At 63.3% G+C, this 46,525-nt stretch carries 47 protein-coding genes, 4 tRNA genes and 1 pseudogene; 33 read left to right on the forward strand and 19 right to left on the reverse strand.

The genetic code is table 11. The features are described 5' to 3' along the window. The 7 genes and pseudogenes from DFO68_RS15610 to DFO68_RS01695 form a co-directional block, all read left to right on the forward strand. Window positions 1-352: pseudogene (locus DFO68_RS15610) on the forward strand (Rpn family recombination-promoting nuclease/putative transposase); the annotation flags it as partial. Between the two features lie 265 nt (window positions 353-617). Then, window positions 618-2,048, forward strand: a complete 1,431-nt coding sequence (gene fliD / locus DFO68_RS01670; protein ID WP_133481403.1) for a flagellar filament capping protein FliD — start codon at window positions 618-620, stop codon at window positions 2,046-2,048. A 273-nt stretch (window positions 2,049-2,321) separates the two neighbouring features. Beyond that, on the forward strand, window positions 2,322-4,019 hold the full coding sequence (locus DFO68_RS01675; RefSeq protein WP_133481405.1) for a flagellin: 1,698 nt from the start codon (window positions 2,322-2,324) through the stop codon (window positions 4,017-4,019). A 90-nt stretch (window positions 4,020-4,109) separates the two neighbouring features. Then, the gene (locus tag DFO68_RS01680) at window positions 4,110-4,304 is read left to right on the forward strand and encodes a hypothetical protein (protein ID WP_133481406.1); all 195 of its coding nucleotides are present in this window, start codon (window positions 4,110-4,112) and stop codon (window positions 4,302-4,304) included. 225 nt (window positions 4,305-4,529) lie between these two features. Continuing rightward, complete coding sequence (locus DFO68_RS01685) at window positions 4,530-4,790, forward strand: type II toxin-antitoxin system Phd/YefM family antitoxin (RefSeq protein WP_133481407.1); 261 nt, start codon at window positions 4,530-4,532, stop codon at window positions 4,788-4,790. Beyond that, on the forward strand, window positions 4,783-5,046 hold the full coding sequence (locus DFO68_RS01690) for a Txe/YoeB family addiction module toxin (RefSeq protein ID WP_133481408.1): 264 nt from the start codon (window positions 4,783-4,785) through the stop codon (window positions 5,044-5,046). The genes DFO68_RS01685 and DFO68_RS01690 overlap by 8 nt, the downstream gene beginning before the upstream one ends. A gap of 351 nt (window positions 5,047-5,397) precedes the next feature. After that, complete coding sequence (locus DFO68_RS01695; RefSeq protein ID WP_133481409.1) at window positions 5,398-6,390, forward strand: OmpA family protein; 993 nt, start codon at window positions 5,398-5,400, stop codon at window positions 6,388-6,390. An 8-nt stretch (window positions 6,391-6,398) separates the two neighbouring features. On the opposite strand, the gene DFO68_RS01700 is transcribed toward DFO68_RS01695, so the two are convergent. Further along, window positions 6,399-6,938 (reverse strand): FlgO family outer membrane protein, encoded by a 540-nt coding sequence (locus DFO68_RS01700; protein WP_133481410.1) that lies wholly within the window; start codon window positions 6,936-6,938, stop codon window positions 6,399-6,401. Between the two features lie 327 nt (window positions 6,939-7,265). Here DFO68_RS01700 and DFO68_RS01705 point away from each other — a divergent pair, with 327 nt between their 5' ends. Together DFO68_RS01705 and DFO68_RS15745 are read left to right on the forward strand one after the other, a co-directional pair. Then, window positions 7,266-7,547: a DUF2835 domain-containing protein gene (locus DFO68_RS01705; protein WP_373190674.1), complete on the forward strand. Its 282-nt coding sequence runs from the start codon at window positions 7,266-7,268 to the stop codon at window positions 7,545-7,547. Window positions 7,548-7,652: 105 nt separating this feature from the next. Next, window positions 7,653-11,657, forward strand: a complete 4,005-nt coding sequence (locus DFO68_RS15745) for an EAL domain-containing protein (protein ID WP_243726380.1) — start codon at window positions 7,653-7,655, stop codon at window positions 11,655-11,657. A gap of 322 nt (window positions 11,658-11,979) precedes the next feature. Here the strand turns inward: DFO68_RS15745 and DFO68_RS01720 are convergent, their stop codons facing one another. The 5 genes from DFO68_RS01720 to DFO68_RS01735 form a co-directional block, all read right to left on the reverse strand. Beyond that, on the reverse strand, window positions 11,980-13,233 hold the full coding sequence (locus DFO68_RS01720; protein WP_243726381.1) for a TRAP transporter large permease: 1,254 nt from the start codon (window positions 13,231-13,233) through the stop codon (window positions 11,980-11,982). Between the two features lie 76 nt (window positions 13,234-13,309). Next, window positions 13,310-14,326 carry a TRAP transporter substrate-binding protein DctP gene (gene dctP, locus DFO68_RS01725; RefSeq protein WP_133481415.1) on the reverse strand — a complete coding sequence of 339 codons (1,017 nt, stop codon included), beginning with the start codon at window positions 14,324-14,326 and terminating at the stop codon, window positions 13,310-13,312. 125 nt (window positions 14,327-14,451) lie between these two features. Beyond that, the gene (locus DFO68_RS15905; protein WP_279512786.1) at window positions 14,452-14,580 is read right to left on the reverse strand and encodes a hypothetical protein; all 129 of its coding nucleotides are present in this window, start codon (window positions 14,578-14,580) and stop codon (window positions 14,452-14,454) included. 44 nt (window positions 14,581-14,624) lie between these two features. After that, on the reverse strand, window positions 14,625-14,915 hold the full coding sequence (locus tag DFO68_RS01730) for a type II toxin-antitoxin system RelE/ParE family toxin (protein WP_133481416.1): 291 nt from the start codon (window positions 14,913-14,915) through the stop codon (window positions 14,625-14,627). After that, on the reverse strand, window positions 14,903-15,181 hold the full coding sequence (locus tag DFO68_RS01735; RefSeq protein ID WP_133481418.1) for a CopG family ribbon-helix-helix protein: 279 nt from the start codon (window positions 15,179-15,181) through the stop codon (window positions 14,903-14,905). The genes DFO68_RS01730 and DFO68_RS01735 overlap by 13 nt, the downstream gene beginning before the upstream one ends. Window positions 15,182-15,410: 229 nt before the next feature. On the opposite strand from DFO68_RS01735, the gene purU reads away from it, so the two are divergent. Together purU and DFO68_RS01745 are read left to right on the forward strand one after the other, a co-directional pair. Further along, window positions 15,411-16,268 (forward strand): formyltetrahydrofolate deformylase, encoded by an 858-nt coding sequence (purU, locus tag DFO68_RS01740; protein WP_133481419.1) that lies wholly within the window; start codon window positions 15,411-15,413, stop codon window positions 16,266-16,268. A gap of 26 nt (window positions 16,269-16,294) precedes the next feature. Next, window positions 16,295-16,966, forward strand: a complete 672-nt coding sequence (locus tag DFO68_RS01745) for an energy-coupling factor ABC transporter permease (protein ID WP_133481421.1) — start codon at window positions 16,295-16,297, stop codon at window positions 16,964-16,966. Window positions 16,967-16,981: 15 nt separating this feature from the next. Here the strand turns inward: DFO68_RS01745 and dinB are convergent, their stop codons facing one another. Then, window positions 16,982-18,028, reverse strand: coding sequence for a DNA polymerase IV (dinB, locus tag DFO68_RS01750; protein WP_133481519.1), 1,047 nt, complete (start codon window positions 18,026-18,028; stop codon window positions 16,982-16,984). A gap of 102 nt (window positions 18,029-18,130) precedes the next feature. Beyond that, window positions 18,131-18,787 (reverse strand): transcriptional repressor LexA, encoded by a 657-nt coding sequence (gene lexA, locus DFO68_RS01755; RefSeq protein ID WP_133481423.1) that lies wholly within the window; start codon window positions 18,785-18,787, stop codon window positions 18,131-18,133. Between the two features lie 231 nt (window positions 18,788-19,018). On the opposite strand from lexA, the gene DFO68_RS01760 reads away from it, so the two are divergent. Together DFO68_RS01760 and DFO68_RS01765 are read left to right on the forward strand one after the other, a co-directional pair. Further along, window positions 19,019-19,687, forward strand: coding sequence for a TetR/AcrR family transcriptional regulator (locus tag DFO68_RS01760; RefSeq protein ID WP_133481425.1), 669 nt, complete (start codon window positions 19,019-19,021; stop codon window positions 19,685-19,687). Further along, window positions 19,687-20,205 (forward strand): L,D-transpeptidase, encoded by a 519-nt coding sequence (locus DFO68_RS01765; protein ID WP_133481427.1) that lies wholly within the window; start codon window positions 19,687-19,689, stop codon window positions 20,203-20,205. The genes DFO68_RS01760 and DFO68_RS01765 overlap by 1 nt, the downstream gene beginning before the upstream one ends. A gap of 89 nt (window positions 20,206-20,294) precedes the next feature. Here the strand turns inward: DFO68_RS01765 and DFO68_RS01770 are convergent, their stop codons facing one another. Together DFO68_RS01770 and pilB are read right to left on the reverse strand one after the other, a co-directional pair. After that, a complete protein-coding gene (locus tag DFO68_RS01770; protein WP_133481429.1) occupies window positions 20,295-21,524 on the reverse strand; it encodes a type II secretion system F family protein in 1,230 nt (409 codons plus the stop codon). 36 nt (window positions 21,525-21,560) lie between these two features. Further along, a complete protein-coding gene (gene pilB, locus DFO68_RS01775) occupies window positions 21,561-23,351 on the reverse strand; it encodes a type IV-A pilus assembly ATPase PilB (protein ID WP_133481431.1) in 1,791 nt (596 codons plus the stop codon). Window positions 23,352-23,789: 438 nt separating this feature from the next. On the opposite strand from pilB, the gene DFO68_RS01780 reads away from it, so the two are divergent. From DFO68_RS01780 to DFO68_RS01795, 4 genes are all read left to right on the forward strand, one after another. Continuing rightward, the gene (locus tag DFO68_RS01780) at window positions 23,790-24,227 is read left to right on the forward strand and encodes a prepilin-type N-terminal cleavage/methylation domain-containing protein (protein WP_133481521.1); all 438 of its coding nucleotides are present in this window, start codon (window positions 23,790-23,792) and stop codon (window positions 24,225-24,227) included. Between the two features lie 259 nt (window positions 24,228-24,486). Continuing rightward, window positions 24,487-24,672, forward strand: a complete 186-nt coding sequence (relB, locus tag DFO68_RS01785; RefSeq protein ID WP_133481433.1) for a type II toxin-antitoxin system RelB family antitoxin — start codon at window positions 24,487-24,489, stop codon at window positions 24,670-24,672. A gap of 110 nt (window positions 24,673-24,782) precedes the next feature. Beyond that, window positions 24,783-24,959 carry a DUF4160 domain-containing protein gene (locus DFO68_RS16020; protein WP_432206832.1) on the forward strand — a complete coding sequence of 59 codons (177 nt, stop codon included), beginning with the start codon at window positions 24,783-24,785 and terminating at the stop codon, window positions 24,957-24,959. Then, entirely contained in the window at window positions 24,940-25,218 is a 279-nt protein-coding gene (locus DFO68_RS01795) for a DUF2442 domain-containing protein (RefSeq protein ID WP_133481438.1), read from the forward strand. The genes DFO68_RS16020 and DFO68_RS01795 overlap by 20 nt, the downstream gene beginning before the upstream one ends. A 30-nt stretch (window positions 25,219-25,248) precedes the next feature. Here DFO68_RS01795 and DFO68_RS01800 read toward each other — a convergent pair whose 3' ends face one another. The 4 genes from DFO68_RS01800 to DFO68_RS15615 all read right to left on the reverse strand — a co-directional run bounded on the left by DFO68_RS01800 (window position 25,249) and on the right by DFO68_RS15615 (window position 26,667). Next, a complete protein-coding gene (locus tag DFO68_RS01800) occupies window positions 25,249-25,539 on the reverse strand; it encodes a HigA family addiction module antitoxin (protein WP_243726382.1) in 291 nt (96 codons plus the stop codon). Window positions 25,540-25,607: 68 nt separating this feature from the next. Then, window positions 25,608-25,886 carry a type II toxin-antitoxin system RelE/ParE family toxin gene (locus DFO68_RS01805; RefSeq protein ID WP_133481440.1) on the reverse strand — a complete coding sequence of 93 codons (279 nt, stop codon included), beginning with the start codon at window positions 25,884-25,886 and terminating at the stop codon, window positions 25,608-25,610. Between the two features lie 332 nt (window positions 25,887-26,218). Next, complete coding sequence (locus DFO68_RS01810) at window positions 26,219-26,512, reverse strand: CopD family protein (protein WP_208107329.1); 294 nt, start codon at window positions 26,510-26,512, stop codon at window positions 26,219-26,221. Further along, entirely contained in the window at window positions 26,488-26,667 is a 180-nt protein-coding gene (locus DFO68_RS15615) for a hypothetical protein (RefSeq protein ID WP_208107330.1), read from the reverse strand. The genes DFO68_RS01810 and DFO68_RS15615 overlap by 25 nt, the downstream gene beginning before the upstream one ends. A gap of 244 nt (window positions 26,668-26,911) precedes the next feature. On the opposite strand from DFO68_RS15615, the gene DFO68_RS01815 reads away from it, so the two are divergent. From DFO68_RS01815 to DFO68_RS01825, 3 genes are all read left to right on the forward strand, one after another. After that, window positions 26,912-27,322 (forward strand): phasin family protein, encoded by a 411-nt coding sequence (locus DFO68_RS01815; RefSeq protein WP_133481442.1) that lies wholly within the window; start codon window positions 26,912-26,914, stop codon window positions 27,320-27,322. 224 nt (window positions 27,323-27,546) lie between these two features. Continuing rightward, window positions 27,547-27,966 carry a large conductance mechanosensitive channel protein MscL gene (gene mscL / locus DFO68_RS01820; protein ID WP_133481444.1) on the forward strand — a complete coding sequence of 140 codons (420 nt, stop codon included), beginning with the start codon at window positions 27,547-27,549 and terminating at the stop codon, window positions 27,964-27,966. 115 nt (window positions 27,967-28,081) lie between these two features. After that, on the forward strand, window positions 28,082-29,488 hold the full coding sequence (locus tag DFO68_RS01825) for an O-antigen ligase family protein (protein ID WP_243726383.1): 1,407 nt from the start codon (window positions 28,082-28,084) through the stop codon (window positions 29,486-29,488). A 40-nt stretch (window positions 29,489-29,528) separates the two neighbouring features. On the opposite strand, the gene DFO68_RS01830 is transcribed toward DFO68_RS01825, so the two are convergent. From DFO68_RS01830 to DFO68_RS01840, 3 genes are all read right to left on the reverse strand, one after another. After that, complete coding sequence (locus DFO68_RS01830; protein WP_133481446.1) at window positions 29,529-30,614, reverse strand: glycosyltransferase; 1,086 nt, start codon at window positions 30,612-30,614, stop codon at window positions 29,529-29,531. A gap of 137 nt (window positions 30,615-30,751) precedes the next feature. Next, complete coding sequence (locus tag DFO68_RS01835) at window positions 30,752-31,468, reverse strand: lipopolysaccharide kinase InaA family protein (RefSeq protein WP_133481448.1); 717 nt, start codon at window positions 31,466-31,468, stop codon at window positions 30,752-30,754. A gap of 27 nt (window positions 31,469-31,495) precedes the next feature. After that, entirely contained in the window at window positions 31,496-32,581 is a 1,086-nt protein-coding gene (locus DFO68_RS01840) for a glycosyltransferase (RefSeq protein ID WP_133481450.1), read from the reverse strand. 281 nt (window positions 32,582-32,862) lie between these two features. On the opposite strand from DFO68_RS01840, the gene DFO68_RS01845 reads away from it, so the two are divergent. From DFO68_RS01845 to DFO68_RS01855, 3 genes are all read left to right on the forward strand, one after another. Then, the gene (locus DFO68_RS01845) at window positions 32,863-33,321 is read left to right on the forward strand and encodes a TerB family tellurite resistance protein (protein WP_133481452.1); all 459 of its coding nucleotides are present in this window, start codon (window positions 32,863-32,865) and stop codon (window positions 33,319-33,321) included. A gap of 120 nt (window positions 33,322-33,441) precedes the next feature. Beyond that, entirely contained in the window at window positions 33,442-34,800 is a 1,359-nt protein-coding gene (locus DFO68_RS01850; protein WP_133481453.1) for a UDP-glucose dehydrogenase family protein, read from the forward strand. Window positions 34,801-34,843: 43 nt separating this feature from the next. After that, window positions 34,844-36,085 (forward strand): NAD(P)/FAD-dependent oxidoreductase, encoded by a 1,242-nt coding sequence (locus DFO68_RS01855; RefSeq protein WP_133481455.1) that lies wholly within the window; start codon window positions 34,844-34,846, stop codon window positions 36,083-36,085. A 152-nt stretch (window positions 36,086-36,237) separates the two neighbouring features. On the opposite strand, the gene DFO68_RS01860 is transcribed toward DFO68_RS01855, so the two are convergent. Continuing rightward, entirely contained in the window at window positions 36,238-36,663 is a 426-nt protein-coding gene (locus DFO68_RS01860) for a hypothetical protein (RefSeq protein ID WP_133481457.1), read from the reverse strand. A 198-nt stretch (window positions 36,664-36,861) separates the two neighbouring features. Here DFO68_RS01860 and pyrC point away from each other — a divergent pair, with 198 nt between their 5' ends. Next, a complete protein-coding gene (gene pyrC / locus DFO68_RS01865; protein ID WP_133481459.1) occupies window positions 36,862-37,905 on the forward strand; it encodes a dihydroorotase in 1,044 nt (347 codons plus the stop codon). Between the two features lie 69 nt (window positions 37,906-37,974). Here pyrC and folD read toward each other — a convergent pair whose 3' ends face one another. Beyond that, window positions 37,975-38,844: a bifunctional methylenetetrahydrofolate dehydrogenase/methenyltetrahydrofolate cyclohydrolase FolD gene (folD, locus tag DFO68_RS01870; protein WP_133481461.1), complete on the reverse strand. Its 870-nt coding sequence runs from the start codon at window positions 38,842-38,844 to the stop codon at window positions 37,975-37,977. Between the two features lie 193 nt (window positions 38,845-39,037). Here folD and DFO68_RS01875 point away from each other — a divergent pair. The 9 genes from DFO68_RS01875 to DFO68_RS01915 all read left to right on the forward strand — a co-directional run bounded on the left by DFO68_RS01875 (window position 39,038) and on the right by DFO68_RS01915 (window position 46,335). Beyond that, window positions 39,038-39,114 (forward strand) — tRNA-Pro (locus DFO68_RS01875). Window positions 39,115-39,182: 68 nt separating this feature from the next. Next, window positions 39,183-39,259, forward strand: a tRNA-Arg gene (locus tag DFO68_RS01880). 72 nt (window positions 39,260-39,331) lie between these two features. Then, window positions 39,332-39,406: transfer RNA gene (locus tag DFO68_RS01885), tRNA-His, on the forward strand. 24 nt (window positions 39,407-39,430) lie between these two features. Beyond that, window positions 39,431-39,505 (forward strand) — tRNA-His (locus tag DFO68_RS01890). A 283-nt stretch (window positions 39,506-39,788) separates the two neighbouring features. After that, entirely contained in the window at window positions 39,789-41,162 is a 1,374-nt protein-coding gene (gene tig / locus DFO68_RS01895) for a trigger factor (RefSeq protein WP_133481463.1), read from the forward strand. 88 nt (window positions 41,163-41,250) lie between these two features. Next, window positions 41,251-41,871, forward strand: coding sequence for an ATP-dependent Clp endopeptidase proteolytic subunit ClpP (clpP, locus tag DFO68_RS01900; protein WP_133481466.1), 621 nt, complete (start codon window positions 41,251-41,253; stop codon window positions 41,869-41,871). Between the two features lie 125 nt (window positions 41,872-41,996). Continuing rightward, the gene (gene clpX, locus DFO68_RS01905; RefSeq protein ID WP_133481468.1) at window positions 41,997-43,277 is read left to right on the forward strand and encodes an ATP-dependent Clp protease ATP-binding subunit ClpX; all 1,281 of its coding nucleotides are present in this window, start codon (window positions 41,997-41,999) and stop codon (window positions 43,275-43,277) included. 198 nt (window positions 43,278-43,475) lie between these two features. Continuing rightward, a complete protein-coding gene (gene lon / locus DFO68_RS01910) occupies window positions 43,476-45,884 on the forward strand; it encodes an endopeptidase La (protein WP_133481470.1) in 2,409 nt (802 codons plus the stop codon). 178 nt (window positions 45,885-46,062) lie between these two features. After that, window positions 46,063-46,335, forward strand: coding sequence for an HU family DNA-binding protein (locus DFO68_RS01915; RefSeq protein ID WP_133481472.1), 273 nt, complete (start codon window positions 46,063-46,065; stop codon window positions 46,333-46,335). Window positions 46,336-46,525: the final 190 nt, after the last annotated feature.

The raw sequence follows: 46,525 nt of genomic DNA on the forward strand, positions 1-46,525 counted from the left end.
CACCCGCTGGCTCAAGCGCCATTTGCATCGGCTGGGGGCCGAGGTCAACTTGAATCGGCTCGAAAGCCTGGTGGAGGATAAAGATATGTTGGCAGAAAATCTCGAGAATCTGGTCAAGAAAGAACGCCTGGAGGGCCGTCAGGAGGGCCGTCAGGAAGGCCGTCAGGAAGGCCGTCAGGAGGGCCGTCTGGAAGAGGCGCGAGACATGCTGCGTACCCAGCTCACCTTCAAGTTCGGTGAGGTGCCAGAGTGGGTAGAGGCGAGACTCGCCCAGGCCGACCATGAACAGTTGAAAGGCTGGATGCGTGACGTCCTGTTTGCCAACAGCCTGGAAGAGATGATGAATCGCTGACTCCTCCTGGCGGATCACGCCCCGATCCGCCATGCCCTGCTTGGCAAACAACTCCCTGGCCCCTCTTCTTCCGATGCCCGCCTGACGGCGCCGGCGTGGATCGCCTCGATGGTGGCGTTGAGCGACAGCAGGTTGGTCTGCTCGGCGCACACTCCTGGACCACCTCGCGCGCCTCGACTTGAGCAGGCCCCACTCGGCCTAAAGTTCCCCGGAACCCCGCCGATATGATTTACGATATCGCTTCAGTCGCTCAAAGGGGCTTCGCATGGCAAGCATCTCATCTCTCGGCATCGGTTCCGGCCTCGACCTGAACGGGCTTTTGGACCAGCTGCGCAGTGCCGAACGGCAGCAACTGCAGCCGATCACCCAGCAGAAGACGCAGCAGGAAGCCAAGATCTCCGCCTACGGCAGGCTGCAGAGCGGCGTCAACAAGCTGCAGAGCGCCGCCCAGGCGCTGAACGACTCGGCGCTGTTCCAGAAGCTCTCGGCCAGCGTGCAGGGCAAGGGGCTCAGCGCCGCCGCCAGCGAGACGGCCAGCCCCGGCCGCTACGACGTCACGGTCAATCGCATCGCCACCGGCGGCACCCTGGCGACTCAGGCCACCGGCGCTGGCTATTTGCCGAATGAGGCGCTGTTCACCGAGGCCACCACCCTCACCCTGGATTTCGGCGCCGCCTACGACCCCAACGGCAGCTTCGACCCCGCTGCCAGCCCCACCGGCACCAGCGTGACGATCGATATCGCCGCCGGCAGCAGCCTGGAAGCGGTGCGCGATACCATCAACGCCAATGGGGCAGCCGGCGTCGATGCCTCCATCATCAATGATGGCAGTGGCTATCGTTTGGCGTTGAGCTCCCGGGAGACCGGTGCCGCGGCCTCGCTGGTGGGGCTTACCTTCGCCAACAAGGACACGGCCTCTACGAACCCGGTGCCGCTCGCCGAGGACGCCGCCACCCTGCGCCCCGGCAACGATGCCGAGCTGGATATCAACGGCATCACCATCACCAGCGCCACCAATACCGTGAAGGAAGCCATCCAGGGGGTGAGCCTGACGCTGAGTCCCGAGGCCGAGGGCAGCACCCTGGGGGTGACCGTCAGCCGCGACGACGGCTCCGTGAAGGAGGCGGTCAACAAGTGGGTTTCCGCCTATAACGAGCTGCAGTCCACCATCGGCCGGATGACCAAGCCGGGCACCGATGGCTCTTCTTCGGGCGAGCTGATCGGCGATCGCACCGTGCGCACCCTGGAGTCGCGCATGGTGCGCGACCTCACCAGCGCCGTGCCGGGCGGTGCGTTCTCGCTGCTCTCCGATCTGGGGATCTCCCTCGACAAGGAGGGGCGTCTGGCGCTCGACGAGCCGGTGCTGGATGCCGCCCTCGCCGATTCTCCCGAGGAGGTGGCGGCGTTCTTTGCAGGCAGTAGCGCGGAAACCGGCATGGCCGGCACCTTCAACGCCAGCCTGACGCGCATGCTCGACGACAACGGCACCCTGAGCAACGCCATCCAGGGCGCCGAGAGCCGCGTCAGCCGTCTCGACGCGCGCTTCACCCGTATGGAAGCGAGCGTGGAGCGCACCGTCGAGCGCTATCGGGTGCAGTTCGGTCAGCTGGATAGCATGATTGCCAACATGAACCAGACCAGCACCTACCTGACACAGCAATTCGACGCACTGGATACCCAGCTGGGTCGCAACTGACGCACGCCTCACACCTCCCTGCCATCGCCCCGGCCACTCGCCGGGGCGATGACGTTTGCGCGGGTTCCGCCAGGCCTCGTCAGCTGTCGTGCCGTGTCAAGGCGTTGGCACCCCGGCGGCAAAAAATGGCGATTTTCCCTAAAGTCTTCCCCTCGGCCGCCGTTATAGAGAGTAACGGCCAACGGCGCCGTTGTGGCAGGCCCGCCGGGCCATGAAAGAGCATCGCAGCGGGCCCGCCAATGGAGCCCTCAACAGCTAGGAAGGAGTCACACCATGGCAGTGATCAATACCAACATCACCTCGATGATCGGCCAGCAGAACCTGAACAAGTCGCAGAACGACTTGACTACCGCTATGGAGCGTTTGTCCTCCGGCCTGCGCATCAACAGCGCCGCCGACGACTCCGCCGGCCAGGCCATCGCCAACCGCATGACCGCCCAGATCACCGGTCTGTCACAGGCGCAGCGCAACGCCAATGATGGTATTTCCATCGCCCAGACTGCCGAAGGTGGTCTTAACCAGATTAACGATAACCTGCAGCGTATCCGCGAACTGTCTGTACAGGCTCAAAACGGTACCAACTCATCAGATGACCTGAACTCTATTCAGGCAGAGATTGATCAACGTTTGAATGAAATCGACCGTATTTCTAAAGAAACAGATTTCAACGGAACCAAGGTTCTGGGCGAGAATACTGAAGGTGCTGACCCTACGAAGCGAACCCTCAGCATTCAGGTGGGCGCTAATGATGGTGAAGTTATCGAAATTGATCTGGAACAGATGAGTCGTGCTCAGCTTGGTCTGGATGGATTTAATGTCAATGATGCTGATGTTGATAATAGGGCAGCAACTGCTGACATGCTGAGCGATGACGGATTTTCATCCGTTGCTCAAGCTAACGGTACAGTCGAATGGACCAAAACTGAAACCACACCTAATGCGGCTGCTACTTCAGCAGACGTTTTGGACAGTCTCGTCGATACCAACTCAGTTAACTATACAGGTACTAATACTGGCCTCGGCGTTGCTGCCGATGGAAACAGTTATGTATATAACTCAAGTGCCGAAGCGTTTACTTTTAACGCCACTGATGCTGCCTCTGCCGATGTAGATAGCTATATTAAAGGTAAGGCTACAGCTGCTGGCGAACCCGTTGAGGCTACTGTGACACTTGGTGGTTCTAGCCAAGATGCTCTGGTAGCTGACGATGGCACTATGACTACACTTGATGGGCAGACCCTTTATTGGGATGGTTCTAACAACTTAACAACCACCAATAGTGGTACTGATGCACAAGCCAACATTTCAGATGTAAGTGCTTTCATGGCTGCAGCTGGTACCGGTAATGGTGATACAATCGAAATGGGAGGCACTACTTTTACCGGTACTGCTACTGGAGTAAGTGCAACTGGCGCCACAATTTCTAAAGCTGATTTTGACACTGCCCAAGCTTCTACCGGGTTTAGCGGAGGGGGCTATACTGTCGATGCTGCTGGTGCAGTTACATTAACGTCTAATGGCGATGCTGTAAATGTCGACGCAGATACTGGTGAGCTTACAGCTGATGCTAATTCTGTTGTCACTACTACATATTACGAGCAATCCAACGGTATGATTACCGATGGGGCAGGTGCTCAGCTTTATGTTGATAGTTCTGATAGCTTTACTTTCGACGCGACCACTGCAGGAACAGCCAATGCTGATCCCCTCAAAACACTTGATAGTGCACTGAGTCAAGTCGATAACCTGCGCTCTGATCTGGGTGCCATCCAGAACCGTTTCGAGTCTGCGATCACTAACCTGCAGACCAACGAGACTAACCTGTCTGCCGCTCGGTCGCGCATCGAAGATGCCGACTATGCGACCGAAGTGGCCAACATGACCCGCGCTCAGATTCTGCAGCAGGCCGGCACCTCGGTGCTGGCCCAGGCCAACCAGATTCCGCAGAACGTGCTTTCCCTGCTGGGCTAAGGTTGAGCGAGTAGGGAATCACCCTTCCCTTTGGCACTGCCATCGAACCGGCCCCGGTGTGGGGCCGGTTTCTTACTTTCTGGGGGGCGCATGACCATTGACGAACACCAGCAGGTGATCGATGAACTTCAAGCGGTCATCGACGATACCCAGCACACCCTCGACCGCTTCGAGGCCACCGGCATGGAAACCGAGATGCCGGCGGATTACGATAAGCTGCTGGCCATTTTCGATGATGCCGTGACCCGGCAGCGGGCGCATACGCTGGCGATGCTGGACGCCTGACTTCTGCGTCTGCGCCCAAGGCAGTACGCTCTGCTCAACCCCAACGCCACCCGCATGCCCAACGCTGCGCTGGAGATCGGGCGCTCCGAGCTTGCTGAACGGGTCTTGCGTTGGCTGCCGCGGCGCCAGTTGGTGGGGAGCGTCCAAGAGTAGGGTGACATGTTCATTTATCTGTACATGTAGGCCGGGCCTGCTATGATGTGGGCAGTGTCAGGGGAGGGTGTGATGAGAATCGTGACGTTTACCGAGGCCCGCAATGGCCTCAAGAACATTCTGGATAGCGTGGTCAACGATGCTGACACGGCGATCATTACTCGCCGTGATGCCGAAGATGCGGTGGTGATGTCGCTCGACCATTACAACAGTCTGATGGAGACCGTGCATCTGCTGCGCTCTCCCGCCAATGCCTCGCATCTTGAGAGGTCGATGGCTCAGTACAAGGCTGGCAAGGTCGCAGAGCGCGAATTGCTGAAAGGCGATGAGTAGCCGACTTCTGTGCTGGACAGACGAGGCTTGGCGAGACTATCTCCACTGGCAAGCCCAGGACAGGAAGACGCTGAAGCGGATCAACAAGCTGATTGCCGATGTGAAGCGCTGCCCGTTCGAAGGGATCGGCAAGCCGGAGCCTCTTAAGGAAAACCTGGCCGGGTTCTGGTCCCGTCGTATCGATGACACGAACCGGCTGGTCTACGCCGTGGATGAAGCCGCCATCACCATCATTTCCTGTCGATACCATTACTGATTGTCGCAAGGGGAAGGCCTCAGCGCGAGACGCCGCGGGCTCACAGCCGTGTAGGCCAGATAAGCCGAAGGCGCATCTGGCGTGACAATGCTGCGCTCGCCATGCCCGGTGCGCTGGCGCTTACCGGCCCTACGGAGGTTGGGTGGCCCGCTGGTATCGGGCGCGCAACGCCTGCGCCCGCCGCGTAGGCCAGAAAGGTGGGTCGATATGACTCTCGTTTCGGCCAGCGGTGCTGACTTCACGCCGCCGAGCCCAGCAATGGTTGTCTCGAGGGTTGCTTGTCCCTAAGGTTGGTGGTTTTTTCCACCTGCCTGATGGCTTCATATGGCTGAGGATTGCCCGGAGGGCTGCATGATCGAGGATCACCGCGGGCAGAGCCGCCACGATAACCTGATGCGACCCCTGCCACCGGATGAGGACGCCAGCGGCTGGATGATCAGCTATATCGATATCATGACCCTGCTGGTGGCGTTGATGGTGTTGATCATTACCTTGGGCGAGGTGGGCGAGGTGAGTATAGGTACGCAGGCGGCGGATTCGCCCCCCGAACGGCCACCCGGGTGGTTGGCTCGGGGGAGTCTCGGCGTGCCGCTGCCCGAGGCGCTGCAGCGGGTTGTTCCCGAGCGGCCTGTCAGGCTCGCCGGGTACAGCAGGGTGTCGGCCCGTGCCATCTCCGCCGCATTGGGGGTGGCCGGCTTGCCGGCGTCTCGCCCCTCGCCGCCGCCAAGGCTGCTGGCTCTCGCCGAGCCGGGCGGTGTGCCTGTCGATTCCACCTCACGAGGCCCGCAGCTGCTGATACCGGCCGGTGTCGACCTTTCGCGCCCGCTGGCCGACTATCTGGTGGTGCTGGCCGACAGGCCGCCCTCGGGCGTCGAGAAGCTCGACCTGGCCGCCATCGATGGCGCGCGCGTCGTGGCGCAGTCGCTGGAAGGCGCTCCCTACCTGGCGGATCTGGCGGGCATGGAGGTCTCGCGGATTCCCGCAGGCGTGCGGCTACGGGTCGAGGATCGCCTGCTTTTCCCGACCGCCGAGGCCGAGCTGACCGAAGCGGGGCGCGCCCTGGTAACCGGAAGGCTGCGCGAGATGATTCAGCGTTACCCTGGTGAGGTGGCGGTGGAGGGGCATTCCGACAGCCGTCCCATCAACACCGAGCGCTTCCCCTCCAACTGGGCGCTGTCCAGCGCCCGAGCCATCGCCATCGTCGAGGCGCTGGTAGAGGCGGGCGTCGAGCCTTCGCGACTGCGCGCCGTGGGGTTGGCGGATACCCGCCCCCTGGCAAGCAACGACACCCTTGAGGGGCGCGCCCGCAACCGCCGCGTGGAAGTGGTGATCCAGGCGCGGTGAGTCACGGCTCAGCGTGCGTGCAGTAGCTGACGCAGGTTGCCATCGAGTGGCAGCGTGAGGCCTCGGCTGGCGAGGAATCGGTCACTACGCAGCTCCACCACGCGCAGGGCGAGATAAAGATGGTCATGCCCTAGCGCATAGGTGCCCATCAGCAGGGACTGGGCGTCTGGCCGATTGCCCAGGTAGCGTACCTGGCGGGTCAGTAGGCCAGCATCGACGCTGATCTCGATCAGCTGGCCGCCATCGAGCAGCACTTCCCTGACCGGCACGCCCGCGCGGGCCAGCGCCGCGGCCGAGAGTTCCGCGGCGATGCGGTCGAAGGGCGCGGTGCGACCCACCCCCTCCACGTTGATGAACGAGGCCGTGATCATGGGGCCCTGTTGGGTGAGCTCGGGGAAGTCCTCGACCATCTGGTTGATGGCCTTGTCGAGAGCATCGGCCAGCCCCGGCGGGGGCGGTGCGTTGTGAAGCGCGCCTTGATGATTGGCGCAGGCGGTCAGGCTCAGCAACACCAGCAGCAGGCAGGCCAGGCGCAACGGGTAGGGCATGATGATGGAATCTCCAGGACAAGCTCGCCGAGTTAATCGGCAAGACGTCGAGAAACTTGAAGGCAGGCGACGCTGGCCGATGAAATCGCCTTGGCCATGCTCGACTGACCCGGATATTCAGGCGAAGCGGCTGAACTCGACGAGGGCACCAAGGCCCGGGCATCGCCTCAGGCGCTACTCATCTCACTGCGTTGCCGGGCCAGTTCCTGTTGGGCCGTGAGCAGGTACTGCCGGGCCACGGGCCGCCACCTGATGGTCCATGGATGAGGGCAATGGATGAGGACAATTGAGGGTGGCAGTTGATGATAAAGTATTGGCGAGCTTAGCGTGGACGACAAGTCAGTATTTCCCATGCCCAGTATCGATGTGGTGATCGAGCTGTCTGCTGCGGCCTGCCTGGCGCATTACACGGGGCGCGTGGCCCACGTTCAGACGCGCAGCCTGGATGGGCGTCGCGTGGTATTTCCCGCCGAGGCGCTAAGGCAGGTAGTGACCCGCGACGGCGTGCATGGCCGTTTTCGGCTGACGTTCACCGAGGCCGGGCGGTTTTGTTCGATCCAGCGACTCGGCGGCCAGCTGCCTTCAAGTTGCACGGAAAACGGCCGATAACCCCAAGGTCGGCACAAGCGTTGCATGACTGGCGCCAGCAGCATGAGTCGGCTGGACAGGGCCGCTTCAAGGTCCGTGTCGATCACGCCCATGGAGCCTTTTTGCATGCCACTCAAGACCCGCGATATCGCCCTGGATAGCTGGCTGCTGATGGTCTCGGCGGCGTTTGTGCTGATGGGGCTGGCCGGGTTGGCGCCGTGGCCGGATTACCCACAGCGCATCTTGCTTCTGCCGGATACCGCGCTGGCCGCGGTGTTGTCCGGCCTTGGCCTGCTGGCGGTGGTCCAGCACTGGCCACGGCTGCGGTGGCTGGCGGGCGGTGCGTTGCTGGTTCTGGCCCTTTATACCCTGGTCCACAACGGGTTGATCGGCGGCAGTCAGGTGGGAGTCTCTTGGCTTTCCCGGGCGCCGCGGTTTTCCTCGTCGCTAGCGGTGATACTGGTGGTGCTGGCCGGCTGCCTGCTGGTCGGGCTTGGCGCGCCGGCCTACCGACGGGCGTGGGCGCTGGCGGGCGTGCTGATGCTGCTCTTCGGGTTGGGCATCCTGGCGCTGATGGTCGCCTTTCCGGCCGCCGGTCCCGGGCTGCAGGCGATGACCTCCTCGCCCCTGGTGATCGCGCTGTTCGCCATGGTGTATGGCGCCTCCATGCTGGTGGCGAGTGCCCGGCCGAGCCAGCGCAAGCTCGAGCTGGGGCCCACCGCGGTGATGGTGGGCCTGGCCGGGGTGCTGGTCAGCAGCTTGGCGTGGCATCTGCTCAGTGGGCAGCACCAACAGCGAGTCTATCAGCAGGCCGAGTACCTGCTCGACAATGTGCGTCTCAACGCCGAGCAGGTGATGAGCTCGCAGCTGATGCTGATGCAGCGCATGGCCGAGCGGCTGGATGCGTCCGCTGTTGGATTGGAAGCCGCCGTACTCAATCGCGATGTGGCCAACTACCTGCGTGATACCCCCAGCCTCGAGGTCATCGCCCTGCGGGATAGCCAGCAGGACTGGCGCTGGCACCGGGCGCGCAGCGCCGAGGCCCAACGCTGGCTGACGCAATGGGCAGGCTCCGAGCGCGTCCGCGACTGGTTTGACATGCCCTTTCCCCAACCCCGCCTGATGTCACCCGATGCTGACGCACCCCAACGGGCGATCATGGTCATCGCGCTGCCGCAGCGTGACCAGCAGTTGGTCGCTGTGATGAACCTGGCCACCCTGCTCGATCACGAGCTGCGCCTGCAACTGGCCGACTTCCAGGTGAACGTGTCGCGGAATGGCGCGCTGCTTTTCTCGCTGACCGCGCCGGGGGTGATGGCCCGGGACGTCAGCGCTATCCCCGCCTTGGCGTCGCGACACATCGGCCTACCGGGTGGACCCATGCTCAGCCCCGCCGTGTATAGCGGCCCCGGGATGGGCTGGCAGGCCGGTATCAGCCCCTACATCATTGGTATGGGCGGGCTGATGCTGAGTTATCTGCTGGTGTTCAGCCTGGGGATGGTGCGCCTGGTGCTGAGCCGTTCACGAGACTTGATGTCGGCGCGGGAGCATCTCGAACACCAATACGCCATCCAGGGGATGATCGCCGAGGAGGCGCCGCTCGAGCAGACGCTCGACGCCATCTGCCGGATGCTCGAGGCCCGACTGCAAGGCGGGCTCTGCTCGATCATGCGGGTTGACGATGAGGGTCGCAGGCTGCGCCTGGTGGCCGGCAGCAGCCTGCCGCCGGCTTTTCGTGAGGCCGTGTCCTCGATTCCCATCGGCGCCGGCATCGGCGCCTGTGGCAGCTGCGCCCATGACCGCGAGGTGGTGATCTGCGCTGATCTTGCCCAAGACCCTCGCTGGAAGGGGTTCAAGTCGCTGGCTGCCGAGGCGGGGTTCGTCTCCTGCTGGTCGTATCCGGTGATCGCCAGTGACGATCGATTGCTGGGAACCTTCGCAACCTACCATCGTCAGCCGGTGACGCCCGAGCCCAGCGAACTGGACATGCTGCGACAGGCCGTGGACCTGGTGGCCCTGGCGGTGGAGCGTGACCAGGATCGGAATGCGCTGTGGGAGAGCGAGCAGCGTTACCGTTCGCTGTTCGCCTATAACCCCGATGCGGTGTTCTCACTGGACCTGCAGGGGTACTTCGTCACGGCGAACGATCATTGTGCTGAGATCACCGGCTACCGCGTCGAACAGATCCTGGGCACTCACTTTTCTGCTTTCCTGAATCCGGCCGACCTGGCGTCTATGCAGCAACAGTTCGAGATGACGGCGCAGGGGGAGCCCTGCCGGTTTGAAGTGCAGATTCCGCATCGTGACGGCCAGGTGAGGCGGCTGGATATCACCCATCTACCGATCGTGGTGGGGCAGCGCATCAAGGGCGTCTATGGCATCGCCAAGGATGTGACGCAGCGCCGGGAACGCGAGACCCGCCTGCGCATCCTCGAGCGCGGGGTAGAAGCCAGTGTCAACGGGGTGGTGATCGCTGATGCCAAGAAGCCCGATCTGCCGATCATCTACGCCAATGACACCTTTCAGCGCATCACCGGCTATACACGCAAAGAGGTCATCGGCCGCAACTGTCGCTTCCTGCAGGGCCCCGAGACCGACAACGCGGCGGTGCAGCAGATTCGCCAGCAGCTGGCCGACTACCGCGAGGCGCATGTCACCCTGCGCAACTATCGCAAGGATGGCACGCCTTTCTGGAACGATCTGTATATCTCACCAGTGCGCGATGACGCCGGCCAGGTCACCCACTTTGTGGGCATTCAGCACGATATCTCCGAGCGGAAAGACTACGAAGCTCGCCTGGCGTATCACGCCAGTCACGATGCCTTGACCGGCCTGGCCAACCGTGCGCTGCTGGAGGACCGGCTGGCCCATGATTTTGAACTGGCCAGGCGTCACGAGCATCTGCTGGCGGTGCTCTTCGTCGACCTCGACGAGTTCAAGCCGATCAACGACAGCCTGGGGCATGCCGTCGGCGACCAGCTGCTGCTGAGTGTCTCCAAGCGCCTGTCTGCGGCGATGCGTCCAGGAGATACCCTGGCGCGCCTGGGCGGCGATGAGTTCGTGGTGGTCCTGCCGGAACTGCACCATGAAGAGCAGGCCTTGCAGGTGGCCGAGCGGCTGCTGTCGATCGTTGCCCGACCCTACCGGATCGGCGAGCATGAACTTTCGCTGTCATGCAGCATCGGCATCGCGGTCAGCACGACAGAGCTCACCCAGGCCATGGAACTCATCCAGCAGGCCGACATGGCCATGTACCGGGCCAAGCAGCAAGGCCGCAACGCCTACCAGTGCTTCACGCCCGAGATCACCCGGCGAGTGGGGGATCGCGTGGCCCTGCGCAACGAACTCCAGGAGGCGATCGATCTGCAGAACTTCGAACTGCACTACCAGCCGCTGATCGATCGCCAGGGGCGGGTAGTGGGCATGGAGGCGCTGCTGCGCTGGCCAAACCCGCTGCGCGGCTATGTGTCTCCCGCGCAGTTCATTCCCCTGGCCGAGGAGACCGGTCAGATCATTCCCATCAGCGAATGGGTGCTCTCTAGGGCCTGCCAGGATCTGGAAATGCTCGATGCGGCGGGGCAGGGCATCCTGAACGTAGCCGTTAACCTCTCGCCGATGCAATTCCACCGTTCAAGCTTTCTCGGCAATCTGCGCCAGACCCTCGCGGTGACGGGGTTGCCGGCGCCGAAATTGGCGCTGGAGCTGACCGAAGGCGTGCTGATGAACGACACCGAAAGCGCCATCGACATTCTGCATGCCCTGAGGGGCATGGGCGTGAGTGTGGCCATCGACGATTTCGGCACCGGCTTTTCCAGCCTCAGCTACCTCAAGAACCTACCCATCGACACCGTGAAGATCGACCGCAGCTTCGTCAGCGAAGTGACCCGCAATGCCGAGGACGCCGCCATCATCCAGGGCATCATCTCCATGGCGCACCACCTGGGCCTGAGCGTGGTGGCCGAGGGCATCGAGCATGAAGCGCAGCACGACATGCTGATGAGTCATGGCTGCGACCTCTTCCAGGGCTTTTACATCGCCAAGCCCATGCCATTCGAGCGTCTGATCGAATTCCTCGACGCGTGCCAGCCGGGGAAGTCGGAGGAGTCGCGCGAAGAGTCGCGTAGAGAATAGCCGGCTGACCGCCGCGGCCTTGACGCGCTGGGAGCAGCGTAGCGCTATCGCCTTGGCTCACAGCTGCCGCCGCCAGCGGCTCTCAATGGTCTCCAGTTCCGCCGGCCCATAGAGGGCCTGGGCCTGGCCGCTGTAATGGGCCCATAGCTGGTCGCCGGCATCGTAATGCCACCACTCGCTCGGCAAGTTGGTGAAGCAGGCTCAACGGCACCAGGGGCTCGTCACTGCCCGTGATGGGGATGCGGCTCACCACCGACCAGTCGGGGTCGGGATGGTGGTCGATGGGTGATGACAGGGCGCGATTCACGATGGTCTCCATGGGTCAGCCAAGCTGGGCCGGCAGCCAGAGGGTCAGGGAAGGAAAGAGGATGAGCAGGATCAGTACCAGGATCGCCGTCACCACGAACGGCCAGATGGTACGGAACAGCGCCGTGATCTCGAGTCGACTTACCGCGGCCGCGACGAACACACAGGCGCCCATCGGCGGGGTGATCAGGGCAATGGTGATGTTCAAGGTGATGATGATGCCCAGATGCACCGGGTCGATGCCCGCCATCATGGCCACGGGTGAGAAGATCGGTGTCAGCAGCATCAGGGCCGAGACCTCCTCCATGAACATGCCGGTGACGAAGGTGATCAGGCTCAGCAGCAGCAGGATCACTACCGGCTGCTCGATGTAGAGATCCAGCAGCGCCACGAACTCGTTGGGCACCTGAGCATAGGAGAGCAGCCAGCTGATGGTGGCCGAGGCGGCCATGATCAGGAAGATCGCCGAGGTCAGCCGCGTGGTGTCGACCATGGCCTTCCAGAAATCGGCGAGGCGCAGATTGCCCTGTGCAAGGCCGCAGAGTGCCACGTAGAGCGCCGTCAGTGCCCCGGATTCGGTGGGCGTGACGAAGCCCATGACGATCCCCGAGACGATGATAAACGGTGCCACCAGCGCAGGCAGGGCGCCCAGGGCCGTGACGACCAGCTCCTGGCGTGAGGGGAGTCCGCCACGCTTTTCCAGCCCCTTGTGCCAGGCATACCAGGCATTCATGGCCATGAACGCCAGACCTAGCAGCAAGCCCGGGATCACGCCGGCGAGAAACAGATCGCCGACCGAGGTATTGGTCAGCGAGGCGTAGAGGATCATGAAGATGCTGGGCGGGATGATCGGCCCGATCAGCGAGCTGCCGGCCGTCAGGCCCGCGGCAAAGGCGGTGGAGTAGCCCTCCTTGCGCATGGGTGGCACGAGCAGTGAGCCCAGCGCCGAGGTATCGGCCACCGCAGAGCCATTCACCCCGGCGAAGAAGATGCTGGAGACCACGTTGACATGGCCCATGCCGCCGCGCAGGTGGCCGACCAGCAGCTTGGCGAAGGCCATAAGACGGTCCGTCAGACGCGTCACGTTCATCAGGTTGCCGGCCAGGATGAACAGCGGAATGGCCATCAGCGAGAAGGCATTGATACCGCCGAAGAACTGCTGGGGCATCATGCGCGGGATCATCGCCAGATCGATAAGCAGCAGGCTGCTGGCAACCGTCAGGGATACGGACCGGCTGATGGCCAGTACGCGAGAGTTCGATAACGCCATGGTGGATGCCATCTGTCATGGGGCAGGGGGGGGTAGCCCCTGCCCGAACTGCAGGACGTCTCGAGGACGGCGCGGCTTACTCGGCCAGGTGGGTCATCCCGGCATCTTCGAGTGCCATGTCGATGAAGGTCGGATCAATGTCCTGCTCGCCGAGCCAGTCCAGATAGGCCGGCTGGCCCTGCTCGCGGAATTCTGCCAGCTCCTCCTCGGAAGGACGGATCACCTCCATGCCCTGCTTCTTGAGGTAGGCGATGCGCTCGTCGACCCGGATCTCGTTGTGCTCGCGGGCCATCTGGTTGGCCTCCTCCACGGCTTCCATGAAGGCCTCGCGCGTCGGGTCGTCCCAGCCGTCGATCATCGCGCCGTTGCCGACCAGGAACTGGTCCGAGTACTGGATGTTGGCCAGCGTCAGGTAGTCCTGCACTTCATAGAGGCTGCCCATGATGATGTACATCGGCGGGTTCATCTGACCATCGGCGACGCCGGTCTTCAGCGCCATGTAGACCTCGGTCCAGGGGATCGGCGTGCCGGAGGCCCCGAAGGCTTCGTAGAGCGCGACCTGGCTGGGGTCCATGGCACGAAAGCGCAGCCCCTCGAAGTCGCTGGGCGAGGAGATGGGTTTCTCATCGTTGGTGAAGGCCAGGAAGCCACCCTCCTCGACCACGGCCAGCAGCTCCATGCCGGTGCGCTCGCGCAGGGCGTCCTCGACGGCCTGCCAGTACTGACCTTCGTCGAAGAAGCTGCGTGCCGACTCGAAGTCGTCGAAGAGGAAGGGAATGGCGCTGACGAACACTTCCGGCACCAGCGGGGACATGCCGGCGAAGGAGGCGATGTTCAGGCTGGGGCTGTTCATCGTCTGCTCCATGCGCTCCTGCTCTTCCCCCAGCATGCTGTTGGGGTAGAGCTTCAGCTCGAGCTCGCCGTCGGTCTTTTCCTCGACCAGCTCCTTGAGGTTGGTAGCGAAGACATGCACGGCATTCTTGTCGGGATCGGGAGCACCGTTGTAGCTCAGGGGCACGGTCGTGGCGGCCTGCGCCTGGCCAGCACAGCCGCGGCCAGGACGGCAGCGGTGAGGGAGGAAACGGCAAACGATCGAGTGGGATTCATGCTTGGACTCCGGGCGTTGTTGTTGGCGGAACGGCCGGCCTGTCGGCCGATATATGATCAGGCTAGGCGTTGCTGCGTTGACTGACCAACCCCTTAAGCGTTGCTTTTACCTCAACACTTGGCGCCCAGCAGGCGGCCCGCCTCGATCACCTTGATGTCGAGGCCGAGCGCCTGACTGCGGACCTTGAGGTGGACCTCGCCGAGACGCTTCCTGCTTCCTAAGGACCGCTTGGGAACCACGCGAGATCGTGGCGGTGAGTCGGCTCGCTATCGATTGCTGCCTGTTAGAAGCCGGCGTCTCTCTGGTGACGGTTGGCCAGTACCACCACCGTGTCCCCATCGAGACGATACCGGGCGATGTAACCGCTATTACCAAAATCAATCAGCCAATCCCGGTATTCCTCGGATAGATCATCAATCGGGCGGCCGATATGTGGGAATTTTCCAAGCTGCTCGAAGCCCTGGATGAGCGCCTTGGCGGCTCTCTCGTCTGCTGTTGGATTCTTCGGCCGCAGGAACTCACGCAGTCGCTCCAGATCCCGTATTGCTGACGGGGAAAAGATCACTTGTGGCATGTTGGTGCGGACACCTCATCATCCTTTCCCCAACTGCCCAGCCACTGCTCGACTTCGTCAGCGGTCGTATGCACGCCAGTCGCTTGGTAATCCTCCCAAGCCTTGAGCGTGTCCTGCCTGAACATCTCTCGTCTTTCCTCTCGCTCCACATACTGCTCAATGGCCTCACGCATGAGCCAGTGTGCCGAGCGCCGACGGGCGTCGGCCAGATTCTGCACCCGTCCTTTCAGATCGTCGTCGAGTTTGATGGATGTTGGTTTTGCCATGCCGACCTCCGTAGCAAAAGGTAATACCTATTATTCCTATAGGTCTTGTCGGTAGATCTGTCGATGGCCAGCCCATGGTGGACTGGCGGGTGCCCCGGCTGGAGGCGGCAGGCCGGGCAGGAGCCCTGGAGGGGAATCAGAAGGGTCTCGGTCCGTCCCACGCGTGCCCGAAGCCTCTGTTTTGGCTACACTGTCGCCCCTAGTCATCGCCGCCACCCGGGATCGTTTCATGTCTCACTTCTACTACCGCCTGGTCGTTTCCTGCCCCGACCGCTTGGGCATCGTCGCTCGGGTTTCCAACTTCATCGCTGGGCACGGCGGCTCGATCACCGAGGCCAGCCAGCACTCCGACCTGGAGGCGGGGCGCTTCTTCATGCGCTATGAGATCCTCGCCGACTCGGTGGGCGTGCCGCCCGAGGCGCTGCGCGAGGCCTTCGCGCCCATTGCCGCCGAGTTCGAGATGACCTGGGCGCTGATCGACACTCGCCAGCGGCGGCGGGTGGTGCTGATGGTGTCACGCGAGAGCCACTGCCTGGTGGATCTGCTCTATCGCTGGACGGCGGGGGAGCTCGACTGCGACATCGTCGGCGTGATCTCCAATCACCAGGACATGCGCGGCTTGGTGGAGTGGCACGGTGTTCCCTACCACCATGTGCCGGTCAATGCCGATGACAAGCCCACCGCCTTCGCCGACGTTCAGCGGCGCGTGGAGGAGGCCCGCGCCGACTGTGTGGTACTGGCCCGCTACATGCAGATCATGCCGCCGCAACTATGCGCGCGCTTCCAGGGCCGCATGCTCAACATTCACCACAGCTTCCTGCCGTCGTTTGCCGGCGCGAGGCCCTACCACCAGGCCCATCAGCGCGGCGTCAAGCTGATCGGCGCCACCTGCCATTATGTCACCGAGGAGCTCGATGCCGGGCCGATCATCGAGCAGGATATCCACCGGGTCAGCCACTGCCATACGCCCGATGACTTGGTGCGGGTCGGGCGCGACGTGGAGAAGGCTGTGCTGGCGCGCGGCCTGCGCTGGCACCTGGAGGATCGCGTGCTGATTCACGGCAATAAGACCGTGGTCTTTGCGTGATTGATTCGGGTGAATAGGGACGATTCATGACGATCGCCGAACCGGTTCTCGCTCCCTGGCTGCTGTGGCTCTGCGGCTTGGTTTCGCTGGCATTCGTCGGCCTGGCGCTGAGTCGCCGGCCGTGGCTGGCGCTGCTCGATGACCGCGGCCTGCAGCATCGCTGGCTGGCCGCCACGGTGATGGTGATGCTGTTGTGGCAGTTGCGTGCCCAGGCGGTAGACTGGCTGACCCTGCACCTGATGTTCACCGCGCTGTTGACGCTGGTTTTCAAGGCGCCGCTGGCGCTGCTCTCGATCACCGCCATCAATATCGCCATGGTGCTGCTGGGGCGCATCGAGTGGCCGCTGCTGGGGGCGAACGTGCTGGTGACCGGCGTGGTGCCGGCGCTGGTGATGGGTATTATCTGGCGGGTGGTCGACCGGCGCCTGCCCGATAACCTGATGGTCTTTTTGTTCGTCTGCTGCTTCTTCGGCGCGGCGCTTTGCAGCCTGGCCGCGGGGCTGGCCGCCGTGGGGCTGATGGCGCTGGGCGCCAATGACGCCGAGGCACTGCGCCAGGCGCTGGAGTACGCTCGCTTCCTGCCCTTGCTGATGCCCTCCGAGGCCTTTATCACCGGCATGCTGATGAGCATTCTGTTGGTCTATCACCCTAGCTGGGTCGCGACCTTCAACGACCACCGTTATATCGATACTAAGTGAGCGGCCAAGCGGCGCTTACAGCGGCAACGTCAGCTGTTGCCTTGCTTCCTCGGGTACCAGGCGCACGCCGACGCCGAGCAGGCGCACCGGGCGGCGGGCGCGGGCCCAGGCCTGTTCCAGCAGGCGGCTGTAGCTCTCGGCATCGGGGCGGAGGCCGCGGCTTTCCAGGGTGGTGAGGCTGAAGTCATCGAAGCGCACCTTGACGAAGAGCCCGGCCATCGGAGGGTGGCCGTGGCGCTCCAGGCGGCCCTGGAGTTTCTCGCACAGCGGGGCGAGGGCGGTGCTGGCGGTGGCAAGGTCGGGGAGGTCGTGGTCGAAGGTGGTCTCCACGCTTACCGACTTGCGCTCGCGCTCGGTGCGCACCGAGCGCTCGTCGATACCGCGGGAGAGCTCATAGAGCCGGCGCCCGAACTTGCCGAAGTCGTCTAGCAGGCGCTCGATGGGCAGTTCACGCAGCTCGGCGCAGGTGCGGATGCCCAGGGCGTCGAGCCTGGCACCGGTGGCCGGCCCCACGCCATGCAGCTTGTTGACCGGCAGCTTGCGCACGAAGGCGTCGACCTGCGCCGGCGGGATCACCGTCAGGCCGTCGGGCTTGTCCCAGTCGCTGGCGATCTTGGCCAAAAACTTGGAGGGGGCCGCACCCACCGAGACAGTGATACCCGTGCGCCGGTAGCACTCCTGCTTGAGCCAGCGGGCCATCCAGGTGGCGCTGCCGCGAAAGCCCTCGACCTCGCTGACGTCGAGGAAGGCCTCGTCCAGCGACAGCGGCTCGACCAGTGGGGTGAGCTCGTAAAACACCGCCTGGATCTGCCGCGATACCTCACGGTACTTCTCGAACTGGCCGCGCATCAGCGTTAAATGCGGGCAGAGACGCAGCGCCCGGGCGGTAGGCATCGCCGAGTGGATGCCGAAGGTGCGGGCGGGATAGTTACAGGTGGCGATCACCCCGCGCTGCTCCCGCGAGCCGCCGATGGCCAGCGGAATATCGCGCAGGGCGGGGTTGTCGCGCATCTCCACGGCGGCGAAGAAGCAGTCGCAGTCGGCGTGGAGGATCTTGCGGATTTGACTCATACGATCAGGAAGGCACCCGAAGCTGTAGGAGCGGTAAGCGACAGCGCACCGGGCAGGCCTCGCCGAATTCGCCTACGGCTTTTCCGACCTCTCCTAGCCTAGCGCCTGGCCGCTGCCGCCGCGGATCACCCCCACGCCGATGCCCTCGATCTCCAGCGGTTGGTGGCGCAAGTCGACCTCGATGGGCGCGAAGTCGGGGTTCTCAGCCTCCAGGGTGACTACATGGCCCTGCCGGCGGAAGCGCTTGACGGTGACTTCGTCTTCCAGGCGCGCCACCACGATCTGGCCGTCGCGGATGCGCTCGGTGCGGTGTACCGCCAGCAGGTCGCCTTCGAGGATGCCGGCATCCTTCATGGAGAGGCCACGCACCCGCAGCAAGTAGTCGGCGCGTGGGGAGAAGTATTCCGGGGGCAGCGGGCAGTAGCGGTCGATGTGCTCGGTGGCGAGTATCGGGTTGCCGGCGGCCACCTCGCCGATGATCGGCAGGCCTTGCGGGCTTTCTTCAAGCCCCTCGGCGTTGGCGGCCTCCGGCTCCTGGGCGGGCAGGCGGATACCTCGCGAGGTGCCGCGGATCACCTTGATCGCCCCCTTGCGCTCCAGGGCGCGCAGGTGCTCCTCGGCGGCATTGGCGGACTTGAAGCCCAGGGCCCGGGCGATCTCCGCCCGGGTCGGCGGGTAGCCCAGCTCGTTCATGGTCTTGACGATGAAATCGAGCACGTTCTGTTGCCGGGCCGTGAGTGAGCGACTCATGAAGCCTCCAGGGTCGAAAACCAGGGGTGGCGAGCGCCTCGCCACACGTATGGTCAAGTATACAGCATGTTTTTCTGTCCAGTAAAAGTACCAAGCGGCCAAGCAGCCAACGGTCGCTGTAAAAACCCGTTTCAAACACTCGGCCTTGTGTGCCATTGAGCTGCGAGCTTGGCCATCATAGACTTGGAGAACATTGAAACAGTTGTTTCCTACCATGTGGAGCCATCGGTCATGGCCCAGCAGTCCGATACCGTCACGCGTATCCTCGATACCGCCGAGGTGCTGTTCGCCGAGCGCGGCTTCGCCGAGACCTCGCTGCGCACTATCACCAGCAAGGCCAGGGTCAACCTGGCGTCGGTCAACTACCATTTCGGCTCCAAGAAATCGCTGATCCAGGCGGTGTTCACGCGCTATCTCGACCCCTTCGCCGTGCGCTTCCATGCCGCGCTCGATGAACTCGAGGCGCACTACACAGGCAGCGTGATTCCGCTGGAGGTGCTGCTGGAGACCATGGCGCGCAGCGTGCTCGAGGTGCCGGCGGAGCGTGACAGCCTCAAGGTGTTCATGCGCTTGCTGGGGCTCGCCTACAGCCAGGCCCAGGGCCACCTGCGCCGCTACATCCAGGCGCAGTACGGCAGCGTCTTCAGCCGCTTCACCGAGCTGGTGCGCCAGGCCACGCCAGAGCTGCCCGATGCCGAGCGCTTCTGGCGGCTGCACTTCATGCTGGGCACGGTGATCTTCACGTTCTCGGGCCTGGATGCGCTGCGCGACATCGCCGAGAAAGACTACGGCGAGCACATCGGCGTGCGCGAGCTGGTACGTCGCCTGCGCCCGGTGGTGGTGGCGGGCATGAACGCGCCATTGCCCGAGCCCGCCCCGGCCCAGCGCGAGGCCGGCTAATGCGCACCCCACGGCTCACCGAACTGCCGCCGGAGGCCGGGCGGTGGCTGGAGATCGACACTGCCACTCAGCGGCTCAAGGGGTGGCGGGGGAGTGCCGTCGAGTGGCAGTGCGAGGTCTCTACGGCCGCCAACGGCACCGGAGAGACAGAGGGCAGCGGCGCCACGCCTCTGGGCTGGCATTATGTGCGCGCCGCGATCGGCGCGGGCAACCCGCCGGGCAGCGTCTATCGGGGGCGGCGGCCCACCGGCGAGGTCTACAGCGAGGCGCTGGCCGCCGAGCATCCGGGCCGCGACTGGGTTCTCACCCGCATCCTCTGGCTGAGCGGGCTGGAGCCTGGCCGCAACCGCGGTGGCAGCGTCGATTCCCAGCGCCGCTACATTTATCTGCACGGCACCCCGCCGAGCGAACCCATGGGCGTGGCCCGCTCCCACGGCTGCATCCGCCTGCGCGACAATGACCTGCTAACACTGTTCGAGATCGCCGTGCCCGGCACGCCGGTATGGCTGCATGATTGAGGGGTAAGCCGCCAAGCCGCCAGACTTGGCGACGTTATAGAGACCTTTCATTGACGCCGTAACGGGCGCTGCGCGCATCCTGCGCGGTGCTAGACCACGCTGCCCAGTTCGAAGATCGGCAGGTACATCGAGACCACCAGGCCGCCGACCAGCACGCCCAGCACCACGATAATGAACGGCTCGAGCAGCGAGGTAAGGGTATCGACCTTGTTGTCGACCTCCTCCTCGTAGTAGTCCGCCACCCGGTTGAGCATGGCATCCAGCGAGCCGGCTTCCTCGCCGATGCCCACCATCTGCACCGCCAGCGCCGGGAACAGCTCGCTGAGGCGCATGGCGAAGTTGAGCTGCTGGCCGGTGGCCACGTCCTCGCGGATCTGGGCGATGGCGCGTTCATAGACCATGTTGCCCGCCGCCCCCTTGGCGGTCTCCAGCGCTTCTACCAGCGGCACCCCGGCGCCGAAGGTGGTGGCCAGGGTGCGTGAATAGCGTGCCACCGAGGACTTGTCGAGGATGTCGCCGATCACCGGAATGCGCAGCGACAGCGCATGCACCCGGTAGCGGAAGGCATTGGACTTCTTGATGCCCATGCGCATCAGCACGCCGAAGGCCACCGCCCCGAGCAGCCCCCACCACCAGTACTGCTGGGCGAACTCCGACATCGAGATGGTCACCCGCGTCATGGCCGGCAACTCGGCGCCGAAGCCCTGGAACAGGCTCTCGAACTGCGGCACTACCTTGATCAGCAGCAGCGCGGTGACGCCAAAGCCCACCATGATCACCGCCGCGGGATACCACAGCGCCTTCTTCACGCGGCTCTTGAGCGACTCCATCTTCTCCTTGTAGGTCGCCACCCGCTCGAGCATGCGATCCAGTGAGCCGGACTGTTCGCCGGCCGCCACCATGTTGGCGAACAAGGCGTCGAAATGCTCGGGATGCTGCTTGAGCGCCTCCGAGAAGCTGGCGCCGGCCGCTACCTCGTTCATCAGCTGCTGCACCAGCGCGCTCATCGCCGGCTTCTTGAGGCTCTCGGCGACTACCTGGAAGGCCTGCAGCACCGGCACGCCGGCACGAATCATGGTCGCCATCTGGCGGGCGAAGAGCATGATGTCGCGCGGCTTGATCTTGCCCATGCCGCCGCCGATGCCACTCTTGCGGCGAATCTGCTTGGTCATGATCTTCTGGCCGGAGAGGATCTTTTCCACCTCGGCCCTGCGGGGCGCGATGATCTCGCCGCCCACCTTGCGGCCACTGGGCCCCAGGCCGGTCCAGCGCCAGCGATACAGCTTCACCTTCTGGTGCTTGCGCGGTCGTGTTGCCATGTTCCAGTCCCCGTCCCGGCGTTATGGGCTTGGCCGCTAGTCCTTCGTTACCCGGTTGACCTCGGCCAGGCTGGTCAGCCCCTGCATCACCTTCAAGAGCCCGCTGCGGCGCAGGTCCGGGTGGCCTTCCTGGCGCGCCTGGGCATCGAAGTCGCGGGAGTTGCCGCCAGTCATGATCAGGTGGCTCATGTCGTTGCTGATCGGCACCACCTCGTAGACGCCCACGCGCCCCTTGAAGCCCTGGGTGCAGTGCTTGCAGCCCACCGGCTCGAAGATGGTCGCGCTGGCGACTTCCTCCTCGGTGAAGCCCTGCTGAAGCAGCACCTCGCGGGGGATGTCCGCCGGCTGCTTGCAACGCTTGCACAGCCGCCGCGCCAGGCGCTGGGCGATGATCAGGCTCACCGAGCTTGCGATATTGAACGGCGCCACGCCCATGTTGGCCAGCCGGCTCAGGGTCTCCGCGGCCGAGTTGGTGTGTACGGTGGAGAGCACCAGGTGGCCGGTCTGCGCGGCCTTGACGGCGATCTCGGCGGTTTCCAGATCGCGGATCTCGCCGACCATCACCACGTCCGGGTCCTGGCGCAAGAAGGCGCGCAGGGCGCTGGCGAAGTCCAGGCCGATCTTGGGCAGGACGTTGACCTGGTTGACCCCCGGCACCTTGATCTCCACCGGGTCCTCGGCGGTGCAGATGTTGCGCTCCACCTGATTGAGAATATTGATGCCGGTATACAGGGTCACCGTCTTGCCGCTGCCGGTAGGGCCGGTGACCAGGATCATGCCCTGGGGGTCGTCGAGCACCGCCTCGTACATGGCCCGCTGCTCCGGCGTGAAGCCCAGCTGCTCGATGCCCAGCTGTGCCGAGCTGGGGTCGAGGATACGCAGCACCACCTTCTCGCCATACACCGTGGGCAGCGAGTTGACGCGAAAGTCGATGGAGCGGGTGGTGGAGAGCTTGAGCTTGATGGCGCCATCCTGGGGCAGGCGACGCTCGGAGATATCCAGCCGCGCCATCACCTTGAGGCGTGCCGAGATGCGTGTGCGCATGGCGAAGGGCGGATGGGCCACGTCATGCAGGATGCCGTCGATGCGAAAGCGCACCCGGTAGCTGGTTTCGTAGGGCTCGAAGTGGATGTCCGAAGCGCCGCGATGGATGGCATCGAGCATAATCTTGTTGACGAACTTGACGATCGGCGCATCGTCGCCGGCCTCGGCCACCGCCGCCTGCTCGTCGGTGGCATCCACCACGCCCTCATCAAAGGCGAGCTGGCCCACGGCGTCATCCACGCTTCCCAGCTCGTCGAGCATGCTGCGCTCGCTGCGGGCGAGATACCCCTCCAGCACCGGGCCGAGCTGGTCGACCGGGGCCAGCACGCCCTCCAGCGCGAGGCCGGTGGCGAACTGCAGCTCGTCGAGCAAGGCCAGAGTGGAGGGGTAGGGCACCGCCACGGTAAGCCGGTGGCCATGGCGCACTAGCGGCAGCACGCGCAGCCGGCGCAGGATCTTCTCCGGGTAGTCCGCTGCCGGCGGCAGGCTCTCCAGGCGGATGGCGTCCAGGTCGAGAATCGGCAGGCCGTACTCCCAGGCGGCGGAGAGCGTGGCCTTGCGCGGCGTCACCATGCCCGCCTCGATCAGGTGCTCGAGCAGCGACATCTCCGCCTCGCGGGCTTCAGACTCGGCACGCGCCGCGGCCGCCTCGCCGAGCAGGCCATCCTTGACGAGCCGCCGGGCTAATCCATGCAGCCCGTTGCCCTCGGTGGCACCTTGCAAGGGCGAGGGCTCAGCGGATGACGAAGGTATCTCGCTGGAAGGGGGGTGAAAGTCGTTCATGGCGCCTCATGGTGTCGCGGCCAGGCCATCAGAATGGAAAGCGCATCAGGATAGCTGGGCAGAGATAGCCCGGCAGAGATAGCTCGGCAGAATCGAACTGTCAGCGTGTATCGGCTAGGCCCGATTCTAGCCCCTGAAGCCTGGCCCCGCCCAGCAGCGGACCAGGCAGATTTAACCTTTTCTCTTGCCGTGGCATCTGGCGGCCTTGCGCGATTCGGCTGCGCTTCCCCTTTCGGGCTACACTACGCTTGCGAGGGTGTAGTTCGTAATTTAATGTAACTCTTGCCGGGCGGATGCCGCCCGAAGCAAACGGTGGCCGGGCAAGGCGCACAGCCCCTGACCACCCGACATGAACCCGCACGGGCGGCGAGAAGAAGGCAAACGCCAGACGCGCCACGGCGGACCGGAGCAAGGGGCAGGGCCATGAAGAAGCAGGGCATGCAGAACTATGTGAAGACCGGGCAGGGCGGTTTTACCCTGATCGAGCTGATGATCGTGGTGGCGATTATCGGGATTTTGGCGGCCATTGCGATTCCCCAGTATCAGACGTATACAAATCGAGCTAAATTTACTGAAGTTGTAACTTCTACTGGTGTCTACAAAACCGCAATTGAAGTTGCAGTTCAAACTGGTAAAGATACTGCTACAGAACTTAATCAAGAAACCAATGGGATTCCTGCATCTACAGCAGCTTATGGCAATGTGAAAAGTGTCACAGTTCAAAATGGTGTAATTACTGCTACAGGTGCAGGTGGGGGTTTAGAGGATGTTACCTATATCCTTACTCCTGGCACCACATCTGGATCTGTAGATATTCCTGTGGAGTGGATTGTAACTGGGACATGTTTGACTACTGGTCTTTGTACCGCAAACTAGTACTAAGGCTAAGTGGCTGAGCCGATATTTTCGTGAATGCACATATAAATATCTCCTTCTACATCAGCTGGCTACGTTGGCTGTCTATTGGAATATCACTGCACAGGCACTTAGTTGGGCTAATTAGAGAGCTAATCGAGGACAGTCCCCCATTTCCCACCTGGCCCGAACCACCCAGCGGCCGGCAGCGATGCCGGCCGCTGGCGTTTTTGGCCAAGCGGCGATACATTGATCGCATGTATCACAAGAGGCGAGCATCATGCCTATCAGTCTCCGCCTGGATCCGGAAATCGAGGCACGCCTGGCCCATCTGTCCCGGGCGACAGGGCGCTCCAAGACGTTTTACCTCCGTAAGCTGATCGCGGAACATCTCGACGACCTGGAGGACGCCTATCTGGCCGAGCATGCGCTTGAGCAGCTTCGCCAGGGCGGGATCGCGTCATGACGTCCGAGGCGTTCTGGCGTGACCTGGAAGATTGAGTATCTGGCTTCAGCAGCAAAGAGTGTCAAGAAGATCGACCCTCAACACAACTCACCAGCGGCCGACCGTTGGTGGTGTCGGGGTTGATCGAGACGGTTGCCGGAGGTCAGATCGCGAAGTTCTGGTTGGACCCAGTTGAGCTACAATCGAGCAAAGGCTTGCGTGCTCATGAGATCAATCACCTTCGCAAACTGGTCGAACGGCACCAATCCTATTTCATGGAGGCATGGTATGCGCACTTTGAATCTTGAATCTGATCCGCTGGCGGTTGATGTGAGTTTCACGACCGATGCCTTCCGTATCGCCCTGGACGATGGTCGTGAGTTGTCGATACCGCTAGCCTGGTTTCCCCGCCTGCTGCACGGTACTCCTGAGCAGCGTGATCAATGGGAGCTGATCGGTCGTGGTGAGGGCTTACATTGGAAGAGCTTGGACGAAGACATCTCCGTCGCAGGCCTGCTTGCTGGACGTGGCGACCAGACGCGCCGTCATTCCTCTCGGGTTGCATGATGGCTAATCGGGGAGACCCCCATTTCCAGTTCAAGAGGCTAACTGTCGTACCTCGGGCTGTTCGCTGTGCTCGGCTTGCCAGAGGTCATAGGCGGTCTGCATCGCAAGCCAGTGTCGCGCAGTGCCGGCGCCGGCGCGCTCCAGGCGTACGGCCAGAGCCGGCGAAATGGCGGCATGCCCGTGGAGGACACGTGAAAGGGCGACCCGAGACATGCCGAGGCGACGGGCCGTCTCGGCGACCGAGATACCCAGGGCGCCCAGGACATCCTCACGTAGCATCTCGCCGGGGTGCGGCGGGTTGTGCATTCCAGTGGTGCTCATGTTCATCTCCTCTTACGGGAATCCGCACGGTAACCTCGGGGCAAGTCCTCTCACCCCCGGCCACGTGATCAGTGGTAGTCCAGGTAGTCCACCAATTCGACATCCTCTCCGGTGGACCGCCATATCACGCGCCAGTTGCCGCTCACGCTGACCGACCAGTGATCCGTGTACTGCCCCTTCAGGGAATGAAGGCGGAAACCAGGAATATCCATATCGGCGGGTCGTCTGGCTTGGTCGAGCGCGGCCAGGATGCGTCTGAGCTTGTTCACATGGTCGGGACGAAGGCCTTTCGATGACCCTTTCAAGTACAAGCCCTGAAGGCCCTTATGCTTGATCGTGAGGATCACACTGCCACGTCTCCGAGGAGTGCTTCAGATAGACTTGACTGTATCGTGATGAGGCACACTTTTCAATCGGGGACAGCCCCCCATTTCCCTCCTGACCTGAACTCACCAGCGGCCGGCAGCGATGCCGGCTGCTGGCGTTTTTGGCCAAGCGGCGAAGTATTGATCGCAAGTCGCGTAGTGACGATGGCGCTTTCGCCATGCCCGGTGCGCTGGCGCTTAGCGAGCCTACGGGGTCAAGCATCTCTCGGCGACAGATCCCCCATTGCCGCGTTTCGCAACGAGCCGGGGTAGGAGCCCCGCCGCGGGACGCAGGGCGCGCCAGGGCAGCTATTTCACACGCCCCAGCGCACCCGGAACGACAGCCCCACCACCACGAACAGCACCGAGAGTAGGGTGACGGCGAGGATATGCCAGCCCATCAGTGGCAGGGTGGCGGGCGATAGGCGCGGGATGACCCGAAAGCGAGCGTGGGCCGCCACCAGCGCGGTGAGGGCCAGCAGCGCGAGCTTGAGCTGGATCAGCTGCGCCACCGGGCCGCCCTGGGCGGAGAACCACAGCGTCAGCGAGGGCAGCTTGAGCCACGCCAGCCACAGCCCGGTGATCACCTGTACCGCCAGCGCCGGCATGCCGATGCGCTCGTAGCCCTCCTCGAACCAGTGAAGGGGGCCGCCACGTCGCGGCCCTTGAGCACCCGCGGCAGGATGGTCGCCGCCAGCACCAGGTGCCCGCCGGTCCAGACGGTGGCCCCCAACAGATGCAGCAACAGCAGCATGGCGATCATGGTGGCTCCTTTCGTCCTGTGTCACCTTCGCTGGGGGCCAGCCGCGGCTTGCCCAAGACTCAATCAATCGGCTTCGATTATAGCCGAGGGAAGGCACCGGTCTGCGCTGTTGCTGGTAGGCCAGAGGCAATTCCATGCATGGCCCTCCAAGCCATGTTGCACTGCACAAAAATGGTTGCTACCATGCATAGCATCAGGACGGGGATCTCCCGTTCAATGCCAGCCGAACCCAGGAGGTTCCATCATGACCAACGCATTCGCTTTCGATAGCAAGCAGTTCGAGTCCTTCGTCGCCCCGGCCCGCGCTTTCGCCTCGCTGTACGTCGATATGACCGAGAAACTTCTCAACGCCCAGCTCGACGCCACCAAGGCCTACAGCGATGCCAGCCTGGCGCAGCTGCGCCGCCTGGTCGAGGTCAAGGACGCTAAAGGCTTCAACGATTACCTGGCCGGTCAGCAGGACGTCGCCAAGGAGCTCACCGAGCGCCTGAAGGGCGATGCCGACAAGGTCGTGGCCCTGCAGCAGGACTTCGTCGAGCAGAGCCAGAAGCTGACCGAAGAGAGCGTCAAGCAGGCCCAGGAGAGCGCCAAGGAAGCCACCGAGAGCGCTTCCAAGGCCGTCAAGGAAGTCGCCCCGAAAGCGGCAACCAAGTAAGTCCGTCACCCCGCCTACTGGCGGGGAGTGACGCAAGCTCCAGCAGGCCGCTGATCAATGATCGGCGGCCTGCTCGTGTGCGGGCGAAAATTGGTGAAATTGGCGACGCCGACAGCCTGCATTTCCCACCTGGCCTGAATCAAACAGCGGCCGGCATCGGCGCCAGGTGCCGGTGCGAACCGGGCACATAGACAACAGGACACACAGACAGGAGAGAGCGAAAGATGCTCAAGGAGTTTAAGGAATTTGCCGTGCGCGGCAACGTGGTGGACATGGCGGTGGGCATCATCATCGGCGGGGCCTTCGGCGCCATCGTCCAGAGCTTGGTTAACGATGTGCTGATGCCGCCGATCGGGCTGCTGCTGGGCGGGGTGGACTTCTCGAATATCTTCCTGGTGCTCAAGGGCCAGGGGCCCTACGCGACCCTGGCCGAGGCCACCGCGGATGGGGCGGTGACCCTCAACATTGGGGTGTTCGTCAATAACGTGATCAGTTTTTTGATCGTGGCCTTCGCGGTCTTTTTGTTGGTTAAGGGCATCAACCGCCTGCGCCGCCAGCAAGCCGCCGCGCCCACGCCGCCTGCAGCGCCGCCGGAGGACATCTTGCTGCTGCGCGAGATCCGCGACACGCTGCGCAAGGAATAGGCGCAACAAATAAGCAGCAAGCGGCGGGATTGCCAGGGCGTGGCGTGGCGCCGCCGCTTGATGTGATTCGCTGCAAGCCCTTTGGCGAATGGCATCGACACGCCTGGGTGGTAACATGAGCGCCCTGCGCAACCCGGCCAACACGGTGGATGATATTTTGATGTGGGAGACGAATGCCTGGTTCAGGCCGGGGAGCTGGTACTCGCCGCCGTGGCTCTGGTACACCGCCTCGGCGCTGCTGCTGGTATATGGCCTTGGCGGTATTGCATATCCGCCCGTGGGGGGGGCTGCCGGTACGCTACTCGCTCTGCTCGGCCTGATGGCCGTGTTGTGGCATGGCAAGGGGCTCCGCGGTTCGGCGCCAATGTGGCTGTTGCTGTTGGCCCTGGGGGTGCAGACGCTTTCCTGGGGTCTCGGCCGTTGGCACCATCCCCAATGGGTGGCCGACAATCCCCAGCTTGACCGTCTCGCCAAGCTGTTCATCTTCATCAGTGTCGCGTGGTGGTTGGGGGGCAATACCCGCAAGACCCTGCTGCTCTGGTCGTGTGGTCTGCTGGGCTTTCTGGTGGCCTCCTTCACTCACGGGCAGGGGCTGCAGGAGTGGGTATCAGGCTTGCAGGGAACGCGAGTGGGATTCGGCATCCGTAACCTCCAGCATGGTTCCATGTTGTTCGGTGTGGCGCTGCTCGGTGTCGTCATGTTCGGCCCGCGTTTCGCTTCTTCCGGGGGGCGCTGGGTCATCTGGCGTCTCGCCGCATGGTTGGCCGTCTTGGTGTTGTGCCTGGTGGGGGTGGTCATTGGCCAGACGCGCGCCGTGTGGTTGTCGTTGCTGGCTTCCCTGCTGGTGTCCGGTGGGGTCTGGTGCGTGTGGGCCCTGGCAAAAGGACGCGCCTTGCCCCGTTTTAAGACATGCAGCATGGCGGGTGGCGTGTTGCTGCTGGTGATGGTCGCCTCGGGGTTTGCCTTTCACGATACCTTGAAGACCAGACTGCTGACCGAATCCGGGGTGATTGCCGAGCTTGCCGCCGGACACTTCGATGCTGTGCCCTATACCAGCGTGGGGATACGGATTCACAGCTGGCAGGCCGCTCTCGAATGGATTGCCGAACGCCCGCTGGTGGGTTGGGGCGGCCAGGGGCGTGGGCTGGTGATGGAGTACACCCCGTGGCTGCCGGATTTCGTCAAGGAGGAATTTGGTCACTTGCACAATTTCTTCCTGGAGGTATGGGTCGCCTATGGCCTGTTCGGCGTGTTGTTGTTCGTCGTCCTGGCGGTCTGGATCGGCCGTGGTACCTGGTTGGCCTGGCGGGCGGGAGTGATGCCCAATGATGTGGCGTTGTTCGGTACGGCCTTCTTTCTCTACTGGGTGGTGATCAATCAGTTCGAATCCTATAACTCGTTCGGCACGGGCGTTTACGTGCATAACCTGGTGGTGGGCGGGCTGGTGACGCATATCTGGCGCTGGCAGTGGGAGACCGGCCAGCGCGTCTTTCCTGCCCTGACGCCCCAGCGCCACCCGTGATGCGTCCTCTCTGGTGGTGCGCGAAAGGATCTGCCCGCCCCTATTCCATCAGTTCCCGGTAGGCGGCAGACACCGTTTGTGGCAGGTAGGGGGCAATATGCTCATGGGTGATGGCGGGCGGGTGCTCGATGATATCGCGTACTGTTCTGCCGAAGGCCTGCGTATCCTCGAGGGGGACAAGCCCCCGGGCCAGCTCGCCCACCAGGATGTCCCGTGGGCCCGAGAGGCAGTCGGTACTGACGACCGGCGTGTCGCAGGCGAGGGATTCCAGCAGCACGTTGGGAAGGCCCTCATAGTCCGAGGAGAGCAGCAGCACGCTTGCTTGGCGCATATAGGGGTAGGGGTTGTCACGCCCCCCCAGTGTCCAGACCCGATCCTGCAAGCCCAGGCGGATTACCTCCTGCTGGAGGCGTTCGTTTTCTCCGTCACCGATCACGACCAGTGGCAGGTCGATACCGCTGGCAAGATAGCCTTCCAGCAGCCGATCCAGGCGCTTCGACCGGAAGTTGAGACGCCCGACAAAGAGGCAGAAGTCGGTATCCTGAAGCTCAGGCTCGGCGATCCTTGCCTGCATGAGTCGGTGAATGTTCTCCACGTGAAGCACATTGGGAATGACCCTTGTCGCCTGGGGCTGGCTGCCGATGCGGCCGAGCGATTCCAGGTTGGTGCGTGAAAGGGCAATGATGCGCTTGTTGTCATAGAGCCGGCGGACCTTATGGCGCTTGATTCCCCTTCGCCAGCCTCGCTTGTTCGACAGCAGCTCTTGCCAGGGGTCGGAGCGCAGGCAGTACCAGGCCTGCTTCGCCAGCGTTGAACGACTGACGACCTGATGTGCCTGGTGCAGGTTCGCTACCACGAGATTGAATGGCGTCGTGTGGCTTGCCAGGAAGGCATCGAGCCGCCTGGCATGGAGCTGGTAGCGGCGTAGTTTCTCCCAGCGGCTGGCGGGCGTGAAGGCGACGACATGCCACTCGGCTCCCTCCGGGATCGGCAGTGCCACTCGCTCCGATAGCGAGATCAATGACACCCTGATATTGCTCTCCAGCAGGGCACGCGTCAGCTTGAGGACGGAACGGGGTGCTCCGCCGCTGGTCAGTTGGTCGATGACAAGGAGTACATGCGGCATGTCGAAAGGGGTCCGGGGTCTTCAGGTGGAAAAGTAACCTTAGCGTGAAGTCAGGGCTGCAGGCGACTCAATGCTTGGCATCTGTGTGGCGGCAAGGATATGGATCGCCGGATGGAGGCTTTCATCCGGTGAGGCGTTCATCCGCTGAGGCGGTCATGGTATGACGCCTGGATGCGGCGCTCGGCGAATGCCTGGTAGCGAGCGCCCCCGAGCTTGTTCACCGTCAGTGATTTCCTGAGCGCCGGCCATTGGTCGGCGCTTTTCGTTGGCAACCGGCGCACGTGGGTGTCGATCCAGACGATGTTGTTGTCCCGGTCGATCAGCAGATTATTGTAGTGCAGGTCGCGGTGCATGTAGCCGGCGTGGGCAAGCCGGGCCACCTGCCGGCAGAAGCGCTCCAGGAACGCTAGCCGGGCGGTCTCATCCAGGGCGTCGAAGACCTCACCGCCGGGCCTCGCATCCTGCATATGCTCCATCAGCAGCAGCGAGCCGTTGCGATTGCCCGGATTGAGTGATACCCCCCAGCCGTGGCAGCGGGGGGTGGCCAGGCCGGCCCGGCGCAAGATCTCAAGGCTCAAGAATTCCTTGCGAGCGTCGGACTGGCCTAGCCAGCGCTTCTCCAGGTAGTCGCGCAGCAGCCACTTGGTCGGGGTCGCGCGCCTGTCGAACTTGTCCGGTACCACCTTGGCGAGGATGCGCTGGTCTGCCGAGATATAGAAGCGGCTGCTGCCCACGGCCTCGAAGGCCGCGGTGGTGGTAGTGCTGGCCAGCGACAGTCGCTGTGGCAGGCCGTTCGGGTGGAAGACCAGGTAGCGCCGGCGGCGCTCATCGAAGGGGATATCCAGCAGCGTCACGTCATGTCCTGACTCGGTAGTTCCTGCTCACAGGGCCTCGAACTGGGGCAGCACGCTTTGCTTGAGAAACGGCCGGTAGTGGCGTTCCTCGATCTCGATGGGGGCCTGGTCCATGCGGGCGATGGCATCCGCCAGGCCCTGTTCGTCGTCGGGCGCTACCAGGAAATCGGCGAGTTCCTGGGTGAGGATCTCCCGGGGGCCGCTGGGGCAATCCACGCTGATCAGCGGGGTGTGCAGCAACAATGCCTCGATCAGCACTCGGGGCAGCCCTTCGGCGTCGGAGGTCAAAAGCATCGCCTTGGCCGCGGCGATCCAGGGATAGGGGTTGCGATGGTAGCCGGCGAAGTGGACCCGCTCCTCCAGGCCGAGCTCGGCAACCTGGCGGCGAATCGCGGCCTCGTGTTCCGGCTTGCCCTTGCCCATGATCACCAGCGGCGTGTTCACCCCACTCGCGGCGTAGGCGCGCAGCAGGCGGTCGTGGCGCTTGCGCGGCTCCAGCGCGGCCACACAGAGGAAGAACTCGCCCTGGGGCAACTCGGCCGGCTCGGCGGCCATCGCGACGAAGGGCTCGCGCTCGTAGGGGTTGTAGATGGCAAGTATCCGCTCGGCTTCGAGCCCCACCATCTGCTCAAGGTTGTCCTTCACGCCCTTCGAGACGGCGATCACCTGGCGACCGTGGTAGAAGCGGCGCACCTTGTCGAAGGCGCGCTTGCGCTTGGCCGGATCGCTGAACTTGGCCGAGACGTCGGACTTCACCCAGAAATAGAGGTTGGGATGCTGCAGATGGCGGGTGATCTTGTCACAGGAGCAGGAGATCACCACGTCTGGCCGCCAGGCCTTCAGGGCGCGGGCGATGCGAGCGGCCTGCCACTTCTCGGTGAGCACCGTGGTGGTGGCCTTGGTGAAGGGGGTGACCACACCGAGGTTCTCGATGGCAAGGCCATCGGGGATGCGATGCTCGATGCGTTCGCGCAGGGTGAAGACGATCACCTGGTGGCCACGCTGGCGCAGCTGGTCGGCGGTGTAGAGCAGCGACTTCTGGGCGCCGCCGCCGTAGAGGTCCTCGATGACGAAGGCGAAGCGCTTGTGCGAGGCCGAGGTCCTGGGGCTCATGGCGCCTTTTGGTCCCAGGTCATCAGCAGGAAAACGCGCAGCCAGGTGCGAAACAGGGCTGGGCGCGCAGTGTCAGCTCGGGGCATGGCCATGGGAACATCATCGTGTTGGGGCCGAAAGCCGGTGATTCTATCACAGCCGGACGCGCTGCCGTCATGTCGCCGCTGCGTTACACTTCAGGGCGATACGGCGCGGGCATGCCGTCACATTTACCAGAGACAGATACCCAGGGCAGGCCTTTTCGTTTGCTGAAGCGGCTGACCTCGAGCGGGGGGATCAAGATGATCGATGCGATACAGCGATTCTTCAATGCAATGAAGGCCGGTGGCGCAGAGGCCGAAGAGGCCGCGACCTCCCTGGAACTGGCCACGGCGGCATTGCTCTTCGAGGTGGCACGTGCCGACTATCGCCTCGATGACAGCGAGCTGGCGCTGCTGCGCGAACTGCTGCAGCGGCGCTTTGGCCTGGCGGAGGCGGACCTCGACGAGCTGATGCGCCTGGCCCGGGAAGAGGCGGAGACGGCGGTCGACCATTACCGTTTCGTCAGCCTGGTCAAGGAGCACTTCGATTACGACCAGCGTTGCGAGCTGGTGCGCATGATGTGGTCGTTGTCGCTGGCCGATGGCGAGCAGCACCACCTGGAGGAGCACCGTATCCGCCGCCTGGCCGAGCTGCTGCATGTCAGCCACTCTGACTTCATCCACGCGAAGCTGAAGGTACAGCAGGCTGCCGACGACTGAGCTGGCAGGGCGCCTGCTGGCCATTTCAGCCGCAAGAGGGGTTTCGTGAACAACAATTCCAGCCCGCAGGATGTGCTTCGTGAATAGAACAGCTAACCAGGACAGACAGGGAGACAGGGAATGAAGATCACCATCTTTGGAACGGGCTACGTGGGGCTGGTGACGGGCACCTGCCTGGCCGATGTGGGCCACGACGTGCTGTGTGTCGACGTGGACGCGGAGAAGATCGCGCGCCTGGAGGGTGGCGAGATTCCCATCTTCGAGCCAGGGCTTGAGCCCATGGTCAAGGCCAACGTGGACGCGGGCCGGCTACGCTTCACTACCGATGCGCAGCAGGCGGTAGCCTTCGGCACCCTGCAGTTCATCGCCGTGGGTACCCCGCCCGATGAGGACGGCAGCGCCGATCTCAAATACGTGCTGGCGGTGGCCGAGACCATCGGCACGCACATGGCGCAGTACAAGGTGATCGTCGACAAGTCCACGGTGCCGGTGGGGACCGCCGACCGGGTACGCCAGCGGGTGGCCGCGGCGCTCCAGGCCCGCGGCGAGGCGATCGACTTCGATGTCTGTTCCAACCCGGAATTCCTCAAGGAGGGGGCGGCCATCGAGGACTTCACCCACGGGGCGCGGATCATCGTGGGTACCGAGTCCGAGCGGGTCAAGGGGCTGATGCGCGAGTGCTATGCCCCTTACATTCGCCTGCACGACAAGCTGATGTTCATGGACGTGCGGGCAGCGGAGCTGACCAAGTATGCGGCCAACGCCATGCTGGCGACCAAGATCAGCTTCATGAACGAGATCGCCAACCTGGCCGAGCGGCTGGGAGCCGACGTGGAGCAGGTGCGCCGTGGCATCGGCTCGGACCCGCGTATCGGCTATCAGTTTATCTATCCGGGCTGCGGCTATGGCGGTTCCTGCTTCCCCAAGGACGTGCAGGCGCTGGCCCGCACCGCCAGCGACGTGGACTACCAGGCCGAGCTACTGATCGCGGTGGAGTGCGTGAACCGACGCCAGAAGCAGACCCTGTTCACCAAGCTGGCCCAGGCCTTCGACGGCGAACTGGCCGGCAAGACCGTCGCCCTGTGGGGCTTGGCCTTCAAGCCCAACACCGATGACATGCGCGATGCTCCCAGCCGTACCCTGATGGAGGCGCTGTGGGAGGCCGGTGCCAGGGTACAGGCCTATGACCCCGAGGCGATGAGGGAGTGCCGGCGGCTTTATGGCGAGCGCGACGACCTGCTGCTGGCGGGGGATCGCATCCAGGCGGTGAAGGGCGCCGATGCGCTGGTGATCTGCACCGAGTGGAAGGAGTTTCGTAGCGTTGACTTCGCCTGGCTGACGCAGCAGCTGGCCGCACCGGTGGTCGTCGACGGACGCAACCTCTTCGAGCCGGACGCTATCAAGGCCGCCGGGCTGCGCTACTTCGCTGTGGGGCGGGGCGACTCCCTCGCCGTCGAGCAAGATGCTTCGGTGACATAAAGAGCGAGATGCTTTGCTGACATAAAGAAAGGAGGTGGCGTCGATGAGCCATGAGATCGTGGTAATGGGGGCCGGGATGGTTGGCGTATCGGTGGCCTGGCACCTGGCGCGGCGCGGGCATGCGGTCACCCTGGTCGACCGCCGCGAGCCGGGGCGTGAGACCTCCTTCGGCAATGCCGGCATCATCCAGCGTGAGGCGGTGCAGCCCTATGCCTTCCCACGGGATCTCGCCACCATGCTGCGGGTATTGCCCAATCGCCGGGTCGATATCCGCTATCGTCCGGCGGCCATGGTGCAGTCGGCGGAGCCATTGTTGCAGTATTGGCGGAATTCCGCGCCCAAGCGCTATGCGCGCATCGTGCCCGAGTACGCCTCCTTGATCTGCCTGTCGCTGGACGCCCATGCGCCGATGGTCGAGGCCGCAGGGGCGGAGGCGCTGGTGCGTCGCCAGGGCTGGCTCGAGCTCTATCGTAGCCAGGCGGCCATGGCCTCGCGTCTGGGTGATGCCGAGGTCAACGCCGAACGCTTCGGGGTGCGCTACCGGGCGCTGGATGGTGGTGAGCTCGCGGCCCTGGAGCCTGACCTGGCCGGTGACCTGGCCGGCGCGATTCACTGGCAGCAACCCTGGACGGTAGTTGATCCCGGCGCCTTGGTGCAGGCCTATGCCCGTAGCGTCGAGGCCCTGGGAGGGCGCGTGCAGCAGGCGGAAGTGACCGGCATCGCTCGCCAAGGCGAGGGGTGGCGAGTGAGCACCGCTGCGGGCGTGCTTAAGGCTGAGCAGCTGGTGATGGCCATGGGGCCCTGGTCGCGAGACTGGATGGCCGACCTGGGGCTCGATATCCCGCTGTTCGTCAAGCGTGGCTATCACATGCATTACGCCACGAGCGGCTCGGCCAGGCTCGGGCATTGGGTGATGGATGCCGAGGTCGGTTACCTGCTGGCGCCGATGCAGGCGGGCATTCGCCTGACCACCGGCGCCGAACTTGAACGCCTCGAGGCGCCGGCGCATCTGGCGCAGCTTAACGCTGCCGAGCGGGTGGCAAGGCAGCTGTTCCCCTTGGGTGAGCGGCTGGATCCAGCACCCTGGAAGGGCGCGCGGCCCTGCACGCCGGACATGAAGCCGGTGATCGGCCCGGCGCCGGGCCAGCAAGGGCTGTGGCTGGCGCTCGGCCATGGCCACCAGGGCTTTACCCTGGGCCCGGCCACCGGCCGTCTGCTGGCGCAAATGATGGACGGCGAGCGTCCCGAGATCGACATGGCGCCGTTTAGGGCCGATCGGTTCTGAGGCTGACGCGTCGACTCGCACTGTGATTGATGGTGAGCAGAGAAAACAATCGCCTTGCACGTCGAGGCGTTGAGCCCACAGCTCCTGCAAGGGGTTTTTCCCTCGATCGCGATGAGTGACCCCATCGCCTGGTAAGCGGGCTGATGGGCGGCTTACTGCTTGGCCTGGCGCCTGCGCTGGAAGACATGCATCAACAGCTTGATCAGCAGGGTGAAGACGAACACTAGCCAGCCGGCGGTGGCCAATACATTGAACAGTAGCATCTTCTGTTCGCCGTTCATGGGGGTGATGAGGTGGTCGATGACCATGCCCAGCAGGAAGGCTAGGGTCAGCGGTAGGGCCAGGATGTGCATCCACATCTCGGTGCGCCGCTTGCGCACGTGGTAGCGACCGAGCAGTACCCGGATGGGGCGATGCACGAAGCTGATCAGGATCAGGCTGCCGACCATCAGCAGCGCAGCGAGGCTGGGCTCGATACTGCCGAGGTGCGCGGAGATACTCACCGACCAGTAGAGCACCAGCCACATGAAGCCGGCCAGGATGGCGACGATATCGGCATAGTGTCGTACCTTGGGCATCGAGTCCTCATGAGGCCGGGCAGGGGGGCGACGTGAACGCTGGCACCATGATACGGCATTGCGCGGCGCTTGAAGAGTCGCGGTCGCGGATGTACCTGGGGCTCGGGTCAATCGCGGGGTTGCGATATACTGACCGCCCCTTGGCTCATGCCTCGCGGCGATGGTGTCGCTGCAGGGGCTTTCGACACAGGACCTGCCGTGAATTCGATCACCCTGACCCGCCCGGACGACTGGCATCTCCACCTGCGCGACGGCGAGGCCATGGCGGCTGTGGTGGCCGCCAGTGCCCGCCAGATGGGCCGCGCCATCATCATGCCCAACCTCAAGCCGCCGGTGACCACCACCGAGCAGGCGCAGGCCTATCGCCAGCGGATCCTCGCGGCGCTGCCTGCCGGGGCCGATTTCGAGCCACTGATGACGCTCTATCTGACCGACACTACGCCGGTTGATGAGATCGAGCGGGCTTGCGCCAGCGGCTTGGTGCATGCAGTGAAGCTCTATCCCGCCGGGGCGACCACCCACTCGGCCTCTGGTGTCACCGACCTTAGCCATTGCGATGCGGCGATTGCCGCCATGGCACGACTGGGCCTCCCGCTGCTGGTGCATGGCGAGGTCACCGACGACGATATTGACATCTTCGACCGCGAGGCGGTGTTCATCGAGCGAATCATGAAGCCGCTGCTCGAGCGCCATCCAGAACTGAAGGTAGTCTTCGAGCACATCACCACCGCCGAGGCCGCCGATTTCGTGGCTGCGGCGCCGGCCAATGTCGCCGCCACCATCACTGCCCACCACCTGCTGTTCAACCGCAACAAGATGCTGGTGGGCGGTATCCGTCCCCATTATTACTGCCTGCCAATTCTCAAGCGCGAACGTCATCGCCAGGCGCTGCTGGCCGCGGCGACCTCAGGTAGCGCTAAGTTCTTCCTGGGCACCGATAGCGCTCCCCATGCCCGTGGCGACAAGGAGAGTGCCTGCGGCTGCGCGGGGGCCTATACCGCGCCGGCGGCCCTGGAGCTCTATGCTACGGCCTTCGAGCAGGCCGGTGCCCTCGAGCGTCTCGAGGGCTTCGCTAGCCACTTCGGCGCCGACTTCTACGGCATGGCGCGCAACACCGAGACCGTGACCCTGGTGCGCGCGCCCTGGCCGCTGCCCGAGGCGCTGCCCTATGTCGAGGGCCAGAGCATCGTTCCCCTGGCCGCCGGCGAGACGCTCGACTGGCGGTTCCAGGCACCGAGCTGATCTGATGAGGCAGCGTCAGCAAAGCCACCGGCGGAGCCGGTAGTGGTGCGCGCTTCGGAGTGGCAGGCGTCATGCATGCCGGTTCTTGGCGTCATGCATGTCGGCGGCCTGAAGGGTGTTCTCAAGCAGCGAGGCGACGGTCATGGGGCCGACCCCGCCGGGGACCGGGGTGATCCAGCTGGCGCGCTCGGCGGCGGGGGCGAAGTCGATGTCACCGATCAGCCGGCCGTCCTCCTGGCGGTTGATGCCCACGTCGATGACGATGGCGCCGGGCTTGATCCATTCGCCCTCGACCAGTTGGCGCTTGCCCACCGCGACCACCAGCAGGTCGGCACGCCGCACGTGAGCCTCGAGGTTGCGGGTGAAGCGATGGCAGACGGTGGTGGTACAGCCGGCCAGCATTAGCTCGAGTGACATGGGTCGACCGACGATGTTGGAGGCACCGACCACAGTGGCATCCAGGCCGCGGACCTGCAGGCCGGTTTCCTGCAGCAGGGTCATGATGCCCTTGGGCGTGCAGGGACGCAGCAGCGGCAGCCGCTGGGCCAGGCGTCCCAGGTTGTAGGGGTGGAAGCCATCGACGTCCTTGTGGGGGAGAATGCGCTCGAGGATCGGCCCGGTGTCGAGGTGCTCGGGTAGCGGCAGCTGGACCAGGATGCCGTCGACGTTGGGGTCGGCGTTGAGCCGGTCGATCAGTGCCTCGAGTGCCTGCTGCGCAGTGTCGGCGGGCAATTCGTGCATGAAGGAGTGGATGCCGGCCTTCTCGCAGGCCTTGCGCTTGTTGCGGACATAGACGTGGGAAGCCGGATCCTCACCCACCAGAACCACGGCCAGTCCAGGAATGCGCTCTCCGTTCTCGCGGCGCGCCTGTACCTGGCGTGCGACCTGCTGGCGAACTCGGGCGGCAATCGATTTGCCATCGATCAGTTGAGCGGTCATCGAGCTTCCTTCTGGTCGGGGATGAGATGGATGAGGCGTAATCGGGGCAGGGATTTTCGCATGCCAGGGCCCCGAGGCAAAGCGGCCGGGCGGCGGAAGCGCGGTTCTTGCTTGACCCCAGTGGAAAGTTCCGTAGAATACGCAGCGCTTGACGAGGCCCCCTGCGGCGGCGTCAGGGCCGTGCAAGAGCCGGCGGGGTGTAGCGCAGTCTGGTAGCGCGCCTGCTTTGGGAGCAGGATGTCGGGGGTTCGAATCCCTCCACCCCGACCATAACCTGTTGATTGAGAAAGATTTATTTCTCGTTGCGGGTTGCGGTCAGGCGCTCTGAGTCATACAATGCGCCCATAGCTCAACCGGATAGAGCAACGGCCTTCTAAGCCGTAGGTTGCAGGTTCGAATCCTGCTGGGCGCGCCATGTGTTGCATGGAGTTGCCAGTAGCAGTTCATGCGATCCCTTCAAGCGTTGAGCAAGACCCGTGTCGTCATGGTGGATGTAGCTCAGTGGTAGAGCCCCGGATTGTGGCTCCGGTGGTCGTGGGTTCGATCCCCATCATCCACCCCATCTCGACATGATCTCCAGGCAGTGGTGGATGTAGCTCAGTGGTAGAGCCCCGGATTGTGGCTCCGGTGGTCGTGGGTTCGATCCCCATCATCCACCCCATTGCCTTTGTCATCAGCTTCGCTTTCCCCGCGTTGATTCCGTTGTTGCCGCCTGCCGTTCATGGCGAGCGCCGTCATGCTTTTGGCCACTCGGCGAGCCCTTTTCTGCCCCTCGGTGACCCTCCTCGGCAGCGCCGAAAAACCCTCGCGCGCCCCTTGTAATGTGTCGTCAGGCCCCCATCTGTTCAGGCATGGTGCTTGCCAGTATCGGGCGGGATTCTTAGAATCATCCCTTTGACCCTTTCACGCTTTCACAGAACGCCCCAGCCGGTAGAGGATATTTCATGCAAGTTTCCGTCGATACGACCTCCCCGATAGAACGCCGCATCAAGGTTCAGGTGCCGGCCGCCGAGGTCGACGAGGCCGTTGCTGCCCGTCTCAAGGACGCCGCGAAGACCGTGCGCATGGACGGCTTTCGCAAGGGCAAGGTTCCGATGTCGGTGATTCGTCAGCGCTATGGGCGCGGCGTGCGCGATGAGGTGGTGGGCGAAGTGATGCGCGAGCGCTATGTGCGTGCCATCTCGGAAAACGCGCTCAATCCGGCCGGGTATCCGCAGATCGAAGCCGACGTCAACGAGGAAGGCAAGGATCTGGAGTTCACCGCTACCCTCGAGATCTATCCCGAGGTCGAGCTATCGTCCATCGAGGGCGCCGAGATCGAGCGGCCGGTGGTCGAAGTGAGCGAGACCGATGTCGACGAGATGATCGACACCCTGCGCAAGCAGAATGCCGGCTGGGAGGCGGTCGAGCGCCCTGCCGAGGACGGGGATCAAGTCACGATCGACTTCCAGGGCTTCCTGGGCGATGAGCCCTTCGAGGGCGGCAGCGCCGAGGGTCACGAGCTGGTGATCGGGTCGGGCAGTTTCATCCCCGGGTTCGAGGAGCAGCTGATCGGTGCCCGGGCGGGCGAGGACAAGACCATCGAGGTCACCTTCCCCGAGGATTACCAGGCCGAACAGCTAGCTGGGCAGGATGCGACCTTCAAGGTCAAGGTCCAGGCCGTCAAGGGCCAGGCGCTGCCCGAGGTGGATGCCGAGTTCATCGAGAAGTTCGGCGTCGAGGATGGCGATCTGGATAGGTTCCGTGCCGAGGTTAAGCAGAACATGATCCGCGAGGCGAACCAGGCCGCCGACAATCGCGTCAAGCAGCAGGTGCTCGAGGCGCTGAAGAAGGCCAACGACATCCCAGTGCCCCAGGCGTTGGTACAGCAGGAGACCGAGGGTCTCAAGCGCCAGGCGGCTCAGCAGTTCGGTCTGGGTGAGGACTTCGATGTCAGCCAGTTGCCCGACGAGCTGTTTGCCGAGCAGGCCAAAAGCCGGGTGCAGGTCGGCCTGCTGCTGGCCGAGGTGATCAAGACTCACGAGCTCGATGCCTCCGACGACGAGATTCGGGCCAAGGTCGAGGAGCTGGCCCAGCAGTACCAGGATCCGCAGCAGGTGGTCGAGTACTACATGGCCAATGACCAGATGAAGACCCAGGTCAGGTCCGCCGTGCTGGAAGAGAAGGCCGTCGACGTGCTGCTTGAGCAGGCCAACGTCAAGGACGTGGCAATGAGCTATCAAGAGGCCCTGGCCGCCGCCCAGCAACAGGGTGAAGTCGCCGACGAAGGCGAAGAAGAGGCCGAGAGCGATGAGCAGGACGAGCAGAAGCAGGCCTGATCACGCCACGTTGCTACCTGCCTGACCAGCCGGTCGGGCAGCGTGTTACCCCACGCTTCCATTCATCGGAACCAAGGACATCACTTAGATGAGCAACCCGTTCGATATCCAATCCGCCGGTGGCCTGGTGCCCATGGTGGTCGAGCAGAGCGCGCGCGGCGAGCGGGCTTATGATATCTATTCCCGCCTGCTCAAGGAGCGCGTGATCTTCCTGGTGGGCCCGGTGGAAGACTACATGTCCAACCTGCTGGTGGCCCAGCTGCTGTTCCTGGAGTCCGAGAACCCGGACAAGGACATCCATCTTTACATCAACTCACCGGGTGGCTCGGTGACTGCCGGCATGTCGGTCTACGACACCATGCAGTTCATCAAGCCCGACATCTCCACGGTATGTATCGGCCAGGCGGCGAGCATGGGTGCGCTGCTGCTGGCCGGTGGCGCCGCCGGCAAGCGCTACTGTCTGCCCAACTCGCGAATGATGATCCACCAGCCGCTGGGCGGTTATCAGGGTCAGGCCTCGGATATCGAGATCCACACCCGCGAGATTCTCGGTATCCGCGACAAGCTCAACCAGATCCTGGCGCACCATACCGGCCAGGATATCGCCACCATTGCCCGGGACACCGATCGTGATAACTTCATGAATGGTGCCCAGGCCGCTGAGTATGGCCTGATCGATGCGGTACTGGAACAGCGGCCGACATCCTGATAGCGTGAAACTCATCCGAGTGACTTTCCTGCACTGAAATGTTTCCTGGCGGCCTTGGCCGCCGTGGTGGATCCGACCCTCCATGCGCGATACGGTGGGGGCGTCTTTATGAAAGAGGTACGTGAATGGCCGACGGCAAAGGCAAGGACGAAGGCGGCAAGCTGCTCTACTGCTCGTTCTGCGGCAAGAATCAGAACGAGGTACGCAAGCTGATTGCCGGTCCGTCCGTGTATATCTGCGATGAGTGTGTCGATCTCTGCAATGACATCATTCGCGAGGAGGTGCTGGATGCCGATGCCGAGAGCGATGAGGAACGCCTGCCCGCTCCCCGCGAGATTCGTCGCACCCTCGACGACTATGTGATTGGTCAGGACCGCGCCAAGATGGTGCTGTCGGTGGCGGTCTATAACCACTACAAGCGCCTGCACTTCGGTGCCAAGGACGATGACGTCGAGCTTGGCAAGTCAAACATCCTGCTGATCGGGCCCACCGGCAGCGGCAAGACGCTGCTTGCCGAGACCCTGGCGCGGCTGCTCAACGTGCCCTTCACCATCGCCGACGCGACCACCCTCACCGAGGCGGGCTACGTTGGCGAGGATGTCGAGAACATCATCCAAAAGCTGCTGCAGAAGTGCGATTACGATGTGGAGAAGGCCCAGCGCGGCATCGTCTATATCGACGAGATCGACAAGATCTCGCGTAAGTCGGACAACCCGTCGATCACCCGTGATGTCTCGGGCGAGGGTGTGCAGCAGGCGCTGCTCAAGCTGATCGAGGGCACTACCGCCTCGGTGCCGCCCCAAGGCGGGCGCAAGCATCCTCAGCAGGAGTTCCTGCAGGTCGATACCGGCAATATCCTGTTCATCGTCGGTGGCGCCTTTGCCGGGTTGGACAAGGTGATCCGCGATCGTGCCGAGAAGGGCGGTATCGGCTTCAATGCGGTGGTCAAGAGCAAGGACGAGACCAAGGGCGTCGGTGACCTGCTGCTCGATGTCGAGCCCGAGGATCTGGTCAAGTTCGGCCTTATCCCTGAGTTCGTGGGTCGTCTGCCGGTGATCGCCACCCTCACCGAACTGACCGAAGATGCATTGATCCAGATTCTCACCGAACCTAAGAACTCGCTGATCAAGCAGTACGCCCGGCTGTTCGAGATGGAGGGCGTGGAGCTGGAGTTCCGCGAGGATGCCCTGCGGGCGGTGGCCCGCAAGGCCATGGCGCGCAAGACGGGCGCCCGCGGTCTGCGCTCGATCCTCGAATCGGTACTGCTCGACACCATGTACGAGATTCCCTCTCTGGAAGGGGTGTCCAAGGTGGTGATCGATGCCTCGGTCATCAACGGCGAGAGTGAGCCGTTGCTGATCTATTCTCAGCAGGAGGCGCAGCGGGTCGACGGTACCGACGGCTAAACCATCGGGGTCTGGCCCCGGGCGGGAGTGGCTCTCCTTCCTGCATCGGCCATGCTGGCCGGCAGGAGTCGCGAGGCCCTCCCGCTTTTTTGTGACCGCGACCGTCATGCCTGGTGGGCGGTTGGTGCGCCTTGTAAAGCCTTCCCGTCGCCCCCACTCCCTGAGTATTCATTCGATTTCGTGCGAGGAACGTCTGCGATGCAGCAGAACGCCGAACAGACCCTGAGTCTGCCCCTTTTGCCACTGCGTGATGTGGTCGTCTATCCGCAGATGGTCATCCCGCTGTTCGTCGGCCGCGAGAAGTCGATCCAGGCACTCGAGGCGGCCATGGCAGCCGACAAGCGCGTGCTGCTGGTGGCTCAGCGCGAGGCCAGCAAGGACGACCCCGATAACGAGGACATGTTTTCCATCGGCACCGTGGCTGAGATCATGCAGCTGCTCAAACTGCCCGATGGTACGGTCAAGGTGCTGATCGAGGGCGAGTCACGAGCCGATATCCGCGAGATCATCGCGACCGATGGCGGCTACAGCCGCGCCGAGGTCAGCCTGCGCGAGAGCGAGCCGCTCAGCGAGCGCGAACAGGAGGCGCTAGTGCGGGTGCTGCTCAACCAGTTCGAGCAGTACGTGAAGATGTCGAAGAAGGTGCCCAATGAGGTGCTCAATTCGCTCTCTGGCATTGAGGACCCCAGCCGGCTGGTGGATACCATCTGCGCCCACCTGTCGCTGAAAATCGACGACAAGCAGCAATTGCTGGAGATGGACCGGGTACGCGATCGTATCGAGCATCTGATGGCGCTGATCGAGTCTGAGATCGACCTGCTGCAGGTGGAGAAGCGCATCCGCTCGCGGGTCAAGGAGCAGATGGAGAAGTCCCAGCGCGAGTACTACCTCAACGAGCAGATGAAGGCCATCCAAAAGGAGATGGGCGAGCTCGAGAACGTGCCCAACGAGGCCGAGAAGTACGAGCAGGCCATTGAAGAAGCCGGCATGCCCAAGGAGGCCCGCGACAAGGCGCTTCAGGAGCTTGGCAAGTTGAAGATGATGTCGCCTAACTCCGCCGAGGCCACGGTGGTGCGCTCCTACCTGGACTGGCTGGTGGCGGTGCCGTGGAAGAAGCGTACCCGCATCAAGCATGACCTGGTGCATGCCCAGAAAGTGCTCGACGAGGACCATTACGGCTTGGACGAGGTCAAGTCGCGCATCCTCGAGTACCTAGCGGTACACAAGCGGGTCAAGAAGCTCAAGGGGCCGGTGCTCTGCCTGGTGGGGCCGCCCGGGGTGGGCAAGACCTCGCTGGGGCAGTCGATCGCTCGGGCCACCAACCGCAAGTACGTGCGCCTAGCCCTTGGCGGGGTGCGCGACGAGTCGGAGATCCGTGGCCATCGACGCACCTACATCGGCTCGCTGCCCGGCAAGTTGATCCAGCGCATGGCCAGGGCTGGGGTCAAGAACCCGCTGTTCCTGCTCGACGAGGTCGACAAGATCGGCATGGACCATCGTGGCGACCCCTCGTCGGCGCTGCTCGAGGTGCTGGACCCGGAGCAGAACGACACCTTCAGCGACCACTATCTGGAGCTGGATTACGACCTCTCCGAGACGCTGTTTATCTGCACGGCCAACTCGATGAACATCCCCGGTCCACTGCTTGACCGCATGGAGGTGATCCGCCTGCCGGGCTACACCGAGGATGAGAAGCTGGCCATCGCCCGTCGCTACCTAGTGCCCAAGCAGCTCAAGGCCAACGGCTTCAAGGCGGACGAACTGTCATTCTCCGACGACGCACTGCTCGAGCTGATCCGCTACTATAGCCGCGAGGCGGGGGTGCGTGAACTGGAGCGCCAGATTGCCAAGGTATGCCGCAAGGTGTTGCGCGAGCGCCTCGAGAAGGAGAACCAGGAGGGCGCCCAGGCGCCGGTGCTGCTCTCGGCAGCCGACATCGAACCCTACGCCGGGGTGCGTCGCTACAGCTACGGCCTGGCCGATCAGGAGGATCAGGTCGGCCGGGTGACCGGCCTGGCCTGGACCTCGGTGGGGGGCGAGCTGCTCTACATCGAGTCGGTGATCACGCCCGGCAAGGGGCGTCTGGACAAGACCGGCTCGCTCGGCGACGTGATGAAGGAGTCGGTCAGCGCGGCACAGACGGTGGTGCGGGCTCGAGCCCTGGCACTGGGCATCGACCCGGAGCGCTTCGAGAAGGAGGATCTGCACATCCATGTGCCCGAGGGCGCTACGCCCAAGGACGGTCCCAGTGCGGGCATCGCCATGGTCACCGCTATGGTCTCGGCTTACACGGGGCGGCCGGTACGCTGCGATGTGGCGATGACTGGCGAGATCAATCTGCGCGGCGAGGTGCTGCCGATTGGCGGGCTGAAGGAGAAATTGCTGGCTGCCAGGCGCGGTGGTATAAAGACAGTGCTTATTCCCGAGGAGAACAGCCGCGATCTCAAGGAAGTTCCTGACAACATCAAGGAAGCCCTCGATATTCGTCCGGTGCGCTGGATCGATGATGTTCTGGAGGTGGCGCTGGTCGACAAGTCGACGCCGAAAAAGGAAGATGCTCGAGGGGAAGATTCCACCTCTTCGGCTCCAATGATAAGCACGCATTAAGCATATTTTTCTCGTCATGTCGGTGCTTGAGCCCCGGCATGGCGCGGTTTGGCAAGGGAGTTTGCTTGACAGCTCTTTCACTGCATTGCTATAAACACCCGCCATGCTGTGATCGCGTCAGCCAGCCGAAAGTCTCGCCGATTAGAGCCAATTTACGAAAAATGTCAAGGGGTGAAGTGTGAACAAATCCGAGCTGATCGAAGCCATTGCCGCGTCTGCCGACATTCCCAAGGCAGCGGCTTCTCGTGCGCTGGATGCCATGGTCGACACCGTGACCGAAAGCCTCAAGAAAGGTGACAGCGTTTCCCTGGTGGGCTTCGGCACTTTCCAGGTTAAGGAGCGCGCTGCACGCACCGGCCGTAACCCGCAGACCGGTGAGCCGATCGAGATCAAGGCTGCCAAGGTGCCGAGCTTCAAGGCCGGTAAGGCGTTGAAGGATTCCGTCAACTGAGTCGACGGTGCCTGCCGTATCATCGACGGTTGGCTTCCTATCAGGCGCATCGCCCCGGCGGTGCGCCTGTTTGCTTGTGCGCCAGGCATGGCGCGCAGCGCCTGACTGGCGCTGTTTCCAAGGGTGGTGCCTTGGAATGACTTGGGGGTGAAAGTCCCCTGCACGCCCGGCAAGGGGAAGTGCTAGCCGA

The organism is Halomonas ventosae (assembly GCF_004361885.1).
GTDB lineage: Bacteria > Pseudomonadota > Gammaproteobacteria > Pseudomonadales > Halomonadaceae > Halomonas > Halomonas ventosae_C.

Bases quoted from the DNA above. Each gene is read 5' to 3' on its own strand.
- fliD (WP_133481403.1), top strand. From the start codon at position 618: ATGGCAAGCATCTCATCTCTCGGCATCGGTTCCGGCCTCGACCTGAAC.
- DFO68_RS01675 (WP_133481405.1), top strand. From the start codon at position 2,322: ATGGCAGTGATCAATACCAACATCACCTCGATGATCGGCCAGCAGAAC.
- DFO68_RS01680 (WP_133481406.1), top strand. From the start codon at position 4,110: ATGACCATTGACGAACACCAGCAGGTGATCGATGAACTTCAAGCGGTC.
- DFO68_RS01685 (WP_133481407.1), top strand. From the start codon at position 4,530: ATGAGAATCGTGACGTTTACCGAGGCCCGCAATGGCCTCAAGAACATT.
- DFO68_RS01690 (WP_133481408.1), top strand. From the start codon at position 4,783: ATGAGTAGCCGACTTCTGTGCTGGACAGACGAGGCTTGGCGAGACTAT.
- DFO68_RS01695 (WP_133481409.1), top strand. From the start codon at position 5,398: ATGATCGAGGATCACCGCGGGCAGAGCCGCCACGATAACCTGATGCGA.
- DFO68_RS01700 (WP_133481410.1), bottom strand. From the start codon at position 6,938: ATGCCCTACCCGTTGCGCCTGGCCTGCCTGCTGCTGGTGTTGCTGAGC.
- DFO68_RS15745 (WP_243726380.1), top strand. From the start codon at position 7,653: ATGCCACTCAAGACCCGCGATATCGCCCTGGATAGCTGGCTGCTGATG.
- DFO68_RS01720 (WP_243726381.1), bottom strand. From the start codon at position 13,233: ATGGCGTTATCGAACTCTCGCGTACTGGCCATCAGCCGGTCCGTATCC.
- DFO68_RS01730 (WP_133481416.1), bottom strand. From the start codon at position 14,915: ATGCCACAAGTGATCTTTTCCCCGTCAGCAATACGGGATCTGGAGCGA.
- DFO68_RS01735 (WP_133481418.1), bottom strand. From the start codon at position 15,181: ATGGCAAAACCAACATCCATCAAACTCGACGACGATCTGAAAGGACGG.
- purU (WP_133481419.1), top strand. From the start codon at position 15,411: ATGTCTCACTTCTACTACCGCCTGGTCGTTTCCTGCCCCGACCGCTTG.
- DFO68_RS01745 (WP_133481421.1), top strand. From the start codon at position 16,295: ATGACGATCGCCGAACCGGTTCTCGCTCCCTGGCTGCTGTGGCTCTGC.
- lexA (WP_133481423.1), bottom strand. From the start codon at position 18,787: ATGAGTCGCTCACTCACGGCCCGGCAACAGAACGTGCTCGATTTCATC.
- DFO68_RS01760 (WP_133481425.1), top strand. From the start codon at position 19,019: ATGGCCCAGCAGTCCGATACCGTCACGCGTATCCTCGATACCGCCGAG.
- DFO68_RS01765 (WP_133481427.1), top strand. From the start codon at position 19,687: ATGCGCACCCCACGGCTCACCGAACTGCCGCCGGAGGCCGGGCGGTGG.
- DFO68_RS01770 (WP_133481429.1), bottom strand. From the start codon at position 21,524: ATGGCAACACGACCGCGCAAGCACCAGAAGGTGAAGCTGTATCGCTGG.
- pilB (WP_133481431.1), bottom strand. From the start codon at position 23,351: ATGAACGACTTTCACCCCCCTTCCAGCGAGATACCTTCGTCATCCGCT.
- DFO68_RS01780 (WP_133481521.1), top strand. From the start codon at position 23,790: ATGCAGAACTATGTGAAGACCGGGCAGGGCGGTTTTACCCTGATCGAG.
- relB (WP_133481433.1), top strand. From the start codon at position 24,487: ATGCCTATCAGTCTCCGCCTGGATCCGGAAATCGAGGCACGCCTGGCC.
- DFO68_RS01795 (WP_133481438.1), top strand. From the start codon at position 24,940: ATGCGCACTTTGAATCTTGAATCTGATCCGCTGGCGGTTGATGTGAGT.
- DFO68_RS01800 (WP_243726382.1), bottom strand. From the start codon at position 25,539: ATGAGCACCACTGGAATGCACAACCCGCCGCACCCCGGCGAGATGCTA.
- DFO68_RS01810 (WP_208107329.1), bottom strand. From the start codon at position 26,512: ATGCCGGCGCTGGCGGTACAGGTGATCACCGGGCTGTGGCTGGCGTGG.
- DFO68_RS15615 (WP_208107330.1), bottom strand. From the start codon at position 26,667: ATGATCGCCATGCTGCTGTTGCTGCATCTGTTGGGGGCCACCGTCTGG.
- DFO68_RS01815 (WP_133481442.1), top strand. From the start codon at position 26,912: ATGACCAACGCATTCGCTTTCGATAGCAAGCAGTTCGAGTCCTTCGTC.
- mscL (WP_133481444.1), top strand. From the start codon at position 27,547: ATGCTCAAGGAGTTTAAGGAATTTGCCGTGCGCGGCAACGTGGTGGAC.
- DFO68_RS01825 (WP_243726383.1), top strand. From the start codon at position 28,082: ATGAGCGCCCTGCGCAACCCGGCCAACACGGTGGATGATATTTTGATG.
- DFO68_RS01830 (WP_133481446.1), bottom strand. From the start codon at position 30,614: ATGCCGCATGTACTCCTTGTCATCGACCAACTGACCAGCGGCGGAGCA.
- DFO68_RS01840 (WP_133481450.1), bottom strand. From the start codon at position 32,581: ATGAGCCCCAGGACCTCGGCCTCGCACAAGCGCTTCGCCTTCGTCATC.
- DFO68_RS01845 (WP_133481452.1), top strand. From the start codon at position 32,863: ATGATCGATGCGATACAGCGATTCTTCAATGCAATGAAGGCCGGTGGC.
- DFO68_RS01850 (WP_133481453.1), top strand. From the start codon at position 33,442: ATGAAGATCACCATCTTTGGAACGGGCTACGTGGGGCTGGTGACGGGC.
- DFO68_RS01855 (WP_133481455.1), top strand. From the start codon at position 34,844: ATGAGCCATGAGATCGTGGTAATGGGGGCCGGGATGGTTGGCGTATCG.
- DFO68_RS01860 (WP_133481457.1), bottom strand. From the start codon at position 36,663: ATGCCCAAGGTACGACACTATGCCGATATCGTCGCCATCCTGGCCGGC.
- folD (WP_133481461.1), bottom strand. From the start codon at position 38,844: ATGACCGCTCAACTGATCGATGGCAAATCGATTGCCGCCCGAGTTCGC.
- tig (WP_133481463.1), top strand. From the start codon at position 39,789: ATGCAAGTTTCCGTCGATACGACCTCCCCGATAGAACGCCGCATCAAG.
- clpP (WP_133481466.1), top strand. From the start codon at position 41,251: ATGAGCAACCCGTTCGATATCCAATCCGCCGGTGGCCTGGTGCCCATG.
- clpX (WP_133481468.1), top strand. From the start codon at position 41,997: ATGGCCGACGGCAAAGGCAAGGACGAAGGCGGCAAGCTGCTCTACTGC.
- lon (WP_133481470.1), top strand. From the start codon at position 43,476: ATGCAGCAGAACGCCGAACAGACCCTGAGTCTGCCCCTTTTGCCACTG.